Source organism: Aliidongia dinghuensis (assembly GCF_014643535.1).
GTDB lineage: Bacteria > Pseudomonadota > Alphaproteobacteria > ATCC43930 > CGMCC-115725 > Aliidongia > Aliidongia dinghuensis.
This window is the reverse complement of sequence record NZ_BMJQ01000021.1, coordinates 1-57030: the sequence shown is the minus strand read 5'-3', so window position 1 is coordinate 57030 and position 57030 is coordinate 1. Positions and strand designations below refer to the sequence as shown.

General features: G+C 68.3%; 51 protein-coding genes (1 of these 51 only partly in view). 32 read left to right on the top strand and 19 right to left on the bottom strand.

Annotation, left to right across the window (positions count from 1 at the left end; genetic code table 11):
- The 6 genes from IEY58_RS29515 to IEY58_RS29490 all read right to left on the bottom strand — a co-directional run.
- Positions 1–1004: the 5' portion of an LLM class flavin-dependent oxidoreductase gene (locus IEY58_RS29515; RefSeq protein ID WP_189051760.1), read on the bottom strand. Its footprint begins 88 nt before the window's first position; 1004 of the gene's 1092 nt are visible here — the first part of the coding sequence; the start codon lies at positions 1002–1004; its stop codon lies beyond the left edge, outside the window.
- Between the two features lie 22 nt (positions 1005–1026).
- Complete coding sequence (locus tag IEY58_RS29510) at positions 1027–2244, bottom strand: acyl-CoA dehydrogenase family protein (protein WP_229744048.1); 1218 nt, start codon at positions 2242–2244, stop codon at positions 1027–1029.
- A 143-nt stretch (positions 2245–2387) separates the two neighbouring features.
- Positions 2388–3230, bottom strand: a complete 843-nt coding sequence (locus IEY58_RS29505; RefSeq protein ID WP_189051759.1) for an ABC transporter ATP-binding protein — start codon at positions 3228–3230, stop codon at positions 2388–2390.
- A complete protein-coding gene (gene ssuC, locus IEY58_RS29500; RefSeq protein WP_189051758.1) occupies positions 3227–4018 on the bottom strand; it encodes an aliphatic sulfonate ABC transporter permease SsuC in 792 nt (263 codons plus the stop codon). The genes IEY58_RS29505 and ssuC overlap by 4 nt, the downstream gene beginning before the upstream one ends.
- The gene (ssuD, locus tag IEY58_RS29495; RefSeq protein ID WP_189051757.1) at positions 4015–5178 is read right to left on the bottom strand and encodes an FMNH2-dependent alkanesulfonate monooxygenase; all 1164 of its coding nucleotides are present in this window, start codon (positions 5176–5178) and stop codon (positions 4015–4017) included. Before ssuD ends, ssuC begins: the two co-directional genes overlap by 4 nt.
- Positions 5179–5192: 14 nt before the next feature.
- Positions 5193–6137: a sulfonate ABC transporter substrate-binding protein gene (locus IEY58_RS29490; RefSeq protein WP_189051756.1), complete on the bottom strand. Its 945-nt coding sequence runs from the start codon at positions 6135–6137 to the stop codon at positions 5193–5195.
- 507 nt (positions 6138–6644) lie between these two features.
- On the opposite strand from IEY58_RS29490, the gene IEY58_RS29485 reads away from it, so the two are divergent.
- The 3 genes from IEY58_RS29485 (at position 6645) to IEY58_RS29475 (ending at position 9459) form a co-directional block, all read left to right on the top strand.
- Positions 6645–7688 carry an ABC transporter substrate-binding protein gene (locus IEY58_RS29485; RefSeq protein WP_229744047.1) on the top strand — a complete coding sequence of 348 codons (1044 nt, stop codon included), beginning with the start codon at positions 6645–6647 and terminating at the stop codon, positions 7686–7688.
- A gap of 257 nt (positions 7689–7945) precedes the next feature.
- Positions 7946–8674, top strand: coding sequence for an ABC transporter permease (locus IEY58_RS29480; protein ID WP_308422459.1), 729 nt, complete (start codon positions 7946–7948; stop codon positions 8672–8674).
- Entirely contained in the window at positions 8668–9459 is a 792-nt protein-coding gene (locus tag IEY58_RS29475; RefSeq protein ID WP_189051754.1) for an ABC transporter ATP-binding protein, read from the top strand. Before IEY58_RS29480 ends, IEY58_RS29475 begins: the two co-directional genes overlap by 7 nt.
- Positions 9460–9469: 10 nt before the next feature.
- Here the strand turns inward: IEY58_RS29475 and IEY58_RS29470 are convergent, their stop codons facing one another.
- The gene (locus IEY58_RS29470; RefSeq protein WP_229744046.1) at positions 9470–10300 is read right to left on the bottom strand and encodes an amidohydrolase family protein; all 831 of its coding nucleotides are present in this window, start codon (positions 10298–10300) and stop codon (positions 9470–9472) included.
- On the bottom strand, positions 10297–11310 hold the full coding sequence (locus IEY58_RS29465) for an aldo/keto reductase (protein ID WP_189051753.1): 1014 nt from the start codon (positions 11308–11310) through the stop codon (positions 10297–10299). The genes IEY58_RS29470 and IEY58_RS29465 overlap by 4 nt, the downstream gene beginning before the upstream one ends.
- Positions 11311–11482: 172 nt before the next feature.
- Here IEY58_RS29465 and IEY58_RS29460 point away from each other — a divergent pair, with 172 nt between their 5' ends.
- The 7 genes from IEY58_RS29460 (at position 11483) to IEY58_RS29430 (ending at position 19140) form a co-directional block, all read left to right on the top strand.
- Positions 11483–12376, top strand: a complete 894-nt coding sequence (locus IEY58_RS29460; protein WP_229744045.1) for a dihydrodipicolinate synthase family protein — start codon at positions 11483–11485, stop codon at positions 12374–12376.
- A gap of 14 nt (positions 12377–12390) precedes the next feature.
- Positions 12391–13044: a GntR family transcriptional regulator gene (locus tag IEY58_RS29455; RefSeq protein WP_189051752.1), complete on the top strand. Its 654-nt coding sequence runs from the start codon at positions 12391–12393 to the stop codon at positions 13042–13044.
- 87 nt (positions 13045–13131) lie between these two features.
- Complete coding sequence (locus IEY58_RS29450; RefSeq protein ID WP_189051751.1) at positions 13132–14544, top strand: FAD-binding oxidoreductase; 1413 nt, start codon at positions 13132–13134, stop codon at positions 14542–14544.
- 51 nt (positions 14545–14595) lie between these two features.
- Complete coding sequence (locus IEY58_RS29445) at positions 14596–15948, top strand: MFS transporter (protein ID WP_229744044.1); 1353 nt, start codon at positions 14596–14598, stop codon at positions 15946–15948.
- Between the two features lie 92 nt (positions 15949–16040).
- Positions 16041–17378, top strand: a complete 1338-nt coding sequence (locus tag IEY58_RS29440) for an ABC transporter substrate-binding protein (RefSeq protein WP_189051750.1) — start codon at positions 16041–16043, stop codon at positions 17376–17378.
- A gap of 14 nt (positions 17379–17392) precedes the next feature.
- The gene (locus tag IEY58_RS29435; protein ID WP_189051749.1) at positions 17393–18319 is read left to right on the top strand and encodes a carbohydrate ABC transporter permease; all 927 of its coding nucleotides are present in this window, start codon (positions 17393–17395) and stop codon (positions 18317–18319) included.
- Positions 18316–19140 carry a carbohydrate ABC transporter permease gene (locus IEY58_RS29430; protein WP_189051748.1) on the top strand — a complete coding sequence of 275 codons (825 nt, stop codon included), beginning with the start codon at positions 18316–18318 and terminating at the stop codon, positions 19138–19140. The genes IEY58_RS29435 and IEY58_RS29430 overlap by 4 nt, the downstream gene beginning before the upstream one ends.
- Here the strand turns inward: IEY58_RS29430 and IEY58_RS29425 are convergent.
- Genes IEY58_RS29425 through IEY58_RS29415 form a run of 3 tightly spaced genes read right to left on the bottom strand, consistent with a single transcriptional unit; the run spans position 19127 to position 22157 of the window.
- On the bottom strand, positions 19127–20407 hold the full coding sequence (locus IEY58_RS29425) for an ArgE/DapE family deacylase (protein WP_189051747.1): 1281 nt from the start codon (positions 20405–20407) through the stop codon (positions 19127–19129). The two genes, IEY58_RS29430 and IEY58_RS29425, sit on opposite strands and share 14 nt — an antisense overlap.
- Before the next feature lie 15 nt (positions 20408–20422).
- Positions 20423–21451, bottom strand: a complete 1029-nt coding sequence (locus IEY58_RS29420; RefSeq protein WP_189051746.1) for a histone deacetylase family protein — start codon at positions 21449–21451, stop codon at positions 20423–20425.
- The gene (locus IEY58_RS29415) at positions 21435–22157 is read right to left on the bottom strand and encodes a GntR family transcriptional regulator (protein WP_229744043.1); all 723 of its coding nucleotides are present in this window, start codon (positions 22155–22157) and stop codon (positions 21435–21437) included. Before IEY58_RS29415 ends, IEY58_RS29420 begins: the two co-directional genes overlap by 17 nt.
- 179 nt (positions 22158–22336) lie before the next feature.
- Here IEY58_RS29415 and IEY58_RS29410 point away from each other — a divergent pair, with 179 nt between their 5' ends.
- From IEY58_RS29410 to IEY58_RS29375, 8 genes are all read left to right on the top strand, one after another.
- A complete protein-coding gene (locus tag IEY58_RS29410; protein WP_189051744.1) occupies positions 22337–23098 on the top strand; it encodes a class II aldolase/adducin family protein in 762 nt (253 codons plus the stop codon).
- Positions 23099–23196: 98 nt separating this feature from the next.
- Complete coding sequence (locus IEY58_RS29405; protein ID WP_189051743.1) at positions 23197–24768, top strand: ABC transporter substrate-binding protein; 1572 nt, start codon at positions 23197–23199, stop codon at positions 24766–24768.
- A 4-nt stretch (positions 24769–24772) separates the two neighbouring features.
- Positions 24773–25747, top strand: a complete 975-nt coding sequence (locus IEY58_RS29400) for an ABC transporter permease (RefSeq protein WP_189051742.1) — start codon at positions 24773–24775, stop codon at positions 25745–25747.
- The gene (locus IEY58_RS29395) at positions 25747–26592 is read left to right on the top strand and encodes an ABC transporter permease (protein WP_189051741.1); all 846 of its coding nucleotides are present in this window, start codon (positions 25747–25749) and stop codon (positions 26590–26592) included. Before IEY58_RS29400 ends, IEY58_RS29395 begins: the two co-directional genes overlap by 1 nt.
- Complete coding sequence (locus tag IEY58_RS29390; protein ID WP_189051740.1) at positions 26582–28180, top strand: ABC transporter ATP-binding protein; 1599 nt, start codon at positions 26582–26584, stop codon at positions 28178–28180. Before IEY58_RS29395 ends, IEY58_RS29390 begins: the two co-directional genes overlap by 11 nt.
- Positions 28180–29124 (top strand): 2-hydroxyacid dehydrogenase, encoded by a 945-nt coding sequence (locus IEY58_RS29385; RefSeq protein WP_189051739.1) that lies wholly within the window; start codon positions 28180–28182, stop codon positions 29122–29124. The genes IEY58_RS29390 and IEY58_RS29385 overlap by 1 nt, the downstream gene beginning before the upstream one ends.
- A 24-nt stretch (positions 29125–29148) precedes the next feature.
- Positions 29149–30519 (top strand): aspartate aminotransferase family protein, encoded by a 1371-nt coding sequence (locus IEY58_RS29380; RefSeq protein WP_189051738.1) that lies wholly within the window; start codon positions 29149–29151, stop codon positions 30517–30519.
- A 524-nt stretch (positions 30520–31043) separates the two neighbouring features.
- Positions 31044–31688, top strand: coding sequence for a hypothetical protein (locus IEY58_RS29375; protein ID WP_189051737.1), 645 nt, complete (start codon positions 31044–31046; stop codon positions 31686–31688).
- 254 nt (positions 31689–31942) lie between these two features.
- Here the strand turns inward: IEY58_RS29375 and IEY58_RS29370 are convergent, their stop codons facing one another.
- Positions 31943–32737 (bottom strand): GntR family transcriptional regulator, encoded by a 795-nt coding sequence (locus IEY58_RS29370; RefSeq protein WP_189051736.1) that lies wholly within the window; start codon positions 32735–32737, stop codon positions 31943–31945.
- Positions 32738–32799: 62 nt separating this feature from the next.
- On the opposite strand from IEY58_RS29370, the gene IEY58_RS29365 reads away from it, so the two are divergent.
- From IEY58_RS29365 to IEY58_RS29300, 14 genes are all read left to right on the top strand, one after another.
- Complete coding sequence (locus IEY58_RS29365) at positions 32800–34068, top strand: M20 family metallopeptidase (RefSeq protein WP_229744042.1); 1269 nt, start codon at positions 32800–32802, stop codon at positions 34066–34068.
- Between the two features lie 44 nt (positions 34069–34112).
- Positions 34113–35675 (top strand): ABC transporter substrate-binding protein, encoded by a 1563-nt coding sequence (locus IEY58_RS29360; RefSeq protein ID WP_189051735.1) that lies wholly within the window; start codon positions 34113–34115, stop codon positions 35673–35675.
- 33 nt (positions 35676–35708) lie between these two features.
- A complete protein-coding gene (locus IEY58_RS29355) occupies positions 35709–36656 on the top strand; it encodes an ABC transporter permease (protein ID WP_189051734.1) in 948 nt (315 codons plus the stop codon).
- Complete coding sequence (locus IEY58_RS29350) at positions 36649–37473, top strand: ABC transporter permease (RefSeq protein WP_189051733.1); 825 nt, start codon at positions 36649–36651, stop codon at positions 37471–37473. The genes IEY58_RS29355 and IEY58_RS29350 overlap by 8 nt, the downstream gene beginning before the upstream one ends.
- An 11-nt stretch (positions 37474–37484) precedes the next feature.
- Positions 37485–39125 (top strand): dipeptide ABC transporter ATP-binding protein, encoded by a 1641-nt coding sequence (locus tag IEY58_RS29345; protein WP_189051732.1) that lies wholly within the window; start codon positions 37485–37487, stop codon positions 39123–39125.
- Positions 39126–39134: 9 nt separating this feature from the next.
- Positions 39135–40352, top strand: coding sequence for a M20 family metallopeptidase (locus tag IEY58_RS29340; protein ID WP_189051802.1), 1218 nt, complete (start codon positions 39135–39137; stop codon positions 40350–40352).
- Positions 40352–41476 (top strand): M24 family metallopeptidase, encoded by a 1125-nt coding sequence (locus tag IEY58_RS29335; RefSeq protein ID WP_189051731.1) that lies wholly within the window; start codon positions 40352–40354, stop codon positions 41474–41476. The genes IEY58_RS29340 and IEY58_RS29335 overlap by 1 nt, the downstream gene beginning before the upstream one ends.
- A gap of 13 nt (positions 41477–41489) precedes the next feature.
- Complete coding sequence (locus IEY58_RS29330) at positions 41490–42644, top strand: alpha-hydroxy acid oxidase (RefSeq protein ID WP_189051730.1); 1155 nt, start codon at positions 41490–41492, stop codon at positions 42642–42644.
- 157 nt (positions 42645–42801) lie between these two features.
- On the top strand, positions 42802–44235 hold the full coding sequence (locus tag IEY58_RS29325) for an FAD-binding oxidoreductase (protein ID WP_229744041.1): 1434 nt from the start codon (positions 42802–42804) through the stop codon (positions 44233–44235).
- Positions 44236–44273: 38 nt separating this feature from the next.
- Positions 44274–45365, top strand: coding sequence for an ABC transporter substrate-binding protein (locus IEY58_RS29320; protein WP_189051728.1), 1092 nt, complete (start codon positions 44274–44276; stop codon positions 45363–45365).
- A gap of 68 nt (positions 45366–45433) precedes the next feature.
- Positions 45434–46537, top strand: a complete 1104-nt coding sequence (locus IEY58_RS29315) for an ABC transporter ATP-binding protein (protein WP_189051727.1) — start codon at positions 45434–45436, stop codon at positions 46535–46537.
- A complete protein-coding gene (locus IEY58_RS29310) occupies positions 46534–48312 on the top strand; it encodes an ABC transporter permease subunit (RefSeq protein WP_189051726.1) in 1779 nt (592 codons plus the stop codon). The genes IEY58_RS29315 and IEY58_RS29310 overlap by 4 nt, the downstream gene beginning before the upstream one ends.
- Before the next feature lie 30 nt (positions 48313–48342).
- On the top strand, positions 48343–49239 hold the full coding sequence (gene dapA, locus IEY58_RS29305; RefSeq protein ID WP_189051725.1) for a 4-hydroxy-tetrahydrodipicolinate synthase: 897 nt from the start codon (positions 48343–48345) through the stop codon (positions 49237–49239).
- A 53-nt stretch (positions 49240–49292) separates the two neighbouring features.
- Positions 49293–50129: an IclR family transcriptional regulator gene (locus tag IEY58_RS29300; protein WP_189051724.1), complete on the top strand. Its 837-nt coding sequence runs from the start codon at positions 49293–49295 to the stop codon at positions 50127–50129.
- Here the strand turns inward: IEY58_RS29300 and IEY58_RS29295 are convergent.
- The 7 genes from IEY58_RS29295 to IEY58_RS29265 all read right to left on the bottom strand — a co-directional run.
- A complete protein-coding gene (locus IEY58_RS29295) occupies positions 50126–51334 on the bottom strand; it encodes a sialidase family protein (protein ID WP_189051723.1) in 1209 nt (402 codons plus the stop codon). The genes IEY58_RS29300 and IEY58_RS29295 overlap by 4 nt on opposite strands.
- A complete protein-coding gene (locus tag IEY58_RS29290; RefSeq protein ID WP_189051722.1) occupies positions 51331–52752 on the bottom strand; it encodes a sodium:solute symporter family protein in 1422 nt (473 codons plus the stop codon). The genes IEY58_RS29295 and IEY58_RS29290 overlap by 4 nt, the downstream gene beginning before the upstream one ends.
- Positions 52753–52832: 80 nt before the next feature.
- Positions 52833–53963, bottom strand: coding sequence for an iron-containing alcohol dehydrogenase (locus tag IEY58_RS29285; protein ID WP_189051721.1), 1131 nt, complete (start codon positions 53961–53963; stop codon positions 52833–52835).
- A gap of 30 nt (positions 53964–53993) precedes the next feature.
- On the bottom strand, positions 53994–54758 hold the full coding sequence (locus tag IEY58_RS29280) for an HpcH/HpaI aldolase family protein (RefSeq protein WP_229744040.1): 765 nt from the start codon (positions 54756–54758) through the stop codon (positions 53994–53996).
- A gap of 22 nt (positions 54759–54780) precedes the next feature.
- Complete coding sequence (locus IEY58_RS29275) at positions 54781–55584, bottom strand: IclR family transcriptional regulator (protein WP_189051719.1); 804 nt, start codon at positions 55582–55584, stop codon at positions 54781–54783.
- A gap of 200 nt (positions 55585–55784) precedes the next feature.
- Positions 55785–56684, bottom strand: coding sequence for a S1/P1 nuclease (locus IEY58_RS29270; RefSeq protein WP_189051718.1), 900 nt, complete (start codon positions 56682–56684; stop codon positions 55785–55787).
- Positions 56685–56716: 32 nt separating this feature from the next.
- On the bottom strand, positions 56717–57030 hold a 314-nt coding region (locus tag IEY58_RS29265; RefSeq protein WP_189051717.1), incomplete at its 5' end, for a MotA/TolQ/ExbB proton channel family protein.

The following is a 57030-nucleotide window of genomic DNA, read 5'->3' as shown; positions in this document are numbered from 1 at the left end:
TCCTCCAGCGGGTCGAAGCCGCGGATGAGGAAGGTAGTGACGCCCAGGTCCCAATAGTCGAGCAGCGCGTCCGCGACCTGCTCGGGCGTGCCGACCAGTGCCGTCGAGTTCGAGCGGGCGCCGGTCTCGCGCGCGATCGCGGTCCACAGCCGCTTGTCGACCCGGTCGCCTTGCGCCGCGGCGTCCAGGAGCCGGCGGGCGCCCTCGCTCTGCTTCGGGTCTCCGGGGCCGGCACCCTGCGCCGTACGGAGCGCGCGGGTCCGCTCCAGGATATCCGCGGCGCGCGCCCAGGCGGCCTCCTCCGTATCAGCGAGGATCGGGCGGAACGACACGCTGAAGCGGATCTGCCGGCCGTGGCGGGCCGCACTCGCCCGCACGCGCGCCACCTGCTCGCGCACCTGCTCGTGGGTCTCGCCCCAGAGCGCATAGATGTCGGCATGGCGGCCGGCGACGTCGATCGCCGGGGCCGAGGCGCCGCCGAAATAGATCGGGATGTGCGGCCTCTGCACCGGCTTCACCTCGGAGAAGCCGCCTTGGAAGCGATAGTAAGCGCCGTTGTGGTCGAACTGCCGGTCGCTGGTCCAGATCCGGCGCAGGATGTCGACATATTCGTCGGTGCGGGCGTAGCGCTCGTCATGGCCAAGGAAATCGCCGTCGCGCCGCTGCTCGGCATCGTCGCCGCCCGAGATGATGTGCACGGCGAGCCGGCCGCCGGTGAACTGATCCAGGGTCGCGAGCTTGCGCGCGGCCAGCGTCGGCTCGACGAAGCCCGGCCGGTGCGCCAGCATGAAGCCGAGGCGATCGGTCACCGTCGCGGCATAGGAGACAACGAGGAACGCGTCCGGCCCGGTCGAATGATGAGCGACCAGGATGCGGTCGAAGCCGGCCTGCTCATGGGCTTCTGCAAAGCGGCGGACATAGTCGCGGTCGATGATCGGGCCTTCGGCCGGATGGATCTCCGACGCCTTGCGGGTCGCGATCATGCCGATGAATTCGACGCTCATAATGATTCCTTCCAATGGCGTTTCAGAGGCCGAAGGCGGCGCGGCCTGCGGCGACGAGGATGCTGTCGTTCTGCGGCGTGTGGATGCGGCTACAGAGCACGTCGCGGTAGTGGCGTTCGAGCGGGCTGGTGCGGTCGAGCCCGCGGTTGCCGGTGAGCTCCAGCGCGCGCTCGACCGCCTTGATCGCGTTGTCCGTGACGGTGCGCTTGATGAGGCCGGCCTCGGCCGCGGCGAGCGACGCCGGCTCGGCATCGACTTCCGCGGCGGCACCCGTGATCAGGCGCCGGTTGACCGCGAGCCAGCCGTCGATTTCGCCCACCGCTTCCTGAAAGCGCTCGAGGGTCGCGAGCGGGGCGCCGAGGTTGGCCGGGCGCCGATCCCGCGCGTAGCCCACGAACCAGTCGCGCGCCGCCCGGGCGACGCCGTCATAGAGGGCTGTGATGGTGAGCGTGTTCCAGGCCGTCTGTACCGGGTCAGGGCCGGCCCAGTCCGCGGGCGCGCGGATGTCGACGGCGTGGTCGGCCGGCAGCAGCACGTTCTCGAACAGCACGTCGTGGCTCGCCGTCGCCCGCATGCCAAGGTGGTTCCACGTCTCCTCGATGCGGATGCCGGCCGCGTTCATCGGCACCAGGAAGAGCCCGGTGCGCGGCTCGGCCTCGGCGGTGCGGGCCCAGACGAGCGCCCAGGCGAGATGCGTGCTGCCGGTCGAATAGATCTTGTGCCCGTCGAGCCGCCAGCCGCGCTCGGTCCGCCGCGCCACCGTCGCCGGCAGGCCGCCGCGCGCGGGCGAGCCCAGCTCCGGCTCGACGCGGAGCGCGTTGATGAGCGCCGGGCCGTCGAGGATCTCCCAGGCGATCCGCTCGGCCAGATGCCGGGGCCAGGTCGGCTTGCGGAAGATCGACGCCACGTGCAGCAGATGCATGGCGAGGACGAGGGCGGTCGAAGCGTCGCCGCGCGCGATCCGGCCGATAATGCCGACGACTTCGCCGAGCCCCACACCGCCGCCGCCCAGCTCGGCCGGCACGGTCAGGTTCAGGAACCCGGCCTCGTGCAGCCGATCGAAATGGCTGCGCGGCAGGCGGCCGGTACGGTCGTGCTTCGCGGCCTCGGCGGCGAAGGCCTCGGCGAGCGCGTCGGCCGCTCCTAGGTGGCGCTCGCGCTCGGCGAATTGCGGGCGCAGCTTGTCCGTCCCGCCCGGCGCGATCGACAGCCGGATGGGTCGGCGCATGGTGAGGCTCATGCGCGGGATCCTCGAATGACGGAGAAGGAAGGCGCCGGAGACGGGCTCAGGCGCGCGGCAAGATCCGCAGCGTCAACAACGACGGGTCATCATCGGCCGCACTCCTCGGTTATTGCGGGGGGCACAGGGGCGGGGCGGGGAACTCATGATGCTTTGCGGCGCATGAGCCGATCGAGGATGCGCTGCTCGATCCGGCCGAGCTCGGCGTCGCCGAGCGGCCTGGGCCGCGGCTGTTCGACAGCATAGGTCTCGACGATCCGGCCCTGATCCAGCACGACGATCCGGTCGGCCAGGCGCACGGCCTCGGCGACGTCGTGCGTCACCAGGATCGCGGTGAAACCCTGGGCCTGCCACACTTCCTCGATCAGCACCTGCATCTCGAGCCGGGTGAGCGCGTCGAGCGCGCCCAGGGGCTCGTCCAGCAGCAGCAGGCGAGGCTCGGAGACGAGCGCGCGGGCGAGGGCCACGCGCTGGCGCTGGCCGCCCGAGAGCGTCGCCGGCCAACGGTCGGCCTTGTCAGCGAGCCCGACCCGGTCGAGCGTCGCGCGCGCCTTGGTGCGCCAGGCCTCGCCCGTGCCGCCGATCGCCGCATTGTCGAGCACCCGGCGCCACGGCAGCAGCCGAGCCTCCTGGAAGAGGATGCGCGTGTCGCCCGTGTCGGTCGTGCGGGCGGCGCCGTCAAGCCGGCGGCTGTCAACCGAGACCACGCCGTCGCTCGGCCGGTCCAGGCCGGCAATGAGCCGAAGGAGCGTGCTCTTGCCGCAGCCGGAATGGCCGAGGATGGCAACGAATTCGCCTGGCCGCACGGCGAGGTCGATGTCGCGCAGCACTTGGGTCTCGCCGAACCGTTTCGCGACATGGGTGACGTCGACCGCGACGCCCGGCGCGCGGGGGCGCCGGCCGCGCTCGCTGTCCACCGTCTCGCGCGGGGCGGCGGCGGGATATTGCGCGAGGTCCGGCGGCAGCCAGTCGAGGATCGCGTTCATCGGACGAACTCCGCTTGGAAGGTCGGGTGCCAGGCGAGCCAGCGCCGTTCGAGCAGGCGGGCGCCCCAATCCGCGAGCTTGCCCAGCGCGGCATAGATCAGGATGCCGAGCACGACGACGTCGGTCTCGAGGAACTCGCGCGCGTTCATGGTGAGGTAGCCGATGCCGGACGAGGCCGAGATCGTCTCGGCCACGATCAAGGTCAGCCAGGTGATGCCGAGCCCGTAGCGCAATCCCACCAGGATCGACGGCAGGGCGCCGGGCAGGATCACCTCGAAGAACACGCGGCGGCGGCTGAGCCCATAGACGCGGGCCATCTCGATCAACTGCGGATCGACGGTCCGCACACCGTGATAGGTGTTGAGATAGATCGGGAAGAACACGCCGAGGGCCACCAGGAACAGCTTCGCCGTCTCGTCGATGCCGAACCACAGGATGACGAGTGGGATCAACGCCAGGTGCGGGATGTTGCGCAGCATCTGCAGCGAGCTGTCGAGCAGCCGCGCCGCCCCGGCCGACGCACCGTTCAGGATGCCGAGCGCGAAGCCGATGGCGCCGCCGACGACGAAGCCGGCGCCGGCGCGGCCGCTGCTGACCAGGATGTCCTGCCAGAGCTCGCCGGTGCCGGCGAGCTTCCAGGCGGCGGCGATGACGTCGAACGGCGCCGGCAGCACGCGCGTCGCGATCAGGCCACCGGTCGACGCCGCCTGCCAGACGACAATCAGGACGGCCGGCAGCAGCCAAGGGACGAGTGCCCGCAAGGTCCGGGTCGTGGCGGGCCGGCTCATCGTACGGCCTTCCGCGGCGGGACGACCTCGTTCGCGATCAGCTCGCCGAACGGCCCGCCCAAGGCCGGATCGGCGCCGGGCCTCGCGGTGCCCGCGACCGGCAGCAGCGGGAACAGCAGCTCGGCCACGCGATAGGCCTCCTCCAGGTGCGGGTAGCCCGACAGGATGAAGGTGTCGATGCCGAGCGCCGCATATTCCTGGATGCGGGCCGCCACGGTCTCGGGATCACCGACCAGCGCCGTGCCGGCGCCGCCGCGCACGAGGCCGACGCCGGCCCAGAGATTGGGGCTCACCTCGAGCGTGCGCCGGTCGCGTGCGGTGCTACCGCCGTGCAGCGCCGCCATGCGCTGCTGACCCACGGAATCGAAGCGCGCGAAGGTCTTCTGCGCCTCGGCTATCTTGGCATCGTCGACGTGCCGGATGAGATCGTTCGCCGCCTGCCAGGCCGCATCCTCCGTCTCGCGCACGATGACATGGAGGCGGATGCCGAACTTGAGCGACCGGCCGGCCGCGGCGGCCAGGGCCTTGACCTCGGCGATCTTGGCGGCGACGTCTTCCGGCCGCTCGCCCCAGGTCAAGTAATAGTCGACGTGGGTTGCCGCGACCTCCTGGCCGGCCGGCGACGAGCCGCCGAAATAGAGCGGCGGGTGCGGCGTCTGGATGGGCGGGAAGAACAGCTTGGCACCGCGCGCCTTCAGGTGCCGGCCGACGAAATCGACCGTCTCCCCGGCGAGCAGCCGCCGCCAGATGGTGAGGAACTCGTCGGTCAGGCGATAGCGCTCCTCGTGGCCGAGGAACAGGCCGTCGCCTTCGAGCTCGACCGGGTCGCCGCCGGTCACGACATTGATCAGGAGCCGCCCGCCCGACAGCCGATCGAGCGTCGCGGCCATGCGGGCCGCGACCGATGGCGTCTGCAGGCCGGGGCGGACCGCGACCAGGAACTTGAGGCGCTCGGTGAGCGGCACCAGCGCCGAGGCCACGACCCAGGAGTCCTCGCACGACCGGCCGGTCGGCAGCAGGGCGCCGCCATATCCCAGCGAGTCGGCCGCCTGGGCGATCTGTTTCAGATAGTCGAGCGTGACCGGCCGGGCGCCTTCGGACGTGCCCAGGTAGCGGCCGTCGCCGTGGGTCGGCAGGAACCAGAAGAGATTGAGCGACATGGCAATAGGCTCCGTCAGGACCGGGCGTTCCACGCCGCGTCATGCACGGCGATCGGCTTTGGGATCAGGCCCAGCTGGAAAAACGTGTCGGCGATCTGCTGCTGGGACTGCAGCACCGGCTCGTCGATCGGCGTCACGCCATAGCCGAGGCGGGCGAGTGATTTTTCCAGGACCGGGACCGGCAGGCCGGTCTTGGGGCTCAAGAGCTCGGCCACGTCGTGCTGATGGTCCTGGGCCCAGGCATCGGTCTTGACGATCTCCTGGGTGATCGCCTGGATGAGGTCGGGCCGGGTTTGGGTGAGCTGGCGCGAGGCCAGGTAGAATTGCCGGTTGGTCGCGAGGCCCGTGCCGTCGGCCAGCACCCGCGCCTCGGTCGCCGCCTGGGCCGCGGCCAGGAACGGGTCCCAGATCACCCAGGCGTCGACATTGCCGCGCTCGAACGCGGCGCGAGCGTCAGCCGGCGCCAGATAGACGGGCGAGATGTCCTTCGGCGTCAGGCCTGCCTTGGCGAGCGCCTGGACCAGCAGGAAATGCACGTTCGAGCCCTTGTTGAGCGCCACTTTCTTGCCCTTGAGGTCGGCGAGCGTGTGGATCGGCGAGTCCTTGGGCACCAGGATCGCCTCGCCGGTCGGCGCCGGCGGCTCGACCGCGACATAGACGAGCGCGTTGCGCGCCGCCTGGGCGAAGATCGGCGGTGCGTCGCCGGTCGTGCCGAAATCGATGGCGCCGGCCGAGAGCGCTTCGAGGAGCTGCGGCCCGCCGGGGAACTCGCTCCATTCGACCGTGACGCCGAGCGGCTTCAAGCGCTCCTCGAGCGTGTGCTGTTGCGCCAGGATGACGAGCGTGCCGTATTTCTGCACGCCGATGCGCAGCTTCACCGGGTCGGCGGCATGGGCCGGGGCCTGCAAGGCGCTGGCGGCGAGGCCGACCAGGACGGCGGCGAGACGGAAAAGACGCATTGGGAACTCCGCATGACCGGCACCGCGCCGCGCTGAGGGCGGCCGATCGGAACAATCGAGGAGAGGGCGCCGAAGATCAGGCGCGCGAGGTCACCCGGAAACAGCGACAGCAACGGTCGCGCGGGGTGTCGAAAGGACGGGGAATTGCTCTGCTCATCGACCGCACTCCTGAAACGAACGTCGGGGCGGGATGGCCCCGCTTTAGCTGCATTTGTTGAGCGCCCGCAATCTGGATTTGTCAAATCGGCGCTGTTGAATTAGCCTAAAACACATATTTTAATTGTCAATTATATATTTTGCGCATACGAGATATGTGTATCATGGAGGTGGTGCGGCCAACGGCGAATCACGAGGCAGCGCCTCACGTTCTGGCTGAAATATCCAATATAGCACCATTTCATCCATCATATTGACTCAATCGATTTCCTCTCCAACCGTAGAGAGGTGATCCTCTTGGGGGAGCGGATGATGGTGAATTTTCCAGACGTAGAGAGGCGGTCGGGCCCAGTGTCGCGGCGCCGCCTGCTGCAGACGGCGGGGGCCGCGGGGGTCGTGGCGCCGTTTGGGCTTATGGCGGGGCGCGTCTTCGCCGATCCAGACCCGCTCGCGCACTCACCGATTTGCACCGGCATCGAGCAGGTGGCCGATGCGAGCGGCCCGCTGAAACAGTTGAAGCTCACCTGGAACGCGACGGCGATCTGCACCGTCGCCGTGCCGGCGGCCGACGAGCGCGGCATCTTCGCCCGCCACGGCCTGCAGGTGGAACTCGTCAATTTCGCGGGCTCGACCGACCAGCTCCTGGAAGCGATCGCAACCGGCAAGGCGGATGCCGGCGTCGGCATGGCGCTCCGGTGGCTGAAGCCGCTGGAACAGGGCTTCGACGTCAAGCTGACGAGCGGCATTCATGGTGGCTGCATCCGGCTCCTGACCTCGAAGAGCTCGGGCGTCGCCGCGGTGCGCGACCTCAAGGGCAAGGTGGTCGCCGTGTCGGACCAGGCGAGCCCGGCCAAGAATTTCTTTTCGATCGTGCTGAAGCAGCAGGGGCTCGACCCGACGCGCGACGTCGAATGGCGGCAGTATCCGGCCGACCTCTTGGGTCTCGCGGTGCAGAAGGGCGAGGCGCAGGCGCTGGCCGATGGCGATCCCAACACCTGGCTGCTCAAGAGCAACTTCGACCTGGTCGAGGTTGCGACCAACCTCTCGGGTGACTTCCAGCACCGGGTGTGCTGCGTCGTCGGCGTGCGCGGCAGCCTGCTGCGCCAGGATCGGGCGGCGGCCAAGGCTTTGAACGAAGCGCTGCTCGAATCCGGCGAATGGGTCGCGAACAATCCCGATGAGGCGGCGGCGATCTTCGCGAAATATTCCAAGGCATCGGTCGCCGACCTCGCTGCCATGCTGCGCAGCCACACGCACCACCATCATCCGGTCGGCGCCGATTTCCGGCAGGAGATCGCGCTCTATGCCGATGAGCTGAAGCTGGTCGACGTGATCAAGCAAAGCACGGATGCCACCAAATTCGCCGACAAGGTCTATGCCGATGTCTTCACTTGATCACGCAGATGCCGGCCTCGCCTTGGGCGCGGCGCGGCGGGGATGGAGCCTTTGGCCGGGCGGCCTTGTCGTAGGTGCGCTCTGGTTCGCGGCGGCGGCGATCGTCCGGTTCTGGCCGAACGCCGACGACTGGGCCTACACCGACGGGCTCGCCGGGCTCGAGGCGGGCCTCGGACTCCTCTCGATCATTGCCGCCCTTGTCGGGCCGCGCTGGGGCGGGCCGCGGCGGGCCGCGGCGGGCGGCGGCTTGGCTCAGCGTGCTTGCTATCGTCTTCGCACTCTGGGAGATCGCAACCGCCAAGCTCGAGCTGTTGCCGCGGCCGTTCTTCGCGCCGCCGCAGGCGTTCCTCGAGGTCTATCTCGACGATTGGCCGCGGCTCGGCGACAGTGTCGTCCATTCGCTGATCCTGCTCACCAGCGGCTATCTGATCGGCGCCGTGGCGGGTTTCGTCACCGGCGTCGCCATCGGCTGGTCGCGTGTCGTCGGCTATTGGGTCCATCCGGTGCTGCGCCTGGTCGGGCCGCTGCCGGCGACCGCCTGGCTGCCGCTTGCCTTCTTCGTCTTCCCGACGAGCTGGAGCGCCAGCACTTTCCTGATCGCGCTCGCGACCGCCTTTCCGGTCACGGTCCTGACCTGGTCCGGTATCGCCGGCGTCAACAGCGCCTATTACGACATCGCGCGCACGCTCGGCGCCGGCGAGCGCTTCCTCGTGCTGCGCGTCGCCATCCCGGCGGCGCTGCCCCATGTCTTCGTCGGCCTGTTCATGGGCTTGGGTGCCTCCTTCTCGGTGCTGGTCGTGGCCGAGATGCTGGGCGTCAAGTCGGGCCTCGGCTGGTATCTGCAATGGGCCCAGGGCTGGGCGGCCTACGCCAACATGTACGCGGCCCTCCTGGTGATGGCGCTCATGTGCTCCGGGCTCGTCACGTTGCTGTTCCGCGTCCGCGACCGGGCGCTCGCCTGGCAGAAGGGATTGCTCCGATGGTAGCGGCCGAAGCACTCGACCGTCCTGCGGCGCTCGCAGCGCTCCGCCTCGACATCGAGCACGTGAGCCACGGCTTCCGCCTGCACGGCGCGCCGCTGCCCGTGCTCGAGGGAATCGATCTTGAGATCGCCGCCGGCGAGTTCGTCGCGCTGCTGGGGCCGAGCGGCTGCGGCAAGTCGACTTTGCTCAGGCTCATCGCCGGGCTCGACCGGCCGAGCGCGGGGCGCCTCTTGGCCGACGGCGTGCCGATCGGCCGGCCCGACCCGTCGCGTATCCTGGTGTTCCAGGCACCGACGCTCTATCCCTGGCGGACGGTCCGGCAGAACGTGGCACTCGGGCTCGAGGCGCGCGGCCTGCTGCCGGCGCGGCGCGACCGGGTCGACGAAGCGCTCGATCTCGTCGGGCTCAGGGCGTTCGACGGCGCGCTGCCGCACCAGCTGTCGGGCGGCATGGCGCAGCGCGCGGCGCTCGCCCGTGCGCTCGTCAACGATCCGGCGCTCTTGCTGCTCGACGAGCCGCTGGGCCAGCTCGACTCGCTGACGCGCATCACCATGCAGGGTGAGCTGGTGCGGTTGTGGCAGCGTGCCGGCTTCACCGCCGTCATGGTGACGCACGATGTGGAGGAGGCGCTGCTGATGGCGAACCGGGTCGTCGTGTTCAGCGAACGGCCGGCGCGCATCAAGGCGGTGCTGTCGGTCGACCGGCCCTATCCGCGCCATCGCGACGATCCAGCGCTGCAGGCGCTCCGGCGCGAGATCCTCGCGCTGATGGGCTTCGGCGAGGCCTGAGCCGGGGCGGTCAGTCCAGTCGGTAAGCGCGCCGTGCGTTGCCGCCGAACACGGCGTCGCGGTCGGCCGCGGGCACCAAATTCAGTGCCAGCGCATGCCAGTCGCGGTAGTTGCCGGCCAGTTCCAGCACCGGCCAGTCGCTGCCCCAGATGAGCCGCTCGGGCCCGAAGCAGGCGGCGAGATGGGCGATGTAGCGCGGCAACCGCTCCGGCGACGAGCCGGCCTCGGTCAGCAGGCCCGACAGCTTGCAGAAGGCCTGCGTGTCGCGCGCGATGCGCTCGATCTCGTCGGCCCACGGCGCAAACGCGTCGCCGGCGATGTCGGGCTTGGCGCCGTGATCGATGACGATGGTCAAGTCCGGATGCCGGGCCGCGAGCGTCCGGATGCGCGGCAGGTGGACGGGCCGCACCAGCGCGTCGAACGTGAGCCCGTGCGCCGCCATTGCCGCGAGCCCAGGTGCTACTGCCGATGCCAGGATCCATTCCGGATCGGCGATGTCCTGCAGCATCGGGCGCAGGCCCTTGAGGCGTGGGGCGCGCGCGGCTTCCGCGACCCGGTGCGGCGCGTCGGCGGCCGTGAGATCGACCCAGCCGACCACGCCCAGCACCCACGAGGCCAGCACCGGCGCACCCGGTTCGGCCGCGGCCGCGTCCAGCAGGAAGCGGGTCTCCGCCTCGGTCGGCGCCGCCTGCACCAGGATGCCGCCGGTCACGCCGCACGGCGCTGCCTCGCGCCGCCAATCGGCGATCGCCACGTCGCGATGGAGCGCCCCGAGCGCCGGCGTCAGCCAGCCATAGTCGCCGCGCGCCGGGCGCCAGATGTGGAAATGGGCGTCGATCATGATGCCGCCTCCGGTACCGGCGCCTCGGGTGGCAGCAGCCCCGCCGTCTGGAGACGTCGCCAGAAGCCGGCGCGGATCGGCTGGCGCAGCATCGCGCGCGTGTCGTCCCATTCGCCGATCGTCTGGGCGCCGGCCAGCAGGATCTCGACGGCCGGATGGGCGAGCGGGAATTGCAGGGCCGCCGCCCGGAGCGGCACCGCCTCCTCGGCGCAGATCGCCTCGATCGCGGCGACGCGCTCGATCCATTCCTGGCCGGCGCGGTCATAATTGAAGCGGATGGGCGCGCTCGTGTTCCGCACGCCGGTCGCGAGGATGCCGGAATTGAACACGCCGCCGAGGGCGATGCGCGTGCCGCGGGCGTGCGCCAGCGGCAGCAGTTCGGCCAAGGCCGAATGGTCGATCAGGCTGTAGCGCCCCGCGAGCAGCAGGCAATCGATCCGGGCCGCGTGCAGCACGTCCAGGCAGATCTCGACGTCATTGACGCCGAGCCCGATATGGCGGACGAGGCCGGTCGCCTTGAGATCCTCAAGCGCCGGGATCGTTTCGCCGATCACCTGGGCGCGGATGCGGGCGTGGCCCGCGCCGTGGGTCACCGCGTCGCAATCATGGATGAAGGCGACGTCGAGCCGGGCTTGGCCCAGGCGCTGCAGGCTGTCCTCGACGCTGCGCCTGACGCCGGCCGCCGAATAGTCCCAGCGCTGGCGGAACGGCAGCACCGCCACATAGGAATTCTGCTCGGCCGGCGCCGTCGCGTCCGGCTCCAGCAGGCGGCCGACCTTACTCGACAGCACCAGCTCATCGCGGGGCACCGGCCGCAAGGCCGTGCCCATGCGATGCTCGCTCAAGCCATTACCGTAATGGGGTGCTGTGTCGAAGGTCCGGCAGCCGTCGCGCCAGGCATGGGCAACGAGTGCCTGGGCCTCGGCCTCGGCGACCGTGCGGAACAGGTTGCCGAGCGGTGCCCCGCCGAGGCCGAGGCGCGTTCCATCCTGCATGGCGGCGAAGATCATGGGCGCGTCCTCCCTGCTGGCGGCCCCCCCTACTGCCAGTTGGGTCCGCGCGGCATCGGTAGCATTGTCGCGATCGCTTGCCAACGATTTCTGCTCTGGCTAACATGTTAGTCGAAACGCGGCGACTACTCACTGTCCCGTGTCCAGTTTTGTGGAATGGAGATTGACGGCCGTGACCCAGCAACGTGCGCGCTTCGGCCTGTCGGCGGCCATGACCACGCCGTTCACGAGCGACGGGTCGATCGACCTGGCGCGCGCCTTCGTCCAGGCGCGCTGGTGCCTGATGGGCGGCTGCTCGAGCGTTACCCTGTTCGGCACCACGGGCGAGGGCTCGTCGATCGGCCTGGACGACCGGACGGCGTTGCTGGCGGCCCTCTCCGAGGGCGGCATCACCGGCGACCAGATCGTCGGTGCCGTCGCCGCGGCCTCGATCGCCGACGCCGCGGCGCAGATGCGGCAGGTGCTGGCAGTCGGCTGCAAGGCCGTGCTGCTGCCCCCGCCGTTCTATTTCAAGGGCGTCGGCGACGACGGCCTGTTCGCCTGGTTTGCCCAGCTGTTCGAGCGGCTGGGCGGCGCCGCGCGCGGCGTGCTGCTCTACAACATCCCGTCGGTCACGGCCGTGCCGCTCACGATCGAGCTCGTCGGCCGGCTGCGCACGGCGTTCCCGGAGGTCGTCGTCGGCGTCAAGGATTCCTCGGGCGACTGGGCCTATACGCAGCGGCTGCTGGCGGCGCACCGCGATCTCGCGATCCTGATCGGCGACGAGCGCTATCTGGCCGAAGGCGTGCGGCTCGGCGGCGAGGGTGCCATCTCCGGCCTCGCCAACATCTGCCCGGACCGCTTGCGGCCGCTGGCGCTCGAGGGCCACGACGATCAGCGCATCAATGCGCTGGTCGAGGCGGTGCTGGCCCACCCGGTCATCCCGGCGGTCAAGGCGCTGGTCGCCCATCGCACGGCGGATGTCTCGTGGCGCGCGGTCCGTCCGCCGCTGATGCCGCTCGGCGCCGAGGAAGCGGTACGGCTCGCGGCCCGCTACGACGCGCTTTTCGCCGCCGCGGCGGCCTGAACGGGATGCCCGCGATGACCGAGCCGGAACCGCTCAAGCTGCGCGAACGCGCGTACGAGAGCTTCACGCGCCACCTCCTGGCGCGCGACGTCCGGCCCGGTCAGTTCATCTCGCAGCGCGAGCTGGTCGAGCTCACGGGCCTGCCCTTGGGCGCCATCCGCGAGCTGGTGCCGCGCATCGAGGCCGAAGGGCTGATCCGCACCGTCCCGCAGCGCGGCATGCAGATCGCCCATATCGACCTCAACCTGATCCGCGACGCCTTCCAGTTCCGCCTGTTCATCGAGAAGGAAGCGGTGATGCTGTTCGTCGAGACCGCGACGGACGAGGCGATCGCGGCCCAGCGGGCGGCGCACGAGAGCGTGCTCGCCAAGGCGCTCGTCGCCTGCACGCCCGAGGTCGAGGCCGAGGCCCAGGCGACCGACTGGGGCCTGCACAACACCATCGTCGATGCGCTGGGCAACGGCATCATCACCAACGCCTACCGGGTGAACGCGATCAAGATGCGGCTCATCCGCCAGGAGCGCATCCGCATCGACGGCCTGGTCGTGCCGGTCATGCGCGAGCATCTCAAGATCATCGAGGCGATCGAGACGCGCGATCCCGCCGTCGCGGCGTCCGCCCTCGCCGAGCACATCAACCACGCCCGCAACCGCGCGCTCGATCTTTAAAGCGGCGGGCAGCCCGCAAATTCCAGCCTTTCGAGAAGCCTGCGGTCAAGCAGGCCGGCCACGTCGAAGCTCTGAGGAAACGCAGTCATGTTGCCGAAACCGGAAACGGCCGAGGATTTCGCCGGTATTGTCGAAGAGCTCCGGTCCGCCCTGGGCGATGCCGCCGTGCTCGTCGGGGACGATATCCCCGCGCGCAACGAGCGGGACTGGAGCCCGTTGCCGGCCTCGCGCCCCCTCGCCGTATTGCGGCCCGACAGCCCGGAAGGTGTCGCCGCGGCGGTGCGCATCTGTGTCAGCCATGACATCGCGGTCGTCCCCCAGGGTGGGCTGACCGGCCTCTGCGGCGGTGCGCGCGCCGACGGCGCCAGCGTGGCGCTCTCGCTCGAACGGTTCGTCGGCGTCGAGGAGATCGACGCGGCCGCAGGCACGATGACGGTGCGCGCGGGCACGCCGCTCGAGACCGTGCAGCGCGCGGCCGAGGCGGCGGGCTTCTTCTGTGCGCTCGATCTTGGCGCACGCGGCTCTTGCACCATCGGCGGCAATCTTTCGACCAATGCCGGCGGCAACCGGGTCATCCGCTACGGCATGGCGCGCGAAATGGTGCTGGGGCTCGAGGCGGTGCTGCCGGACGGCACGCTCGTCTCGAGCCTCAACAAGATGATGAAGAACAATGCCGGCTATGACTTGAAGCAGCTGTTCGTCGGCAGCGAGGGTACGCTCGGCATCATCACGCGGGCCGTGCTCAGGCTGCACCCGCAGCCGGGCTGCACGATGGCGGCGCTCTGCGGCCTCTCGAGCTACGACAAGGTGCTGGAGCTGCTCGCGGCCGCCCGGCGCGGCCTCGGGCCGATCTTGTCGGCCTTCGAGGTCATGTGGCCGGACTATTGGGAGGTCGTGACCCGCCAAGTGCCGAATGTGCGCAGCCCGATCGGCGGCGACCATGCGGTCTATGTGCTGGTCGAGGCCCAGGGCACCGATGCGACGGTCGACGGCCCGCGCTTCCAGGACTGGCTCGAGCAACTGGCGGAGGCCGGCACCGTCGCCGATGCCGCGGTCGCCCAGTCGCTGGCCGACGTCAAGGCGTTCTGGGGTGTGCGCGATGCCTGCGCCGAGTTCAACCAGGTGCTGGGGCGCCACCAGTCGTTCGACATCGGCCTGCCGATCGCCGAGATGAACCGCTATGTCGAGGCTTGCGGTGCCGAGCTGCGGGCGCAGCTGCCGGGCGTGGTGGCGCTGTTCTACGGCCATATCGGCGACGGCAACCTGCATATCGTCGCCTGCCAGCCCGGGGTCGAGCCGCAGCCGAAGGAAACGATCGACGAGGTGATCTACGGCTGTGTCCGCCGCTTCGGCGGGACCGTCTCGGCCGAGCACGGCATCGGCACGACCAAGAAGCGGTGGCTCGGCTATACGCGCTCGCCGATCGAACTGGCACTGATGCGCACGGTGAAAGCGGCGCTCGATCCGCGCAACCTGCTCAATCCCGGCAAGGTGCTCTGACCCAGGGGCTTTGACCGGACCAACGAACGCAAACGATCGGGGAGGAAACGGATGACGGCCGAGACCAACATGGCCCAGTGGCGGGACGGGGGGCAGGACCGGGAGGCGGCGCTCGATCGCGCCACGGCGAAGGCGATGCGCCGCCTGCTCCCGTTCCTGATCCTCATGTACATGCTGTCCTATCTCGACCGGGCGAACATCGGGTTTGCCAAGCAGGCGTTCCAGGCGGCGACCGGCGTCAGTGATGCCGCCTTTGCCTTCGGCGCCGGCGTGTTCTTCATCGGCTATGCCGCGTTCGAGGTGCCGAGCAACCTGATGCTGCACCGGTTCGGCGCCCGGCGCTGGATGTCGCGCATCATGGTGACCTGGGGCCTCATCGCCGCGGCCATGATCTGGGCCCGCGGCGATACGTCCTTCTCGGTCATGCGCCTGTTCCTGGGCTTGGCCGAGGCCGGGTTCTTCCCCGGCGCCATCCTCTACATGACCTATTGGTTTCCCGCTCGGTCGCGCGGGCGGATCCTGGGCCTGTTCTATTTCGGGGCGCCCTTAGCCCTGATGTTCGGCGGGCCCTTGTCCGGCACCTTGCTCGATCTCGACGGCGTGGCGGGCCTCATGGGCTGGCAATGGATGTTCCTGATCGAAGGGCTGCTCGCGGTCGCTGTCGGCGTCTGGGCCTATTGGTACCTGACGGATCGCCCGGCGGACGCCCGCTGGCTCACAGCGGAGGAGCGCGACGCCTTGAGCCGGACACTCGCGGCCGAGGATGCGGTGAAGGCAGCCGAGGGCAAGACCGGCTTTCGCGCCGTGCTGACCGATCCGCGGCTCATGCTGTTCGCGACGATCTATTTCCTGATCCAGATCAGCAGCTACGGCGTCGCCTTCTATCTGCCGACGCAGGTGAGCGGGCTGCTGCACGTCAATATCGGCGTGCTGGTGGGATTCGTCTCGGCGGTACCCTGGGCCTGCGCGATCGTGGCGGCGTTGATCCTGCCGCCGCTCGCCGTCGGCACCGGCTTCCGCCGGACTTTCGGCATCGCGTTGCTGCTCTGCATCGCCTGCGGCTTGATCGCATCCGGCCACCTGGCACCGCTGCCGGCGGTGATCGCGCTCTGCTTCGTCACCATGGGCATCATCTGCTCGCAACCGATCTTCTGGACCTTCCCGACCGGCTATCTGGGCGGCACGGCGGCGGCGGGCGGGCTCGCGGTCATCAACGCGATCGGCAATCTCGGCGGCTTCGTGGCACCCAACGTCAAGACCTGGGCGGAGGCGGCGTTCCAGACCCCGGTCGCGGGGCTCTACACGCTGGCGCTGGCCCCGATCATCGCCGCGTTCCTGTTCACATTTCTGGCCGGTGGGTGGATCCTGGCACCGCAGGCGGCGACTGCGCGCTCGACCAGTTGAGCCGGGTCGGGGAACGCGGTATCGCCTATTCGAAAGAACAAATCAGCGCGGGGCGCTCGACGTCCCGCGGACGCAAGGGGAGGATGGACATTATGACGGGATCGATCATTTGGCAGCCGACGCGCCGCCGCTTCCTGGCCGGCAGTGCGGCTCTGGGCGGGCTCGGGCTCGCCGGGATCCGGCCGGCCTTCGCCGAGGTGAACTGGAAGAAGTTCGCCGGCAGCAAGATCGAGGTCAACCTCGTCAAGAGCCCGCGCGGCGACACGCTGCAGCAGTACGAGAAGGAGTTCGAGGAACTCACCGGCATCAAGGTGTCGTCCGAGCAGGTGCCGGAGCAGCAGCAGCGCCAGAAGGCGGTCATTGAGCTGACCTCGGGCAAGCCGAGCTTCGACGTGGTGCACTTGAGCTACCACGTCCAGAAGCGCCAGTTCGAGAAGGCCAAGTGGCTGGCCGATCTCTCGGGCTTCATGAAGGACTCGACGCTGACGGATCCGTCGCTGGTCGAGAGCGACTTCGCGGAGGCCGGCCTCACCTTCGCCAAGGATGCCCATGGGACGATGCGGTCCCTGCCGTTCTCGGTCGACTATTGGATCATCTACTGGAACAAGGATCTCTTCGCGAAGAAGGGTCTGGCCTATCCCAAGACCTTCGACGAGATGGTCGCGGCCGCCGAGGCGCTGACCGATCCCAAGACCAATACCTACGGCTTCGTCGCGCGCGGCCAGAAGAACGCCAACACGCCGGTCTGGACCAGCTTCCTGCTCGGCTATGGCTCGGACAGCGTCGGCCCGGACGGCAAGCTCTTGACCGACACGCCGGAGGCGATCGAGGCGGCCAAGCTCTATCAGCGACTCATGACGAAAGCGGCGCCGCCGGGTGTGGCGGGCTTCAACTGGGCGGAATGCCAGTCGGCGTTCCTGCAGGGCAAGATCGGCATGTGGCTCGACGGCATCGGCTTCGCCCCGCCGCTCGAGGATCCGGACAAGTCCCGCGTCGTCGGCAAGGTCGGCTATGGCGTCATGCCGCGCGGGCCCAAGGTGCAGGCGTCGGGCACGTTCGGCGACGGCATCGGTGTACCCGAGGCGAGCCAGAACAAGGGAGCGGCCTATCTTTATTGCCAATGGGCGATCTCGAAGCAGATGGGCGCCCGCCTGCTGCAGGCCGGCGCCGGCGTGCCGTTCCGCAACTCGGTCCTGAACGACCCGGCGATCCGCCAGGGCGTCAAGATGCCGGGGGCCTGGGTCGACGCGATCGCCGGCTCGGCGCCGATCAGCCGCTTGGCCCTGCCGGTCATCGTGCCGGTGACCGAGTTCCGCGACATCATGGGCGTGGCGCTCACCAACATGCTGTCGGGCGCCGATCCGGCCGCCGAGCTGCACCGCGCTACCGAGGAGTTCCGGCCCGTGCTGGCGCGCAGCGAAGCCTTGTGAGCGGGCTTGGTTCCATGGTGACGACGACCGCCACAGACGCCGCGCCCGCCGCCCCGGTGGCGGGGCGCCCCCGGCGCAGCTATTGGATCTTCATCCTGCCAGCGGTGGTGACGGTCGGGGCGGTCATTCTGTTCCCCTGGCTGTTCACGCTCTGGATGAGCGTCAATGAATGGAAGGTGGGCGAGAGCCGGCATTTTGTCGGTCTCGCCAACTATCTGCGCCTCGCCGGCGACACGCGCTTCTTCGACGCGCTCTGGCGCACGCTCCTCTATACAGCGCTCTCCGTCGTGGCGCCGATCGTGCTCGGCACGCTGGCAGCCCTCGTGTTCAACGAGCGGCTGCCGCTGCGCGGGCTGCTCCGCGGCATCTTCGTCATGCCGATGATGGCGACGCCGGTCGCGATCGCGCTCGTCTGGACCATGATGTTCAACCCGCAGCTGGGCGTGCTCAACTATCTCCTGTCGCTCGTCGGCATTGGGCCGCAGGCCTGGGTCTACCATCCGCTGAGCGTCATCCCGTCGCTGGTCATGGTCGAGACCTGGCAATGGACGCCGCTCGTCATGCTGATCGTGCTGGGGGGCTTGGCCGCCTTGCCGATGGAGCCCTACGAAAGCGCCGACATCGACGGCGCCAACGGCTGGCAGAAGTTCCGCTACATCACGCTGCCGCTCATAGCTCCCTTCCTGCTATTGGCAGCCATGATCCGCACCGTCGATGCGCTCAAAAGCTTCGACATCATCTATGCGATCACCCAGGGCGGTCCGGGGACGGCGTCCGAGACGATCAACCTCTATCTCTACAGCGTCGCCTTCGCCTATTACGACGTGGGATACGGCTCGGCGATCGCGATCGTGTTCTTCGTGCTGATCGTGGTGCTGTCGCTCGTCCTGCTGCACCTGCGCCAGAAGAGCCGCTGGACCGAGATCGGAGACGACCGATGAAGACCGGCGGCCTCCTGAAGCGCATCGGCCTCATCTTCGCCGTGCTGGTCGCGATTTCGCCGGCGCTCTTGTTCTTCCTGTGGATGCTGTCGCTGTCGCTCAAATACGAGATCGACAACGGCGCCTATCCGCCGATCCTGATCCCTGAGCGCTTCGCCTGGAAGAACTATGCCCAGATCCTGGGCAGCAACAATTTCCTCGAGTTCTTCGAGAACAGCGTGCTCGTCACCGGCGGTGCCACCCTGTTCGCCCTGCTGGTCGGCGTGCCGGCCGGCTACGGTATCGCGCGCATGAAGGCGCACAGCGCCGCGGTCGTCGTCATGATCGCGCGCATGACCCCGGGCCTGTCGTTCCTGATCCCGCTGTTCCTCTTGTTCCAATGGCTGGGCCTGATGGGCACGCTCTGGCCGCAGATCCTGATCCATCTGGTCGTGACCGTGCCGATCGTGATCTGGATCATGATCGGCTATTTCGAGACGACGCCGCTCGAGCTCGAGGAGGCGGCGATCATCGACGGCGCCACGCGCTGGCAGGTGTTCCGGCTCGTGGCCTTGCCGATCGCGAAGCCGGGCATCGTCGTGGCCTTCATCCTGGCCGTGATCTTCTCCTGGAACAATTTCGTGTTCGGCATCGTGCTGGCGACGCGCGAGACGCGCACCTTGCCGGTCGCAGTCTACAACATGCTGTCGTTCGAGCAGGTGAGCTGGGGGCCGCTCGCAGCGGCCGCCCTGGTCGTGACCTTGCCGGTGCTGATCCTGACCGTGGTGGCGCAGCGCCAGATCGTGGCGGGCTTGACCGCCGGCGCTGTCAAGGGCGGCTGAGCCCGCACCAGTCGGCGATGAAGAGCGCGATGGTCTTGGTCACCCGGCGGACGGAATCGAGGCTGACGCGCTCGTCATAGCCGTGGATGTCCTCCGACACCGGGCCATAGACGAGGCATGGCGTGTCGGCATAGAGCATGAAGACGCGGGCATCGAGATAGCCGGGTGTGACGAAGCTTTCGAGCGAGCGGCTGTGCACGGTCGCGAACGAGCGGGCGAGCGTCGCTTCTGCCTCCGTGCCCTCGGGCAGCACGTAGCCCTCGGCGAAGAAGCCGTGGAATTCGATCGCCGGCGGGTGGTTGCCGAGGAACGCGTCGCCGCTCGCCGCCTGGCGGATGCAGGCGCGAATTTCCTCGGCCGCGGCTTCCGCCGTGATGCCGGGATAGATCGCGATGCGTGCCTCGAAGGTGCACCAGGCCGGCACGCTCGACGCCCAGTCGCCGCCCTCGATCCGGCCGATGTTGAGGTTGATCGGGTGCGCCAGGTCCTCGAAATGGCGGTGCTCGCGTCGCTCGTCGTTCCAGCGCGCCTCGAGTTCGCGCAGCGCCGCGATCACGCGGTAGGCGGCGTCGATCGCATTGGCGCCTTCGCCCATGACGCGGGTGTGGGTCGGCCGGCCTTCGACCCGCACCTTGAACCAGAGCACACCGGTGTTGGCGCGCACCAGCTTGTCGTCCTCCGGCTCCGGGATGAGGGCTGCGTCGGCCTGATAGCCGCGGACGAGGCAGGCGAGCGCGCCGTTGCCGGTGCATTCCTCCTCGACGACCGACTGGAAATAGATCGGCGCCGCCGGCCGGAAGCCGGCGCGGCGGATCGCGTCGAAGGCGAAGAGGTTGGCGGCGAGGCCCGCCTTCATGTCGGCCGAGCCCCGGCCGTAGAGCCAGCCGTCGGCGATGCGCGGCTCGAACGGCGGTGCCGTCCAATGCTCGAGCGGGCCGGTCGGCACCACGTCCATATGGCCGTTCAGGATCAGCGAGCGGCCGGTCTGGCGGTCCGGCCGGAAAGTGCCGACCACGTTGATGGCGTTCTCGTAGCTGACGGCGACCGGCGAGAAGCCCGGGTGATGGCGGATCGCCTCCACGTCGACGGTCCAACGGTCCATGGCGAGGCCGCGGGCGCGCATGGCGTCATGGATGAAGTCCTGCGCCGTGTGCTCGGCGCCGCGCACCGACGGGAAACGCACGAGCGCCTGAGTGAAGGCGATCTGCTCGTCGAACAGTTCGTCGACCGCCGCGAGGATGCGGTCGATAGTAGTCTGGTCCGGCATGACGTCCTCCCTGGGTCAGACGGCGCGGCGGAAGCCGGTCAAGACGCTCGCGAGATTTTGACCGAGCTCGGCCGAGAGATAGCCGCCCTCCTGCACGAACACGGTCGGCAGGCCGAGCTCGGCGATCGCCGCACCGATGCGGGCGAAGCCCGGCGTGGTGATGGCGAGCGCCTTCAACGGGTCGCCCTCGTAGGCGTCGAGGCCGAGTGCCACGACGACGGCACCGGGTGCGAAGGCCTTGATCTGGCGTGCCGTGCGGGCGAGAGCAGCCAGGTAGCCGTCATCGCCGGTGCCGTGCGGCAGCGGCACGTTGATGTTGTAGCCGAGCCCGTCGCCCTCGCCGCGCTCATGGGCATAGCCGACGAAGAACGGGTAGAAGCCCGCGGGATCGCCGTGCAGCGACACGGTCAGCACGTCGCGCCGGTGCCAGAAGATGCCCTGCGTGCCGTTGCCGTGATGCACGTCGACGTCAAGGATCGCGACCCGGCCGTATTTCGGCAGCAGGTATTGCGCGGCGATCGCCGAATTGTTGAGGAAGCAGAAGCCGCCGGCGCGGTCGGCATAGGCGTGGTGGCCGGGTGGGCGGCAGAGTGCATAGGCGGCGCGCTCGCCGTCGATCACCCATTGTGCGGCCTGGCAGGCGCTGTGCGCGGCCTCGACCGCGGCCGCCCAGGTGCCGGCACCGATCGGGCAGGCGGTGTCGGCCATGTGATAGCCGGCGCGGCCGACGATGCCCTCGGGATACGTCACCGGCTGGCCGGGCAGCGGATGCATGTTGGGCAGCACTTCGGCCGACGCATCGCCCAGCGCCTGCCAGCGCTCGTGCGCCGTCTCGAGGAAGTCGAGATAGGCGGGCGTATGGATCGCCGCGCGCGGGCTGGGCCCGAAATCCTCGGGGGCCGCGATCTCGACGCCGAGCGGGCGGATCGCGTCCATGAGGCGCGTCGCCCGTTCCGGCTGCTCGGCACTGCGCTGCGGCCGGCCGCGGACCAGGAAGAACTGCGGGTCGTGGAGCGCGTGGCGCGCGCTATAGGCGATCTTCATCGGCAGGCCTCTCGATGGTGGTCGGCGTAGGGCGTTGGCGCGCGAACAGGTCGCGCACGTGATGCCAGGCGGACGTGATGTGCTCGCGGAGATGCGCGCGCGCCGCCGCCTCGTTGCGCCGGGCGATGGCGTCGATGATCGGCTGGTGCGAGTTCGCGACCATCAGCGGGTCGACATAGTGGTTGTCGAGCAGGGCGATGATCATGCGGACCTCGGTCTCGATCGTCGCGAACAGGCGCAGGAGGCGCGCGTTGCCCGAGAGCTCGGCGAGCGTCAGATGGAATTGCAGGTCGAGCTGGATGCGCTGCGGCGAGGTCAGCGTCGGTGCCGTCGCGCGCATCTCGTCGACCTTGGCCTGCAGCCGGGCGAGGCCCGCCGCGTCGGCCTGGGCGCAGGCGCCCACGATGGCGGCATCCTCGAGCATGAGCCGCACGGCATAGAGATCGTCGATCTCCTTGGTCGTGATCTCGCGCACGTAGAAGCCGTGGCGCGGCTTCGCGACCAGGATGCCCTGGCGTTCGAGGCGCCGCGCCGCCTCGCGCACGGGGGCGCGGCTCACCCCCATCTGGCGCGCGGTCTCGGCCTCGACGACGCGGCTGCCGGGCCGGAGGCGCCCCTCGACGATCGCCCGCGTCAGCTCGGCCTCGATCAGGTCGACGAGATCGGCGGATTCGACGGTGGCGAAGGCGGGGGCGGGCATCGACATGGTTTCTGGCATTCCTCGTGCACGACGGCGCTACGCTCTCTCGGTACAGCCCAGTGCTCGTTGCAAGCTTAGTCGGTCGACTGTCGGCTGTCGACAGTTGACGGCTAGGTCGCTTCCATGATCGTATCGAGCATGGGGCGGCGCTCGCGCCCCGAGAGATGATGATCGGAGTGCCCGCGATGCCGAAGCCGTCCGCGATGTCCGAAGCCGAATGGTCCGTGCGCCAGGATCTGGCCGCCTGCTACCGCCTGATCGCCCATTTCGGGATGGACGACGTCATCTACACCCACATCTCCGCCCGCGTGCCGGGCACGGATGGTCACTTTCTGATCAATCCCTACGGCATGCTGTTCCGCGACATCACCGCCTCGTCGCTGGTCAAGGTCGACCTGGACGGCAAGCTGGTCGACCCGACGGACTATGAGATCAATCCGGCCGGCTTCACCATCCACAGCGCCGTCCATAGTGCCCGGCACGACGCGGCCTGCGTGCTGCACACCCATACCTATGCCGGCGTCGCGGTTTCCTCACTCAAGGATGGGCTGCAGCCGTGCAACCAGTGGAGCCTGCAGTTCCATAAGCGCGTGGCCTATCACGACTACGAGGGCATCGCGCTCGACCTCGACGAACGCTCGCGGCTCATCCGTGACCTGGGCCAGGCCAAGGCGATGATCCTGCGCAACCACGGCCTGCTCACGGTCGGCGGCTCGTGCGCCGAGGCCTTCATCCTGATGAACAACCTGGAGCGCGCCTGCCGCGTGCAGGTCGCGATCCAGTCGATGGGCCAGCCGGTCAACATGGTGCCGGACGAGGTGGCCGAGCTCACCGCGCGGCAGTACGAGACAGGCGACACCAACCGGCACCAGGGCCTGATCGCCCGCGAGTGGAAGGCGCTCCTCACATATCTGGAGCCGCCCAGGCCCAGTTCCTTCCGCGACTGATTCTTGCGCGATGGGAGCCGCACGGCTCCCGCCGCTTACCACCGACAAAACAATCAAGAAACGACGCTAACCAACTGCCTATCTCGACAGGGGGCACTATGCATCGTCGCGACTTCATCAAGTTCGCTTCCGCCACGACCGGCTGGCTCGCTGCCGGCCAACCCTGGACGGCGTTCGCCCAGGGTGTGACCAACGGCATGCTCAACGTCACGGTCAATCCCGAGCCGCCGGGGCTGATGCTGGCGATCATCCAGAACGGCCCGGCGCAGATGGTCGCCGGCAATATCTATGAAGGCCTGCTGCGCTACGACGCCGAGCTCAATCCGCTGCCCGGCCTCGCGACCTCGTGGAAGATCAGCGAGGATTCGCTGACCTATACCTTTAACTTGAAGCCCGGCGTCACCTGGCACGACGGCAAGCCGTTCAGCGCCGACGACGTGGTGTTCAGCGTCGACAAGCTGCTGCGTGAGACGCACGCGCGGCTCCGCGCCTCCCTGGTTGCGGTCGACAGCATCACCGCCCCCGACGCCAACACCGTCGTCTTCAAGCTCAAATACCCATTCGGGCCGTTCATCGGGATCTTCGAGGTCGGCACCATGCCGATCCTGCCGAAGCACATCTACGACGGCACGGACTACCGGACGAACCCGGCGAACAACACGCCGATCGGCACCGGCCCGTTCAAGTTCAAGGAATGGGTCAAGGGCTCCTACATCCGGCTCGACAAGAACGAGGCCTATCACGAGCCGGGCCTGCCCGGCATCGACGGTATCTATTTCCATGTGATTCCAGATGCGGCTTCGCGTGCCGGTGCCTATGAGGCCGGCAAGATGGACATCATGCCCGGCGGCACGGTCGAATATTTCGACATCGCGCGATTGAAGGCGCTGCCCAATACCGAGGTCACGACCAAGGGCTGGGAATTCTTCGGGCCGCACTGTTTCATGTGGCTCAACAACCGCAACGGCCCGCTCAAGGACGTGCGCGTGCGCCAGGCGATCATGTATGCGCTCGATCGCGAGGCGATGAAGAACGTCGCCTGGTACGGCTACGGCAAGGTCGCGACCGGCCCGTTCAACACGAGCACGCGCTACCACAGCGACGACGTGACGAAATACCCGCACGACAAGGCCAAGGCGAAGGCGTTGCTCGCCGAGGCCGGCTACAAGGGCGAGACGCTGCGCCTCTTGCCGCTGCCCTATGGCGAGACCTGGCAGCGCTTCGCCGAGATGGCGCGGCAGAACCTGAGCGAGGTCGGCATCAAGGTCGAGCTGCAGGCGACCGACGTCGGTGGCTGGAACGAGAAGCTCAACAACTGGGACTACGACCTGGCCTTCACCTATCTCTATCAGTACGGCGACCCGGCGCTGGGCGTTGCGCGCAACTACACGACCCAGAACATCCAGAAGGGCTCGCCCTGGAACAACGTCTGCGGCTACAGCAATCCCAAGGTCGACGAGCTGTTCGAGCGCGGGGCCAAGGAGGCGAGCTCGGTCAAGCGGCGCGAGCTCTATGTTGAAGCGCAGAAGATCCTGGTCGACGAGGTGCCGGTCGCCTGGCTGATCGAGCTGGAATTCCCGACCATCTATCGCTCGAACATCACCAACCTGGTGAATTCGGCGATCGGCCTCAACGACGGCTTCGCCCGCGCCAAGGTCGCGAAGGCGTGACAAGGTGAACCGCCTCAAGTTCGTGGCGCGGCGGCTCGGGCAGGGCCTGGCCGCCCTGCTGCTGATCGTCGTCGTCAATTTCTTCCTGATCCGCGCCGCCCCCGGCGACCCGGCCGCCGTCATGGCGGGCGAGGCCGGGGCGGGCGACGCCAAGTTCGTGGCCCAGCTGCGCGAGCAGTTCGGCCTCGACAAGCCGGTGCTGGTGCAGCTCGGCCTCTATCTCGAGAACGTCGTACGGCTTGACCTGGGCCAGTCCTACCGGCAGCAGCGGCCGGTCGCCTCGCTCATCGCCGAGCGGGTGCCGGCGACGCTGCTCCTGACCGGCACGGCCTTCGTGCTGTCGCTCGTCATGGGTGTCGCGCTCGGCGCCTGGTCGTCGAGCCGGGCCGGTACCTGGGTCGACAGCCTGATCACGACCGTGGCGCTCTTGTTCTACGCGACGCCGCTCTTCTGGGTAGCGCTCATGGCCGTGCTGGTGTTCTCGATCTCGCTCGACTGGCTGCCGGGATTCGGCCTCGCGACCGTCGGCGGCCAGTTCTCCGCGCTGGGCCAGGCGCTCGATGTCGCGAAGCATCTGGTGCTGCCGGCCGTGACGCTGGCGCTCTTCTATATGGCGATCTATGCGCGCATGACGCGGACCTCGATGCTCGAGGTGGCGCGCATGGATTTCGTCAAGACCGCGCGTGCCAAGGGGGTGCCGCGCGGCCGGATCTGGCGCGTCCATGTGCTGCGCAACGCGCTCTTGCCGATCGTGACCTTGGCCGGCATCCAGGTCGGCCAGATGGTCGGCGGCGCCATCCTGACCGAGACCGTGTTCGCCTGGCCCGGCATCGGCCGGCTCATGTTCGAGGCGCTCCTGCAGCGCGACTACAACCTGCTCCTCGGCGTGTTCCTGTTCACGGCCGCGATGGTCGTCCTGTTCAATATCGTGACCGACGTCGTCTACACGATCGTCGATCCGCGGATCGAGCTCACCTGATGCGCGACTTCTGGCGCCGCTTCCGCCGCAATAAGGGAGCCTTCGTCGGCCTCGTCATCCTGGCGGCCGTGCTGGTCGTGGCGATCTTCGCGCCCTGGATCGACGACCATGACCCCTGGTCGATGGTGCAGCGGCCGTTCCTGCCGCCGTTCCAGTCCGTGGCGAATTTCTTCGGTTCGGACACGCTCGGCCGCGACATCGGCACTGGCCTCATCTATGGCGCGCGCGTCTCGCTCATGATCGGCTTCGTTTCGACGCTGGCGGCCCTCTTGATCGGCGTCAGCCTGGGGGCCGCCGCCGGCTATTACGGCGGCTGGACCGATGCGGCGCTCATGCGCTTCACCGAACTGTTCCAGACCATCCCGAGCTTCGCGCTCGCGATCGTGCTGGTCGCGATCTTCCAGCCGTCGGTGGGCTCGATCGTGGCGGCGATCGCCATCGTGTCCTGGCCGCCGGTCGCCCGTCTTGTCCGCGGCGAGTTCCTCTCGCTCCGGCGCCGGGAGTTCGTCCAGGCGGCCGAGCTCGACGGCCAGTCGAATCTGCGCATCATCTTCGTCGAGCTCCTGCCGAACGCGGCCTCGTCGATCGTCGTCATGGCGTCCCTCATGGTCGCGACCGCGATCCTCTTGGAATCGAGCCTGAGCTTCATGGGGTTGGGCGACCCCGACCTCATGAGCTGGGGCTATATGATCGGCGCCGCGCGCACGGTGCTGCGCCAGGCGTGGTGGATGAGCGTATTCCCCGGCCTCGCCATCCTCATGACCGTGCTGGCGCTCAATCTGGTGGGCGAGGGCCTGAGCGACGGGCTCAATACGCGGCTCGGAGGGCGCGGCAATGGCCTCTGAACCCGTGCTCGCCGTCGAAGACCTCTCGATCGCGCTGCCGCCGGGCGGCGACCGGGCGCTCGCGGTCGAGGGCGTGAGCCTCGCGATCCGGCCCGGCGAGGCGCTGTGCGTCGTCGGCGAGAGCGGCTCGGGCAAGTCGATGATCGCCAACGCGGTCATGGGCCTGCTGCCCCGACCGCATGTCCGCCCGACCGCGGGCCGCATCCTGTTCGAAGGCCGCGATCTCCTGGACCTCAGCGAGGCGGCGCTGCGCGAGTTGCGCGGCCGGCGCATCGGCATGATCTTCCAGGAGCCGATGACGGCCCTGAACCCGATCATGCGCATCGGCGACCAGATCGCCGAGGTCTATCAGAGCCACATGCGCATCGGTCGGCGCGAATGCCGCGAGCGCGTGCTGGCCGACCTCGCCGACGTGGGCCTGCCCGACCCGGCGCGACTCATCGACAGCTACCCGTTCCGCCTCTCCGGCGGCCAGCGCCAGCGCGTGATGATCGCGGCGGCGCTGGCGCTCGAGCCGGCGCTGCTCATCGCCGACGAGCCGACGACGGCGCTCGACGTCACGACCCAGGCGCAGATCCTGAAGCTCGTGCGCGACCTGCAGCGGCGGCGCGGCATGGCGCTCCTGTTCATCACCCATGATTTCGGCGTCGTTGCCGAAGTCGCGGACCGGGTCGCGGTCATGCAGCGCGGCCGGCTGGTCGAGGAGGGACCGGCCCGCGACGTGCTGGACCGGCCGAGCCACCCCTATACGCGGCAGCTGATCGCGGCCATCCCGCACGGCCGCCCGGCCGAGCGGTGCCAAGCCGAGGCCCCGGTGCTGCTCGAGCTCGACCGGCTCGGCAAGACCTATCCGCTGCCCAAGGGGCGGACCTTCACGGCGCTGAACGATGTGTCGCTGATGCTCCGGAAGGGCGAGACGCTCGGCATCGTCGGCGAGAGCGGTTCGGGCAAGTCGACCATCGGCCGCTGCGTCGTGGGCCTGACCCAGCCCACCTCAGGGCGGGTGCTGTTCGAGGGCGTGGATATTTCAAAGCTCAATGCGCGCGGCATGAAGCCCTATCGCGGCCGGATCCAGATGGTGTTCCAGGACCCCTATGCCTCGCTCAACCCGCGCCATCGCATCGGCACGGCGGTTACGACCGGCATGGTCATGCAGGGCGTGCCGCGGGCGAAGGCGCGCGAGCGGGCGGCCGAGCTGCTGGCGCTCGTCGGCCTCGGCGCCGAGGCGCTCGACCGCTATCCGCACGAATTCTCCGGCGGCCAGCGCCAGCGCATCGGCATCGCGAGGGCACTCGCCATGGAGCCGGACCTGCTGGTTGCGGACGAGCCGGTGTCGGCGCTCGACGTCTCGGTCCAGGCCCAGGTGCTGGAGCTGTTCGCCGAGGTGCGCCGGAAGTTCGATTTGGGGCTCCTGTTCATCACGCACGACCTGCGCGTCGCGGCCCAGATGTGCGACCGGGTCGCGGTCATGCGCGCGGGCGAGCTCGTCGAATATGGCGAGGCGGCCGAGGTGCTGCACCGGCCGCGCCACGCCTATACCCAGGCGCTCGTCGCCGCCGTGCCGAAGCTCGAGGCGGAGTTCGCCTGATGCGCCCTTCTGTCGTCGCCCTCGCCAGCACGGCGATCGACATGCGCTATCTGCTGCCGTCGTTCGCGGCGGCAGGGTCGGGGCTCGACCTGCGCCTCGGGCCAGATTGGGGCGCCCTCGACGAGATCGACGCGGTGCTGTGCTGGCATCCGCCGCATGGCCTGGCGGCGCGCCTGCCGCGGCTCCGCCTCGTCCATTCGATCGCGGCCGGCGTCGACCACATCACGGCCGATCCGACCCTGCCCGCGGATGTGCCGGTGTGCCGGGTGATCGATCCCGACATGGCGAGCGGCATGGTCAGCTACGTCGCCTGGGCCGTCGCCCATCGGCACCGGCATTTCGACCGCTATCTCGAGCGCCAGCGCCAGAGTGTGTGGGAGGAAAGCCCGATCGTGCCCAGCCGGCTGCACCGTGTCGGCATCGCCGGCATGGGCGTGCTCGGCCGGGCGGTGGGGGCGGCACTCGCGACGCTTGGCTATGACGTTGCCGGCTGGAGCCGTAGTGCCAAGACGGACCTGCCGGCCGGCGTGCTCGGATATCACGGCGCGGAAGAGCTGATGGCGTTCCTCGGGCGCTCCGACACGCTCGTCTGCCTGCTGCCGCTGACCGAGGAGACGCGCGGCTTCCTCGCGGCCGACCTGTTCCGGGCGCTGCCCAAGGGCGCCCATCTCGTCAATGTCGGGCGCGGCGCGCATCTCGTCGATGCCGACCTGATCGCCGCCCTGGACGAGAACCACTTGAGCGCCGCCACGCTCGATGCCTTTACTGAAGAACCTCTGCCGGGCGATCATCCGTTCTGGCATCATCCCCGGATCGTCGTGACGCCGCATATCGCGACCCGGACCGCACCTTCTGTCGTCGTCGCCCAGCTGCTCGACAATCTCGCCCGTCTCGAGGCGGGGGCCCCGCTGGTGGGGGCCATCGATCGGCTGCGCGGTTACTAGCCGCTTTGTCTGGAGACCTTCCCCGTGACCTATCAACCGAATTCGCCCGAAGCCCGCGACATCGCCTATCACCTGCACGGCTATACCAATGCCCGCCGGCATGACGAGGTCGGGCCGCTGGTGATCGACCACGGCGAAGGCATCCATGTCGTCGACATCCACGGCAACCGCTACATCGAGGCGATGGCGGGCCTGTGGAGCGTGGCGCTCGGATTCAGCGAGAAGCGCCTGGTCGATGCGGCGACGAAGCAGCTCTCCAAGCTGCCGTTCTATCATTCCTTCACCCACAAGTCGCACGGGACCATCATCGACTTGGCCGAGAAGCTGGTCACGATCGCGCCGGTGCCGATGTCGAAGGTGTTCTTCACCAATTCCGGCTCGGAAGCGAACGACACGGCGATGAAGCTCATCTGGTACCGGTCGAATGCGCTGGGCCAGCCGCAGAAGAAGAAGATCATCAGCCGGCTCCGCGGCTATCACGGCGTCACGATCGCGTCGGCCAGCCTCACGGGCCTGCCGAACAACCATCGCTCGTTCGACCTGCCGATCGCGGGCGTGCTGCACACGGGCTCGCCGCATTACTGGAAGGAGCATCGGCCGGACGAGAGCGAAGAGGATTTCGCGACCCGGCTTGCGAGCGAGCTCGACCAGCTCATCCAGGCCGAGGGGCCGGACACGATCGCGGCCTTCATCGGCGAGCCGGTCATGGGTGCCGGCGGCGTCGTGGTGCCGCCCCGGACCTATTGGCAGAAGGTCCAGGCCGTCTTGAAGAAGTACGACATCCTGCTGATCGCCGACGAGGTGATCTGCGGCTTCGGCCGCACGGGCAAGATGTTCGGCTCCGAGACCTACGGGATCGAGCCGGACATGATGACCTTGTCGAAGCAGCTCTCGTCGTCGTACCTGCCGATCTCGGCGCTCATGATCAACGACCGGGTGTTCCAGCCGATTGCGGACGAAAGCAACAAGATCGGTACGCTCGGTCATGGCTTCACCGCGGGCGGCCATCCGGTGCCGGCAGCCGTCGCCCTCGAGACGATCAAGATCATCGAGGAGCGCGGGCTCGTCGCCCATGCGGCCGAGGTCGGTGCTCGGCTGCAGACGGGGCTCCGCCGGCTCACCGATCACCCGCTCGTGGGCGAGGTGCGCGGCGTCGGCCTGATCGCGGCGATCGAGCTCGTGGCGGATGCGGCGAAGCGCTCGGCGCTCGACCCGGTCGGCAAGCTCGGCACGCTCGTCAACGGCATCCTGCAGAAGAACGGCGTCATCTCGCGCAACATGGGCGACGCGCTCGCCTTCTGCCCGCCGCTCATCATCACGGCGGCCGAAGTCGACGACCTGCTGGCGCGCATCGCCCGCTCGCTCGACGAGGCGAGGGCGGAGATCGGGGCCTGATCGGCCCCGACTTGCCCTGCCGGACCGGCTTTACCCGGCCGGTATGAGCGAGACGCCCCAGGCCCGCGGCTGGCCCAATGCCCGGTCGCGGTATCCTGAGACATTCGCGCGGACGGCCGCGGTCTGATAGACGGAATAGAGCGGGATCATCGCCGGAGCGGAATGTCCAGACAGGTTGCGTCCCCGCGCGGGCGGCCCCGCAAGGTCGGGCGTGCGCGGTGTGCGCGCATGGGTTGCAAATCAGCAACCGGATTGGCGCGTGCAGCCAAGCTCAGGACCACCCGGATTGTTTTGATTTGCGAACCGGCAGGGGCGGCCTCATTTCGGGAGGCCGCGTTCTTCACGCCGCCGCGACAACCGCTGGCGCACAACCTTAAAATGCATTATATGTTTAAGTTAAGCTTTATATGAAGCATCCCTGCCCGTCAGAATTGTAGATAGAAACCGTTGCACCGGCCGTAATGGCATAAAGGCATTAGCGTCCTTCCCCTGGGAAGTGGCGACATCATCAGGGGGTATTCGCGATGAGGACGCCAAAGCTCTTAATCATTGCGATTCGCGGTGTACACGGTACGGCAGAAGTTGACCTCGGCGCGAATGGTATATACACAAAGTACTCTAATAGAAAAGATATAAACAAGGAGGTTCAGCTTATATATATGTCAAGGTCTGGCTCCATTGTTTCTGGTATTGGTGTCGGTGACATGACTATAGAGGAAGGTGATCGTTTGGGAATATACATCGTCGCTCATAGTGGTGATTTAAATACTGCGATATTTGACGGTCACGACCTTGTAAGTAGCTTTAAGACAAAGATTCTCGACCAAAAGAGCGGTGATGTTCAATACAATCTCGACAAGATTTGTCTGGTTGTCTGCACCAGCGCAAGCAATGCGAAAGAGATTCTCAGTGATTCGGCAGAAGGAGTCATGATAGCTCGATTTGCAAAACTGCTCGTGAATGTTGGGTTGACGCCGCGGCTCGCGGGGTGGACCAAATTTGTGACTGTTGATGAAAGCGGAAAGAAAAAAATCCTTCACAATACGAATTTTTCACAGATTTATGCTTCGGAGTGGCCGAAAACCAACGCAACGCAGAAGATGGTTTATGTTTGGGACGGTGACAAAGGCTATGTAAAAAAAGAGCTGGCGGACTGGACCGACAAGTAGTCCCGAAGCGCCCTTAGACGAATTCGGTGGCGTGTTCCCCGCTCAATTCGGATATATTGAGCGGCAAAGAGCTGCAGCGCACGCTGACGTCGAGGGCGCGGTCTTCCAATGGTCGAAGGGCGCTGTCGTCAGCAGGCGCTCGCCGCGCGACGCCCGGTGCCGTCGCCGGCGCCAAGAACGGCTTGTAGGTCGGGACGGCGAATAGCGCAGCCTTGGGATTCCCCCCCCTTTGGTTCCGCGCAATCCGTTGGCACTCAGCGGATCTCGTTGACATAGCGGTGGTCGGTCGTCACCGCCCGGTGGATCGAGAAGATCGTCGGCACGCCCGACTGGTCGTAGGACACGTCCTCGATCCTGAGCACCGCCGCCGGCGGCTCGAGGCCCAGCCACTTCTGCGCCTCCTCGTCGGCAAGCTCGGCCGAGACATGCTCGCGCACGGCCGAGATGCGGATGCCGTAGCGCTCGAGCAGGAACAGATAGAGTAGCTCGGGCACGGTGCCCGGCGCCTGCGGAAAATCCGGAATCCGGGTGGCCGGCAGCGCGAACAGGTCGAGCATCACCGCGCGCCCGTCGACGTCGCGCGTGCGGTAGAGCCGGAGCATCGGGCTCTTGGGCTCGATCGCGAGCGCCGTGCTCTCCTGCTCCGTCGCCGGACCGACCGTGATCGACAAGAGGCGCGCCGTCGAGCGGACGAGCGCGCCGTCGAGCCCGTGCAGCCGGAAATATTGGAAGAAATAGCGCAGGCTGTGGTGCGGCGTCCGGCCGGTCACGACCGTGCCGGTCTTGCGCCGGCGGCTCAAGAGCCCCTCGGCTGTCAGGTCCATGAGCGCGCGCCGGACCGTGCCGACGGCGACGCCGAACAGCTGGGCCAGCGCCACCTCGCCGGGCAGGACCGTGCCCGGCGGCCATTTGCCGAGCAGGATCGCCTCGGAAATCTGCCGCTTCACCCCTTCATAGAGCGGGGCCGCCGCCTGGCCGCTCAAACGGCGGATCGAGCTTGCGGGCTTCGCCGTTCGGGCCGGCTGCTTTTTATCGTTGACAAGGGTCATCGACTGCCTTTCTCATTTCTATATAGATTATATAAATGCACCGAAATGGGAAGAGGCTTCGGGTGGGGTTGGCAGTCAGCGCGCGCATCGAGCAGGCCTTGCGGCTCGTCGACGAGGACGAGGCGGCGATCGAGCATGACTTGGCGCGCCTGATCGCGGTCGATACGTCCTTCCCGCCCGGCGACGGCTACGGCGCGCTGGCCGACCTGGCCGAGGCACTGGTGGCGCCGCTGGGCTTCGCCTGCCGACGCGTCTCGGTGCCGGAGCCTCTGTGGTCGAGTGCCGCCGGCGGCGCGCACGGTGAGCGGATCAACCTGATCGCCGAGCGCGGCAGTGGGCTCGAGCCGTGCAGCCTCTATTTCCACGTCGACACGGTGCCGGCCGGCGACGGCTGGTCCCGGCCGCCGTTTGCGCTCACCCGCGTCGGCGACCGGCTCTACGGCCGCGGTGCCGCTGACATGAAGGGCACGATCGCAGCGACGCTCGCCGCCCTCCGCGCGCTTGACCGGGCCGGCGCGCCGCTCCGCTTCGAGCCGCGGCTCCTGTTCTGCACCGACGAGGAGGGCGGGCTCTATCCGGGCATCCGCTATCTGGCGGAGCAGGGGCTGATCACCGGGCACCTCCTGAGTTTCAACGGCGGTGCCGCGCCCAGGATCTGGGCCGGCTGCTTCGGCAGCATCGACCTGCTGATCCGCGTCCGCGGACGCGGCGCGCATTCGGGCGATCCGGTCGGCGGCATCAATGCGGTCGAAGAGGCGATCCCGCTCTTGAACGCGCTGATCGCGCTCAAGGCGCAGGTCGAGGCCCGGACCTCGGCCATGCCGTCGCCGCCGCACTATCAGGGCCGGCCGCTCCACGCTCGCCTGACCATTGCGGCACTCCACGGCGGCCAGAAGGGCTCGTCCCTGCCGGCCCAGTTCGAGATCCTGGTCAATCGCCGCTACACGCCCGAAGAGGACTTCACGCACGTGCTGGCGGAGCTCGAGGCGATGGTGCGCGATGCCATGGCGCCATCGCGGGTGCTCGGGGTCGAGACGCATGTGATCGGCCATCTGGCGCCGGTCTCCGATCCGACCGGGCCGCACTGGCCGCGCTGGCAGGCCGCACTTGCCCGCGGCTTCGGTTTTGCGCCGGAGGCCTTCCGCGCCTGGGGCTCGTCGACCAGCTCCGACATGGGCTTCGTGCAGCAGGCCGGCATCCGGGAGATCCTGCTGGGCGGCCTCGGCCGGCCTGACAACAACACGCATGCGCCGGACGAATTCACCACCATGACGGACGTGACCGCGCTGGCGCGCGCCGTCCTGCTCTATCTCAGCCGCGACTTCGGCTAGCCACGACATCGGTCAACCACGACGAAGCAACAGGAGCGAGAGGCATGTTCAAGACATCAGGGATCGATCGGCGCTCCTTCATCGCCGGCGCTTCTGCCATGGGCGCCCTGACGCTGCCCTTCGGGCGCGCGCTGGCGGCGACGCCGAAGCGCGGCGGCACCTTGCGCGTCAGCGTCGACCAGGCGGTGACCAAGCTCAACCCGCTCCAGACCCGGGTCAATCCGGAATATCTGGTGGCAGAGCTGCTCTACAGCGGCTTGACCCGGCTCGGCCTCAACATGGCGGCCGAGCCGGACCTGGCGCATGCCTGGTCCTATACGCCGGACCTTACCGAATGGTCGTTCATGCTGCGCGACGGGCTCGTGTTCCACGACGGCAGCCCGTGCACGGCCGATGACGTGGTCGCGAGCTTCGAAGCGATCCTCGATCCCAAGACCGCCTCGCCGGCGCTGCAGAACGTCGGGCCGATCGCCCAGGTGACCGCGAAGGACAAGACGACGGTCGTCTTCAAGCTCTCCGCCCCGTTCGCCGACCTGCCGGTGACGCTCGCCTACACCAACGCCAAGATCGTGCCCAAGGCGATCGCGAAATCGGGGCTCGCCCGCCTCGACCGCGAGGCGATCGGCACCGGCCCGTTCAAGCTCGTCTCGTTCGAGCCGGAACGGCTCATCGTGGTCGCGCGCAACGACGCGTTCTACGACAAGGCGCGGCCCTATCTGGACAAGGTCGAGGTCGTGGTCTATCCGGACACGACCGCCGAAGGCTCGGCCTTGATCTCGGGCGATACCGACCTGATGGCGAGCGCGCAGCCGACGGAATTCGGGCGCTTCAAGAATGCCGACGGTGTGCGGGCGCTGCGCGTGCCGTCGGGCCAGTTCTGCAACATCATCCTCGGCTGCAACCAGAAGCCGTTCGACGACATCCGCGTGCGCAAGGCGCTGGCGCTCACCATCGACCGGTCGACGCTCGTCGATTTCGTCGTCGAGGGCTTCGGCACGCCCGGCAATGATTCGCCGCTGAGCAGCGCCTACCGCTTCTACGCCGACCAGCCGCTCTCGAAGCCCGACATCGCCCAGGCGAAGAAGCTCCTGGCCGAGGCCGGCTATCCCTCGGGCCTGCAGGCGACGCTGATCGCCTCCGACAAGCCCTCGGTCCGCACCCAGCTTGCGGTCGCCGTGCGCGAGATGGCGAAGCCGGCCGGCTTCACCATCGACGTGCAGACCATGCCGCACTCGACTTACCTGGACCAGGTCTGGAAGAAGGGTCCGTTTTACGTCGGCTTCTACAATATGCAGCCGACGGCCGACGCGATCTTCTCGCTGCTCTACACGTCGAACGCCGCCTGGAACGAGACGCACTGGAACAACGCGGCGTTCGACAAGCTGGTCGCCGAGGCGCGCACGACGATCGACGAGACGAAGCGCCGCCAGCTCTATGCCGACGCGCAGAAGCTGATGCATGACGAAGTGCCGTCGATCATCCCGGTGTTCTTCGATCTGCTGGCCGCCCAGCGTGATTATGTTCAGGGCTACCGGCTGCATCCGCGCGGCGCCGTGTTCCGGCTCGACTACGTCTCGCTGAGCGAGGGCGCGCCCAGCCGTGGCTGAGCGGGCGCCGACAAGCGAGGGTGGGGCCATGCCATGTCGCTGAGCTATCTGCTGAAGCGCTGCGGCCTGACGGTCTATACCCTGCTCGTCGTCTCGCTCATCGTCTTCGCGGTGACGCAGGTGCTGCCGGGCGACGCCGCGACCATGCTCTTGGGCGAGAACGCGACGCCGGCGGCGCTGGCCGCCGTGCGGGCGCGCCTTGGCCTCGACGCGCCGATCTGGATCCAGTACGGCCATTGGCTGGGGCACGCGCTCACGGGGGATTTCGGCACGTCGCTCCGGACCAGCCAGCCGGTGGCGCCGATGATGATCGAGGCGCTCGGCCGCTCGCTGCTGCTGGCGGTGCTGGCGATCGCCTTCATGCTGTCGCTCGCGATCCCGCTCGGCATGCTGGCCGCGGTCCGGCGCGGCCGGCCGTCCGATCTCATGGTGAGCCTGCTCTCCTACGTCGGCGTCTCGCTGCCTGAATTCGTGACCGCGACCCTCTTTGGCCTTGTCTTCGCCGACGCGCTGCAATGGCTGCCGGCAACGGGCTACGTGCCGCTGACCGAGAATCCGGGACGCAGCCTGCTGCACCTGATCCTGCCGGTGCTGACCGTCTCGGTCATCCTCATCGCCCATGTCTCGCGCATGGTGCGCTCGGAGCTGGTCGACGTGCTCCATACCGACTATATCCGCGCCGCGCGTCTCAAGGGCCTGTCGCCGCGCGCCGTGCTGCTGAAGCATGGGCTCAGAAACGCGCTCCTGCCGACCATCACGATCGTGGCACTCGATGTCGGCTATCTCCTGGGCGGCGTGATCGTGGTCGAGGAGATCTTCGCGCTGCCCGGCATCGGCCGGCAGCTCATCGTCGCGATCGAGGCGCGCGACCTGCCAGCGATCCAGGCCGGCGCGCTCATCATGGCGGCGACATACTCGATCGTGAATTTTGCGGCCGACCTCGCCTATGCCTGGCTCGACAAGAGGATCCAGTATGACTGAGCTCGTCCGCCGGCTGCTGCGCACGCCGCAGGGCGCGCTCGGCGCCGCCATCGTGGCACTCGCGGTCGTGCTGATCCTTGTCGGGCCGCTGATGGCGCCGCACGATCCCGACGCGATGGCGCCGCTCTTTCGCTACAAGGGCCCGGGGCCGGGCCACTGGCTCGGCACCGACCAGTATGGCCGGGACATCCTGAGCCGGCTCTTGATCGGGGCACGCGCCACCGTCGTGATGGCGTTCATTGCGACCGCCCTGGGCTCGGTCGTGGGTGCCGTGATCGGCACGCTCTCGGCCTTCCTCGGCGGCCGGGCGGACGAGGCGATCATGCGCACGGTCGACGCAATCATGTCGATCCCGAGCCTGCTGTTCGCGCTCCTCATCGTCAATCTCTTGGGCAAGAGCAGCCTCGACGCGGTCATGGCGATCGGCATCGCGTTTGCGCCCGGCATGGCGCGCATCACGCGCAGCGTTGCCTTGACCGTGCGCAAGCAGGATTACGTCCATGCCGCGATCGCGCGCGGCGAGAGCGGCGCCTATATCGTGCTGCGCGAGATGCTGCCGAACGTGGTGGCGCCGATCATCGTCGAGGCGACCTTGCGCGTCGCCTTCGCGGTCATGCTGTTCGCGACCTTGAGCTTCCTGGGACTGGGTGCGCAGCCGCCGGCGGCGGAATGGGGCCTGATGGTCGCCGACGCGCGCCATTTCATGCACTTGAGCCCCTGGATGATCCTGTGGCCGAGCGTTGCGATCGCACTCGTCGCCATCGGCTTCAATCTGTTGGGCGACGGGCTGCGCGACGCCCTCAACCCGCGCACCTGAGGACGCCGCTGATGTCCCCCGTCCTCGAGATCACGAACTATTCGCTCGATTATTTGACGCCGCGAGGGTCCGCCAGGGCATTGGACGCGATCGATCTCGCGATCGGCCGCGGCGAGGCGCTGGGCCTCGTCGGCGAGTCCGGCTCCGGCAAGACCTCGCTCGCCTGGGCCATCATGCGCTACCTGCCCAAGAACGCGCGTGAGGCGGGCGGCAGCATCCGGCTTTCGGGCGACGAGCTCACGACCAAGACGCCGGCCGAGATCGCGGCGCTCCGCGGCCGGCGCATCGGCATGGTGTTCCAGGACCCAGGCACCTCGCTCAACCCGACCCTGCCGTTGGGCGAGCAGCTGGCGGAGGTGCTGGTGCGCCATCGCGGCCTGACGCGGCGCCAGGCCTGGCGCGAGGGCGAGGCGATGCTGGCGCGCGTCGGCCTCAAGACGCCGCCTGAGATGATGCATCGCTATCCGCACGAGGCATCGGGCGGCGAGAAGCAGCGCGTCGTCATCGCGACGGCGTTCGCCTGCCAGCCGGACTGCATCCTGTTCGACGAGCCGACGACGGCCTTGGACGTCATCACGGCGCGCCAGATCCTCGATCTCTTCGCCGAGCTGCAGGCCGAGACGGCGGTCGCCTCGCTCTATATCTCGCATGACTTGGCACTCGTCTCGGCGATCGCCCACCGGGTCGCCGTCATCCACCAGGGCCGGATCGTCGAGCAGGGCGCGGCGCAAGCGATCTTCACGGCGCCCAAGGACGATTACACGCGGCGCCTGATTGCGGCCGTGCCGGACCCGCGGCATCGCCTCGCCGGTGCCGCCCCGGCGCCGGTCGCGACGCCGCTCGTCGAGGCGCGGGCGGTCAGCGTGCATTATGGCCGGACCTCGCGCCTCGCGCGGCTCCTCGGCCGCAAGAGCGAGCCGGTCGTCGGCAACCGGGCGGTCAGCCTGTCGATCGATCCCGGCGAGATCCTGGGCATCGTCGGCGAGTCCGGCTCGGGCAAGTCGACGCTCGCCAAGGCGCTGACCGGGCTCAATCCGTTCACGGGCGAGATCCGCTTCGACGGCCGCCGGATCGGCGGGCCGGGCGACATGGACAAGGCCTATCGCCGGAACGTGCAGATCATCTTCCAGCACCCGGACGCCTCGCTCAACCCGCGCCAGCGCGTGGGCGAGATCCTGTCGCGGCCGCTGGCGCTCTACGGCGGCGACGGGGGCGACCGGGCGGCGGCGGTCGGCCGCTTGCTGGAACAGGTCCGCCTGCCGGCCGACTTCGCGGGGCGCTATCCGCACGAGCTCTCGGGCGGGCAGAAGCAGCGCGTCGCGATCGCCCGCGCGTTTGCCTCCAACCCGCGGCTCGTCATCTGCGACGAGATCACCTCGGCGCTCGACGTGTCGGTCCAGGCCTCGGTCATCGAGCTCTTGATCGACCTGCAGCGCCGCCACGGCACGGCCTATCTCTTCATCACCCACGACCTCAACCTGGTGCGCCAGATCGCGCACCGGATTGCAGTCATGTACCGCGGCGACCTGGTCGAGCTCCTCGACATGGCGACGCTCCAGGCCGGGCCGCGCCACGCCTACACCCGCGCGCTCATGGCCGCGGTGCCCACACCGGTCGGCCAGGCGGCCGAACCTGTTTCCGGGAGGATCTGACAAGTGACGATGGATCGCGACGCGCTGCTGGCGCGGCTCGACGAGCGGGCTGCGCTCGATTTCTTGGCTGAGATGGTGCGCCACAAGAGCTATTCCGAGACCGAGGGCGAGCGCACGCTCGCCCGTTACATGGTCGAGCAGATGCGGACGCTCGGGCTCGAGGCCGATACCACGCCGGTCGAGGGCCAGCGCGTCAACGCCATCGGCCGGTTGCGCGGCGCCGGCGGCGGCAAGAGCCTGCTGTTCAACGGCCATCTCGACACGAACCCGGTGACGGAGGGCTGGACCGTCGATCCGTGGGGTGGCGTCATCGACGACAAGTTCATCTACGGCATCGGCGTCTCGAACATGAAGGCCGGCGACGCCGCCTATTTCTGCGCGGTAAAGACGCTGATCGACGCCGGGGTGAAGCTCAAGGGCGACGTGGTGCTGACCTATGTGGTGGGCGAGCTGCAGGGCGGCGTCGGCACGCTGGCTGCGATCCGCCAGGGCGTGCGCGCCGACTATTTCATCAACAGCGAGCCGACCGACCTGCAGGCGCTGACCATGCATGCGGCGGCCTTCACCTTCATCATCGAGCTGACCGGCATCACCCGCCATCTCTCGAAGCGCGAGCAGGCGGTCGACGCCATCCTTGCCGCGTGCGACCTGATCCCACGGCTCAACGGCATGGTGTTCAGCGGTGCGCCGACCGACGAGCACCGCTCGATCAACCGCGTCCATGTCGGCGTCATGCATGGGGCCTTGGGTAAGGATCTCCATGAATGGCGGCCGCCGCAGGTCGCTGACTTCGTACGCCTCAAGGGCTCGGGCCGCTATGCGCCGGGCCAGACCGAGGCTGAGGCCATCGCCGATCTGCGTCAGGCGCTGGACCAGCTCGAGGCCCGCTTCCCGGGCCTGAAGGCGACGGTCAAGGCCGAGCATGTCGACGGCCGGCCGCTGATGCCGGCGTTCGAGGTCGCGAAGGACGCCCGCATCGTCCGTACCGTCAACGCGGCCTACCAGAAGGTCCGCGGGCAGGCCCAGCCGACCGGCGCCATCGCCCCCTGCTGCTACTTCGGCACCGACGCCGGCCATTTCTACAAGGAGCTCGGCATGGAGGGCATCGTGTGCGGCCCGGGCGGCCGCTACAACACCATGCCAGACGAGCGGGTCGACATCCCCGACTATCTCGACATGATCCGCATCTACATGCTGGCGATCCTCGACATCTGCGAAATCGCCTGATGTTCGGCGCGGAGGAGTTCGCGCGCCGGGTCGTCGAGGCGCGCGCCGCCATGGCGGCGGCCGGCGCCGACCTGCTGCTCGTCGACCATGGCGAGCTCCTCGCCTGGCTCACCGGCTATACCGTGTCGGAGACCATGTACCGGGCCGCCCTGCTGCCGCTCGAGGGCGAGCCCTGGTTCGTGCTGCGCGCGCTCGACGAGGATCCGTGCCGGCGCAAGACCTGGCTCCGCGACATCGTGGGATTCGTCGACACGGCCGACCCGCATGGCGTGATCGCGGAGACGATCGCGGCGCGCGGGCTGGCCCGCGCGCGGATCGGCGCCGACTTCAACTCCTACGGCTTCTCGGCCCATACGCGCGATCGGCTGCAGGCGTTGCTGCCGGCGGCGCGCTTCGTCGATCTCTCGGGCTTGAGCGACCGGCTGCGCCGGGTCAAGTCGCCGGCCGAGCTGGCCGTGCTCGCTCAAGCCGCGGCGATTGCGGACAGCGCCATGGAGGCGGTGCGGTGCCAGGCCCGGCCCGGCATCACGCCGCGCGAGGCCTCGGCCGTCGCCGCCGCCGAATTCCTGCGGCTCGGCGCCGATATCGGCGACGTCGGGCCGATCGTGCGGGGCGCCGGCGACAACGAGTTCCTGCATGGCGCCCTCGGCACCGAGGCGCTTGGCGAGGGCGACGTGCTCCATGTCGAGCTTATTCCCAAGGTCGCGAATTACGGCGCCCGGCTGATGCGGCCGATCCTTGTCGGCGCCGACCGGCGCGGCGTCGGCCGGATCGCGGAGCGGCTGATCCAGCTGCAGGACCGGCAGATCGCCGCCATGAAGCCGGGTACTGCGGCTGCCGAGGTCGATGCGCTGCTGCGCGAGGCCGTGCTCGCCGAGGGGCTGCGGGCACGCTACGACAATGTCACGGGCTATACGCTCGGCCTCTACGCCCGCACGCCGCGCACCAGCGACTTCTCCTACGCCTTCCGGCCGAACGCCGACTGGCGGCTCGAGGCCGGCATGGTGTTCCATATGTATGCCTCGGCCGGCGGCATCGGCATCAGCGAGACGGTCGTCGTCGAGCCCGCCGGCGGCCGGCGGCTGACCACGGCACCCCGGCGCCTGCTCCTCGGCGGAACCTGAACAGGACTTGCCCATGGCGCGGCTGCTCAACACCGCCGACTATCGCGAGGCCGCCCGGCGCTTCCTGCCGCGCGGCCTGTTCGAGTACATCGACCGCGGCACGGAGGACGAGCTGGCGCTCGCCAATCTGCGCCGGGCGCTCGACGACCTTTATCTGACGCCGTCGGTGCTGGCGGGCCATCCGGCGCGCGAACTCGCGACCACGGTGCTCGGGCAGTCGATCGGCCTGCCGATGGTGATCGCGCCGACCGCGCTTGCCGGGCTCGTCGCCCATGACGGCGAGGTCAAGCTCGCCCGCGCCGCGGCCCGGCAGCGCATCCCGTTCTGCATTTCGACCCAGTCGGTGACCACCATCGAGGAGGTGCGCGCCGGCGCTCCCGACGCCACGGTCTGGTTCCAACTCTATCTGTGGAAGGACCGGGAGCTCAGCTACCGGCTGCTCGACCGGGTGCGCGCTTGCGGCGTCACGACCCTGGTCGTCACCGCAGATACGCCGGTCGGCCCGAACCGCGAGTACAACAAGCGCAACGGCTTCGGCGTGCCGTTCAGCTATTCGACGCGGGCGGTGCTCGACGTGCTTGAGCATCCGCGCTGGTTCGCGAGCGTGCTGCTGCGCTACCTCGCGACCACGGGCATGCCGAGCTACGGCCACTACCCGGCGGAGTTCCGCAACTCCGTGACGCGGGCGCAGATCCACCGGGCCGTCGCGCTCGAAAATCTCCTGAACTGGGACGACCTCAGCGAGTTGCGCCGGCGCTGGCCGGGCCAGATCCTGCTGAAGGGCGTGCTGGCGGTGGCGGATGCCATCCGGGCGGCGGATGTCGGCCTCGACGGCGTCGTCGTCTCGGCGCACGGCGGGCGCAATCTCGATGTCGCTCCACCGTCCGCGGACGTGCTGCCGGCGATCGCCGAGGCGGTCGGCAACCGGATCGAGGTGCTGGCCGACAGCGGCGCCCGGCGCGGCTCGGACGTGCTCAAATACGTGGCGCTCGGAGCGAAGGCGGTGATGCTCGGCCGCGCGCCGCTCTGGGGCCTCGCCGCCGGCGGCGAGGCCGGCGCCGACGGCCTGCTCGCCATGCTCAGGACCGAGATCGACCTGGCGATGACCTTCCTCGGCATCGCGCGGCCCGAGGAAACCCGCGGGCGCATCGTGCGGCGGGTGGCTTAGTTCCATCTCCGTCATCCCCGCCTCTCGCGGGGATGACGGGGAAGAGGGTCGTCTATCTTTGCCGTTTCGTGAAACGATCGGCTTGATAGGCGCCTTCTTTTATCTTATTATAATCGAAGTAATCGCATTGTAATTAATAGCAAGGGCGATGATCTCGATGCCGCAGCTGATCGATGAGCTGAGCCAAGCGCTTGGGGCCGGCGCCGTGCTGACAGGTCCCTCGGATGTCGCGGCCTATGTCGAAGATTGGCGCGGCCGCTATCGCGGGCCGCTCACGGCGGTGGTGCTGCCGTCCACGACCGAAGAGGTGTCGCTGGTCGTGCGCGCCTGCACGCGCCACGGCGTGCCGATCCTGGCGCAGGGCGGCAACACGAGCTTGAGCGGCGGCGCTGTGCCGGCCGCGGACGGTGTTCCGCCGGTCGTGGTGGCACTGCAGCGCCTGCGCCGCATCCGCGGGATCGATCCCAGGAACAACACGATCACGGTCGATGCCGGCTGCGTGCTGGCCGCGGTGCAGCAGGCGGCGGTCGAGGCGGGGCGGCTCTATCCGGTCAGCCTCGGCGCCGAAGGCTCGTGCCAGATCGGCGGCAATATCGCGACCAATGCCGGCGGCACGGGCGTGCTGCGCTACGGCAATACGCGGGACAATGTGCTGGGCCTCGAGGTCGTGCTGCCGGACGGCACGATCTGGGACGGGCTCACCGCGCTGCGCAAGAACAACACCGGCTACGACCTGAAGCACCTGTTCATCGGCTCGGAAGGCACGCTCGGCATCGTGACCGGCGCCGTGCTCAAGCTGCATCCGCTGCCGACGGCGCAAGCGATGGCCTGGCTCTCGGTCAGGAACCCTGAGGCGGCGCTCGATCTTTTGGGCATCATGCAGGCGACCTGCGGTCCGCGGCTTTCCGCCTTCGAGCTGCTGGACGAGAACCAGATCCGCCTGGTGCTGGAGCATGTGCCGGGCCGGCGCTGTCCGGTCGCCGATCCGGCCGCCTGGCATGTGCTGGTCGAGCTGTCGGATTCAGGCGACGCGGCGGAACTCGAGGCACGGCTCGAGGCGGCACTCGCCTCGGCGCTTGAGGCCGGCCTGGTGATCGACGCGGTCGTGGCCGCAAGCGGCGCACAGCGCGCCGCCTTCTGGGAATTCCGTCACAGCGTGTCAGAGGCGAACAAGAAGGGCGGCGTGGGCTTGACGTCCGACACGGCCGTCCCGGTTTCCGCGGTCCCGGCTTTCATCGAGGCTGCGACCGCCGCCGTGCACGCGATCGTGCCGGACCTGCCGGTCGTCATCGTCGCCCACATGGGCGACGGCAACGTGCATTTCATTCCGTTCTTCTCGTTCCCGGCCTGGAACGGCCTCGCCGAGCGGGACCAGATGGCGCGGCGCATCCGCCAAGCGGTCAACGATACGGCCGCCCGGTTCGGCGGCACCTTCAGCGCCGAACACGGCGTCGGTCAGACGCTGGTCGGCGAGATGGCGCGCTACAAGCCGCCGGTCGAGCTCATGCTCATGCAGGCCGTGAAGCGAGCTTTCGATCCTGCCGGCCTGTTCAATCCCGGCCGGCTGCTGCCGCCCGATCCCACGGCCTGATGCCGACCACCACCACCGCAGCCAAAGAGGGGAACGACATGAGTGATCTTTCGAAGACCGGCCTCACCCGCCCCGGCCTCACCCGTCGAAGCGTCCTCGTCGGTGCTGCGGGCGCGCTTGCCATGCCGGCGATCTGGAGCCCGGCGCGGGCGCAGGGCAAGCGCATCGTCGTGCGCGACGACGGCGGCATCTATACCAAGGCCTATGGCGCCGTGTTCTATCGCCCGTTCACGGAGGCGACCGGCATCGAGGTCGTGGGCGTGCAGGCGAACGCCGAGCCCACCGCGCAGATCAAGAGCATGGTCGACAGCGGCGCCTATACCTGGGACATGGCCAAGATCAGCTGGCCGGCCATCGCCATCCTGACCAGCGGCGGCAAGATCTATCTGGAAAAGCACGGGCTCGAGGCCGACCCGACCATCGCCAAGATCCCGCAGCAATATATGAACCCGTACGGCGTCGGCACGAACGTCTATTCGACGGTGCTGGCCTATCGTACGGACGCGTTCAAGGGCAAGAAGGCGCCGCAATCCTGGGCCGATCTCTATGACGCCAAGGCGTGTCCCGGCCGGCGCAGCCTGCGCAAGCACCCGTTCGACACGATCGAGGAGGCGCTGATGGCCGACGGCGTGCCGACCGCGAGCGTCTATCCGTGCGATGTCGACCGGGCGTTCGCGAAGCTCGACAAGGTGAAGCCGGACGTCGACGTGTGGTGGACGAGCGGCGCCCAGGTCGAGCAGTTCCTGACCTCGGGCGAGGTCGACATGGTCGCGACCTGGGTGTCGCGCGCGCAATCGGCCCAGGCGGCAGGCGCGCCGGTCGAGATCGTGTGGAACCAGGGCGTCTGGGGCGGCGACAATTGGTCGATCCTCGCCGGCACGCCTAATGCCGACGCCTGCCGCGAGTTCATCAAGTTCGCGTCCGACCCGAAGCGCCAGGCGGCCCTCACGGAATATTTCCCGGCCGGCATGACCCAGCCCGAGGCGTTCAACTACGTGAAGCCCGAGATCGCGAAGAACTGCCCCTCATATCCGGACAACATCAAGAGCGGGCTCAAGATCGACGCCAAGTTCTGGCTCGACAACCAGCAGGCGGTGATCGAGCGCTACAACGGCTGGATCCTGAAGTAACGGCCCCTCGTCAACCCGCGAAGGCGCGCCGCAACCGGCCTGCCTTCGCCGTTCTCCCGAGTCCGCCCATGCCCTCTGCTACCCTGCGCATATCCGGCCTAGTGAAGCGCTACGGCGATTTCGTGGCGCTGGCGCCGACCGAGCTCGAAGTGCCGGCCGGCGAGTTCCTGACGCTGCTGGGGCCGTCGGGCTCGGGCAAGACGACGCTGCTCAGCCTGATCGCGGGGCTCACCCAGCCCGACGAGGGCCGGATCCTGCTGGGCGACGAGGACATCACCTACAGCGCGCCCTACGAGCGCGACATCGGCATGGTGTTCCAGAACTATGCGCTGTTCCCGCACATGACGATCGAGGAGAACATCGCGTTCCCCTTGAAGATGCGGAACGTCGACGGCGCCACGGCGCGCAAGCGCGCGGTGGATGCGCTCGAACTGGTGCGGCTGCCCCATGTGGCGAAGCGCTTCCCGCGCGAGCTCTCGGGTGGGCAGCAGCAGCGCATCGCGCTCGCCCGCTGCTTCGTCTACCAGCCGTCGATCATCCTGATGGACGAGCCCCTGGGCGCGCTCGACAAGAAGCTGCGCGACCAGATGCAGCTCGAGATCAAGCGCATCCATCGCGAGCTCGGCACGACCATCGTCTATGTCACGCACGACCAGGAAGAGGCGATGACCATGTCGGACCGGATCTGCCTGATGAACGGCGGCCGGATCGAGCAGCTGGGCACGCCCGATGATCTCTATTTCCGGCCGAGCTCGCTGTTCGTCGCCGACTTTCTCGGTGAATCGAACCTGCTGCCCGGCCGGGTCATGAGCGCCTCGCCCGGCGGCCTCGATGTGGCGCTGGCCGGCGCCGGCCCGACCGTGCGCGCGGTGGGCGAGGGCGATGCCGCTGTCGCCGGCCGCGCCGTCAAGGTCATGGTGCGGCCGCAGAACGTCTCGGTCGGCCCCGCCACCGCCGAGACGCAGAGCCTGACCGGGCGCCTCACCGACGTGATGGTGAGCGGTAGCCTGACCAAGCTCTACATGGCGCCGCTCATCGACGGCATGCCGCCGCTCGTCGCCGCCTACCCGACTCGGCCGGGGGCGGCGCGCTACGCGATCGGCCAGGTACTGGCGCTCGACTGGGCAGCCGGCGACGCGGTCGTCATCGCCGACGGCGCGAGCCTGGCATGAGCACGCTCTCGCTGCCGGCACGGGCGGCCCGGCGCAAGACCACGCGGGCCCGCCTGCTGATGGCGGCGCCGCTCGTGCTGCTGCTCGTGACCCTGCTGGTCTATCCGGTCGGCCAGCTGCTGCTCTTGAGCGTCTATCGCGACGGCGCCTTCAGCCTGGCCCAGTATCGGCAGCTGTTCGCCTCGTCGGTCTATATCGACGTGCTGCTGATCACGCTCAAGATCTCGGCCGCGACGACGTTCTTGGCGGTCGTGGCCGCCTATCCGGTCGCTTATCTGATCTCGATGGTCGGCAAGGAGCGCAAGGCGGCGCTCCTGTTCTGGGTGCTGCTGTCGTTCTGGACCAGCTTCCTGGTACGTGCCTTCGCCTGGGTCGTGCTCCTGGGCCGCAACGGCGTCATCAACAAGCTGCTGCTGGCGCTCGGGCTGATCGACCGGCCGGCGAGCCTGCTGTTCAATTTCGGCAGTGTGCTGGTCGGCATGGTCCATGCGCTGCTGCCCTTGGCCGTGCTGACCCTGCTGTCGGTCATGGAGAACATCGACCGCAACCTGCTCAAGGCCGCGTCCACGCTCGGCGCCCGGCCCGGCACCGCGTTCTGGAAGATCTATTTCCCGCTGTCGCTGCCCGGTGTCGCGGCGGCGGCGATCATGGTGTTCGTCACCGCTATCGGCTTCTTCATCGTGCCGGCGCTGCTCGGCGGCCGGCACGAGACGATGATCACCCAGCTCATCATCGACCAGATCCAGCAGACGCTGAACTGGGGCTTCGCCGGCGCCATCTCGGTGCTGCTGCTCGCCGTCGTGCTCGTCGTCTTCGTGCTCTACGACCGGGTGCTCGGGCTCTCGACCATGACCGGTGCGGGCAGCCCGCGTAAGGCCGGCAAGAATGGCAGCGCTGTCGGCCGGGCGGCCGGTGACCTGGTGCTGACCCTGCTCGGGCGGGCGAGCGACCGGCTGATCGCCCTTTTGCCGAGGCGGCGGCGCCGGGATGCCTCGGGCCAGCCGTCGCCCTGGCTCCGCGGCTTCGTCGGGCTGGTGCTGTTCATCTTGAGCGTGCCCGCGTTCCTGATGATCCCGCTGTCGTTCGGCAGCAACGGGCTCGTCTGGCCGCCGCAGGGCTTCACGCTCCATTGGTACACGGACGTGTTCCACTCGCCAGTCTGGATGCAGGCGGTGACGCGCTCGCTGCTCGTCGGGCTCGGCACCGGCGTGCTCTCCATGCTGATCGGCACGCCGGTCGCCTTCCTGCTCGTGCGCCACGAGATGCGCGGCAAGGGGCTGATCTTGGCATTCGTGCTGTCGCCGATCGTGGTGCCGCGCATGATCCTCGCCGTCGGCATCTTCTTCCTGTTCGCGCGCGTCGGGCTCGTCGGCAGTGCGGTCGGCCTTGCCTTCGCTCATACGGTCGTGGCGGTGCCCTATGTCGTCATGACCATGATGGCGGTCTTGCGCAATTACGACACGCGCCTCGACCTCGCCGCCCAGAGCCTCGGCGCCCGGCCGGCTGCGACCTTGCGCCATGTCACCTTCCCGATCCTCGGCGCCGGCATGCTGTCGTCGTTCCTGTTCGCGTTCGCGACCTCATTCGACGAGCTCACTATCGCGCTCTTCGCCTCGGGCGGCCTCACCGCCACCCTGCCGAAGCAGTTCTGGGACGAGGTGACGCTGCAGGTCTCGCCGACCATCGCGGCGGTCTCGACCTGCCTCTTCCTGTTCATCGCCGCCCTCATCTTCACCGCCGAGCGGCTCCGCCGCCGCGCCGCTGCCACCCGGTAGCTTCCCCATTCACGGCCGAAAGAGATCTCCATGCTGACCGCCGACCGCCTCCAAGGCATCCTGCCCGCCATCCCGACGCCCGTCCGGGCCGACGACACCGTCGACGACAAGGCACTGGGTGCGCTCTTCGCCTGGCTGCTGCGCCAAGGCATCGACGGTGTCGTGCCCTTGGGCGGCACCGGCGAATATGGCGCGCTCGCCCGCGCCGAGCGCATCCGCACCGTCGAGCTCAGCGCTGAGGCGATGGCGGGCCGCGGGCCAGTTGTGGCCGGCGTGCTCGACACCGGCTTCCATGATGCGCTTCAGGCGGGCAAGGAGTTCGCGGCGGCCGGCGCCGACGCGCTCCTGGTGATCACGCCCTATTACACGAACCCGACCCAGGCCGGCGTCCGCGACTATTTCCTGCGCTACGCCGACGCCTCGCCGGTGCCGGTGCTGATCTACGAGATCCCGTACCGCACGCGCATCGCAGTCTCGCCCGCCGTGCTGCATGAGCTGTCGCGGCACGAGAACATCATCGGCATGAAGGCTTGCAACACCGACATGTACCATTTCCTGCAGGTGGTCGCGGGTGTCGACGAGCGCTTCACGGTGTTGAGCGGCGAGGACAGCCTGTTTCCGCTGCATGTGGCGGCGGGCGCCAAGGGTGGCATCGTGGTGACCGCCAACCTGCTGCCCAAGGCCTGGCGCCAGATCTTCGACCTGGCTGCCGCCGGCCGAACCCAGGAGGCGCTCGCCGCCCATCGCCGCCTCATCCCGCTCATGAACATGGCGTTTGCCGAGACCAATCCCGGCCCGATGAAGGCGGTCATGGATCTGGTTGGCGTCGACGCGCCGCGGTTGCTGGCCCCGCTCGTGCCGCCGGCGCCGTCGCTCGTCGAGGAATTGCGCGCCGAGCTCAAGCGGCAGCTGGCGATTTCGGAATAATTCTGCTGAAAGAGGGGCTTATGAGCGGCGGGGAACGCCGACCGAGGGGTTTGATGGATCCGCACGAGAAAGCGCACGAGGTCGCGAAAGCGCCGGACAAGAGCAAGGGGCGCGAGCGATCGTCGCTGTTCATCGGGTCGACCGCGAAGACCTTCCAGGTGCTCCACGTGTTCGAGGGGCCGCAGCGTGCCATGACCTTGGCCGACATCGCGCGCGCGGCCGAGCTCGACCGCAGTGCGACGCAGCGCATCGTCCACACCCTGGTCGAGCTCGGCTACGTCCGCCGCGTCGCCGGCACGCTGACCTATGCGCTGACCTCCAAGGTGCTCAACTTCTCCTACAGCTACATCCGGGCGAACGAGCTGATCGAGAAGGCCTCGCCCTACCTGCTCGAGATCAGCCGGTCGCTCGGCGAGACGACGAACCTGCATGAGCTCGACGGACCGGAGATCGTGTTCGTCGCCCGCTTCCCGGGCCAGCATCTCTTCAACGTCGACATCGTCGTCGGCAGCCGCTTGCCGGCCTTCTTCACCGCATCCGGCACGGCGATCCTGTCGCGCCTGTCGGTCGAGGAGCGCGAGGGCTTGCTCCGGCAGACGCGGCTCGAGGCGATCACGCCGTTCACCCAGCTCGATCCGGCCACGCTCATGAAGCGGGTCGAGACGGCAGCGCAGACCGGCTACGCCGCGGTTGCGAACGAGACGGTCATGGGCGACGTCTCGGTCGCGGCCGCAATCACGGACGAGCACGGCCGCGCCGTGGCCGCGATCAATATCTCCGTGCCGACCACGCGCTGGACGCTGGAGCGGGCCTCGGCCGAACTCGCCCAGCATGTCCAGGTCGCGGCGACCTCGATCTCGAAGAACAAGTTCGGCTCGTTCGGCCGCTAATCTGACGCGGGCCCGCCCGCCCGAATCCAGGCCTCGTCGATGCGCACGTGCTTGATCGCCTGGCGGTGATAGGTGAAGGCGACGTGCAATGCGCCATCGGCGCCCTCGCGGATCGACGGGTAGGAGAGCTCGCGGTTGAGCCCATCACGCGAATTGTTGGTCATGCAATAGCCGTCGCCGAGCTCGATGTCGCGGCGGATCGGCCAGGTCCGGCCGCCGTCCTCCGAGAGCGCCACCGTCATCGGCGCGCGGGGTGCCCCCCAGAACGCGGTGCGGCCGGCCGGACGCGGTGCTGCCGAGGCGGGCGCTGCGGCGGTGGGCTCGTCGTCCTCGATCTCGTCATAGAGCGACTGCCGCCGTTCCGGCGCCCATTCGGCGCACATGTGGTTGTAGGCCAGCGCCAGATGACCGTTGGCGAGCCGGGTCACCTGGATCGAGGAATTGTTGTTGGGGAGCTCCGTCGGCTCGGGCGCGCTCCAGCTGCGGCCGCCGTCGGACGACCGGCTCAGGTGGATCCGATCCGCCCAGCGGCTGCGATAGAGCGCCAAGAGCGTGCCGTCGCCGAGCGGCACGATGTTCATGTGGACGGCGCCGAGACTGCCCGGCACCTCGTGGTGGCTCCAGGTCCGGCCCTGATCGCTCGAGATCTTGACCGCGCTCACGTCGTCGTCGCCGACCCATTTCTCGCCCGGTCGCGTGCGGCACAGGAACACCGGCAGGAGCCAGTCGCCGTTTTCGAGCACCGTGATCGGCTGGCGGATGAACGTGCCGGGCTCGTCGATCAGCGTGCCGACCGGCCCCCAGCTCCGCCCATGGTCGTCGGAGATGCGGAACTTGACGATCGAGGTGTCCTGGTTGCCGGAGCGCTGCGAGGTATAGAGCAGCCACAGCCGGCCGTCGGGGGCCAGGAACAGCACCGGGTTCTGCTCCGACCGGGTCGGGTCGTCCGACAGCCGCTCGGCCGGGGACCAGGTATCGGCTCCGGCGGCGAGGCGCGAGAAATAGATCGAGATATCGGGAATGCCTTCCTGCGTGCCGCCGAACCAGACGCAGGCGAGATCGCCGTTGCCGAGCACCATCAGGTTGGCCGCGTGATTCTGCACGGCAGGCGACGGCAGGAACGCGTCGGTCCGGACCGGATCGCCAGCCGCCGGCCGGATGATGCCGTCGAGCCGCAGGGCGGGGCGGGCGGCGACGGCGCTCATCGGCGTTCTCCGTGCGGCACGGCGAGGCTCGATCCGGCGCGCCCCGGCAGCAGCGCCGAGATGCCGCGCTCGATCGCGATCACGGCGATGGGCGTCACGATCGCCACATACATGTTGTCGATGCCATAGGGATTGTTCCAGGCGTACCAGAGCGTCGTCGCGACGGCGGACGCGATGAGGCCGAGCGTGGCGCCCCGGTCGGTCTTGAACAGCGGCAGGTAGAATCCCACCAGCGCCACGATCGAGATCGAGAGCCGGATCGCCCGGGTGAAGAACGACAGCTTCAGGATCTCCGGCAGGAAGAAGACGAAGACGAGCGGCAAAAGCCCGATCACGACCGAGAGCAGGCGCGTCACCTGCAGCTGCCGCTCCGGCGTCGGCCGGCCGTAGGGCACGTAGAAGTCGCGGATGATGAGCGAGGCGATGGCGAGCGCCACCGTGCTGACGCTGACGAACACCGAGGCGACGAGCGAGGTCGCGACGAGGCCGGCCCAGAACGGGTTCATGTGCTGCAGGAAGATCGGCAGCGCATAGAGGCTGTTCTGCGCCGGGAACAGGAACTTGGCCGCGACGCCGATCAGGCCCAGGGCCAGGCCGACCGGCAGGCAGAGCCCGGCCGCGATGAAGCAGGAGCGGCGCGCGTCGGTCGCGTTGCGGTTGGACGAGATCGCCTGGATGATGAACTGGGTCGAGAAGATGGCGCCGACCGTGCCGATGATCCAGGCGATGATCGTCGCGGCGCCGATCTTGCCGTCCCAGCTGAAGTAATGCGCGGGGAGTGCCGTCACCATCGGCTGGATGCCATGGGTCATCGTGAGCGCCACGCCGACGATGAGCGCGATGCCGACAAGCTTGATCACGCTGTGCAGCACCGTCACATAGGCGATGCCCTTCAAGCCGCCGAAGGTGAAATAGAACGTGCTGACGATGCCGATGATGGCCATGGCGACCGGCATGTTCACCTTGAGCACGGTCGCGAGCGCCGCGGCCCCGCTGATGTAATTGCCGACATTGACCAGGAACAGCGCGTAGATCATGACCAGCGACACGGTCAGCATGGTCGACTTGCCGTATTTCTGCGCGATCGCGGCCGAGATCGTGTATTCGCCCGAGCCATAGACCTTGCGGACGAAGAACAGGCCGAACAGCAGGAAGCCGATCGAGGCGGCGGCGACCGACCAGGAAGCGGCGAAGCCGGTGTTGAACGCCTCCTGCGCCGTGCCGACGGTCGATTTGGCACCGATGAATTCCGACATCAGCAGCACGCCGACCACGGCCGCCGGCATGGCGCGCGAGGCGACCATGAACTGGTCGTTGGTCTTGCTGCGCAGCCGGAGCGTCAGCCAGCCGGTGCCGAGGATATAGGCGACGATCATCGCCACGATGATCGTGGTGTCGACCGCGTCGAACGCGTTCATAGGCCTCTTCCTTCCCTACGTTCTTTGATTTTTCCGCCCCATGCCCTTGGGCGAGGCATGGGTGGTGCGCGCCGCCCCGGTCAGAAGGCGGCGCGGTAGAGCGCCAGAATGTCGTCGCGCGCGAGATCGCGCGGATTGTTGTCGAGCAGCCGCCGGATGGTGATCGCCTCGTCCGCCATCGTGGCGAGGTCCGTCTCGGGCACGCCGCGCCGCGCCATGCGCATCTCGATGCCGAGGTCGATGCAGAAGCCATAGGCCTGTGCCAGGACCTGGTCAGGCTCGTCCGTTGCGGCGAGACCCAGCGCTTCTAGGATCGTCGCCGTCCGCTCCGGTACGGCCGGGGCGTTGAACGCGAGCACATGCGGGAAGATCACCGCATTGGCGGCGCCATGGGCGATGTGGTGGCGGGTGCCGAGCGGATAAGCCACCGCATGGCCGGCGGCAGTATTGACCGGTCCCAGGCAATAGCCGCCGTAGAGCGAAGCCAGCGCCAGGCCGGCGCGCGCCTCGCGGTCGGCGCCGTTCGCGACCGCGCGCTTGAGGTAACGGCCGACCAGCCGGATGCCCTCAAGCGCATGGATATCGACCAGCGGATGCGCCTTGCGGTTGGTATAGGCCTCGACGCAATGGGCAAGCGCGTCGATGCCGGTCTCGGCCGTCACCTGCGGCGGCACGGTCAGGGTCAGGTCCGGATCGACCACCGCCAGGTCCGCCAGCATGAAGCGGCTCTGCACGGCGAGCTTGGCGCTGGTCCTCGGATCGGTCACCAGCGCGCGGGTGCCGGCCTCGCTGCCGGTGCCGGCGGTCGTCGGCACCTGGAGGAGCCCGACCCGCCGGCCGGCGACCCGTTCCGGCCCCACCACCTCGGCCAAGGTCTGATGGCCGTCGTGCAGTACGGCCACCAGCTTCGCCAGGTCCATGGCGCTGCCGCCGCCGAAGCCCACGACCAGGTCAGGCTCGAAGCGGGCGGCCTCGGCCAGCGCCGCGTCGAGATTTTCCGTGTCCGGCTCGGGCACGACGCGGCCGAACACGGCGATCTCGCCGCCGAGGCCGAGCAGCGCGGTACGGCCGGCATTGAACGCGTCGGCGACGACCAGGGTGCGCCGGTAGCCGTGCGCCGCGGCAAAGGCGCCGACTTCGGGCGCCGTGCCGGGGCCGAACTTCACGACCGGCGGGCGCTGGAGTTCGATCGGGGTGGTGAGATCAGCCATGGCATACCTGCAGGAACTGGCGGCGGGGCATCAGGCGCGCATCTTGGCGGTGAGCGCGGTCGCGGCCCGGGTGATGATCGAGGTGTCCGTGCCGATGCCGACGAAATCGACGCCGTCGGCGATCCGGCGCGCGGCCTCGGCCTCGTTCGTGGTGAGATAGCCCGCGGGCTTGCCGATCCGCTTCAGGCGCCGGAAGCCGTCGTCGATCGCCGCCTGCACGTCCGGATGCTGGGTATCGCCAAGGTGGCCCAGCGAGGCCGCGAGGTCGGCCGGGCCGATGAAGACCGCATCGACGCCGTCGACATCGGCGATCGCCTCGAGCTCGCCCAAGGCTTCGGCCGTCTCGATCTGGACGATGACGGCGAGTTCGGCCTCGACGCGCGTCAGGTAGTTCGGGATCAGGCCGAAGCCGGCGGCGCGAGAGCTGCCCGACACGCCGCGCACGCCCGAGGGCGGGTAGCGGGTGTAGGAGACCGCGCGCTTCGCCTCATCCGCGTTCTGGACATAGGGAAACAACAGGGTCTGGGCGCCGGCGTCGAGCACGCGCTTGACCAGCACCATGTCGGACCAGGCGGGCCGGACGATCGGCGAGACGCCGAGCGCGCTGATCGCGCGCAGATGGTCGACGACGTCGGGCAGCTCGTTCGGCGAATGCTCGGTGTCGATCAGGATCCAGTCGAAGCCGCAGCGGGCGAACAGCTCGGCCAGGAGCGGGCTTGCGAGCGTCGAGAACAGGCCGATCTGCTGCTGCCGGCCAAGGTTGTGCTTGAACTGGTTGATTGGGAGGCTGGTCACATTGGTCTCGCTCGGTTCAGGGTCAGCGGCCGTATTGCGCGATCGCCCCGAAGGACAGGCGCACGGCCTCGGTGAGTTCAGCGGCGATGCGCCGGACATGGGGGGCGGCCTCGGCCACGAACGGCGCCATCGCCATCCGCTCGGTGCGGATCGTGGCGCTGATGCCGGCGATCGGCTGGCCGTCGATGTCGAAGATCGCGGCGGCGACCGTGCGCAGCCCATAGGCGTTCTCGCCGTCGGAGGTCGCGTAGCCCTGCTCGCGCACCTGGCTGAGGCGCGCCGTCAGCTGGTCGATATCGACGAGCGTGTGTTCCGACAGCTTCACGCGCTCGCTGCGCTCGAGCACTTCGATCTGCTTCTCATAAGGCAGATGGGCGAGGATGGCGTGGCCGAGCGCCGTGGCATAGGCGCCGGTCCGGCTGCCGACGCGCCGGTCGAGCGCGCTGCGCGACACCTCGCCCTGGACGCGTTCGACATAGACCACGTCGCAATCGTTCAGCATGCCAAGCGAGGCCGCGTCCGCCACCTCCGGCACGAGTTCGCGCAGCAGCGGGCGGGACAGGATCTTGAGGTCGGCACGCGCGAGCGGCGTGTAGCCGAGTTCGAGGCATTTGAGCGTCAGGCGGAAGCGGCGGCTCTGCGGCACCGCCGCGAGATAGCCCAGCTGGACCAGCGTGTGGACCAGCCGAAAGGCCGTGCCGCGATCGAGCTCGGCGCGTCCCGCCACCTCGGTCACGGTCAGCTCGGGCAGGTCCGGCCCGAACGCGCGCAGGACCGAAAACGCCTTCGCCACCGAATAGACGACGTTCTTCGGATTTTCCGTCATGCGGCTTCCACCCCCACGCAGTTTCCATTTGATCGGAATGCGAACATATGTTCTTATTCCGATATAAGATCATGAGGTCGAGCGCGCCGTCAAGGCGCGTGGCGGCCGCAGTGCGCCTGCATGTCGCCCGGCAAATGAAAAAGCCGCCCGGGTGGGCGGCTAATTTCCTGAGATTTCGAAGCTTTAGGCCGGTCGGCGCGTTACTTCAGCGCCCGGTTCAGTACGGCGGCGAGTCGTACGCCAGCGCGTTCCAGCTGCAGCTGGACGATGGCCCAGGCCATGGTGTCGTAGTCGGCACCGAGCATCATTGCATCGGTCGGCGACGGTTCGCCCGGCTTGAGGATGCCGCGGTAGGCATAGTCGCGCGCGAGATCGTGCGCATCGAGCGCCCAGGCCGCGGGGGCGAACGGTGCCTTCACCCAGCGGCGCGCGTCTTGCGGCCGGATTTCCGCACTAAGCGCTTCGGCAAGGCCGGCCGCCGCCCGCCTGAGGTCGGTCCCATGCGCGGACGGCCCCTCGTGCACGTCGAGCCGCCGCTCGATCACGGCCGTGTCCCAGACGCTGTGCAGGTTCATCCGGTATTTGCCGTAGGCGATCGTCTGGCCCATGTAGTCGACCGGGATCTTGTTGCCGCCCTGGTCGTGGTTCTCGCCGGCATGCAGCGGCTGATGCAGGTCGCCCACGAAATGAACGACGAACTTTAGCGCCTGCAGCCGCTCCTCGGCTGGCCGCGACCGGTCGGCCAGCACGCGGACGAAGGCGTCGGTGCGCGCGATCACGCAGTCGTCGTTGGCGCAGTCGCGTGCCGGATCATAGGTCGTGTCGCCGATCTGGATGTCGACATAGTGCCAGGGGCCGGTCTCGGGATGGGGACCGCGATACTCGTCGGCCCAGGACGCGACCTCGTCCAGGTGCTGGTGCAGGTCGAGCGCCAGCAGGTTGTTGACCTGGGTGAGGGCCGCCGAACCGAGCCGCGCCTCTGCGATGTCGGCGATCGCGGCGTGGCCCGCGACGCCCCAGGCCTTGGCTGTGGGCGCCGCCATCAGCCCCGCGAGCAGCAGCGCGGCGGCGATGCCGCGGGTTCTCATGCGCTTCGACATGACCTTCCTTCCCCCGAAGCCGACGTTCGCGCTCAGGCCGCGGCGAGGGCGGCCGAGGCCTCGTGCGTGCCGGCGCGGATCAAGAGGATCTTGATGTCGTCGCCGATGCGATGCACGCGCTCGTGGAAGGCATTGTGGAAGACGAGCCCGTAGACCGCGACCGAGATGCCGAGCGCGGTTGCGAACAGCGCCGTGCCGATGCCGGCGCTGACGCCCGATGGGTCGGAGATGCCGGACTGGGCAAGCGCCGTGAACGTGTCGATGATGCCGAGGATGGTGCCGAGCAAGCCCAAGAGCGGGGCGGCGGTCACGATCGTGTCGAGCAGCCACAGGTGCCGGTTGAGCG

Excerpts from the sequence above, each read along its gene's own strand:
- IEY58_RS29510 (WP_229744048.1), bottom strand. The coding sequence starts at position 2,244 with ATGAGCCTCACCATGCGCCGACCCATCCGGCTGTCGATCGCGCCGGGC.
- IEY58_RS29505 (WP_189051759.1), bottom strand. The coding sequence starts at position 3,230 with ATGAACGCGATCCTCGACTGGCTGCCGCCGGACCTCGCGCAATATCCC.
- ssuC (WP_189051758.1), bottom strand. The coding sequence starts at position 4,018 with ATGAGCCGGCCCGCCACGACCCGGACCTTGCGGGCACTCGTCCCTTGG.
- ssuD (WP_189051757.1), bottom strand. The coding sequence starts at position 5,178 with ATGTCGCTCAATCTCTTCTGGTTCCTGCCGACCCACGGCGACGGCCGC.
- IEY58_RS29490 (WP_189051756.1), bottom strand. The coding sequence starts at position 6,137 with ATGCGTCTTTTCCGTCTCGCCGCCGTCCTGGTCGGCCTCGCCGCCAGC.
- IEY58_RS29475 (WP_189051754.1), top strand. The coding sequence starts at position 8,668 with ATGGTAGCGGCCGAAGCACTCGACCGTCCTGCGGCGCTCGCAGCGCTC.
- IEY58_RS29470 (WP_229744046.1), bottom strand. The coding sequence starts at position 10,300 with ATGATCGACGCCCATTTCCACATCTGGCGCCCGGCGCGCGGCGACTAT.
- IEY58_RS29465 (WP_189051753.1), bottom strand. The coding sequence starts at position 11,310 with ATGATCTTCGCCGCCATGCAGGATGGAACGCGCCTCGGCCTCGGCGGG.
- IEY58_RS29455 (WP_189051752.1), top strand. The coding sequence starts at position 12,391 with ATGACCGAGCCGGAACCGCTCAAGCTGCGCGAACGCGCGTACGAGAGC.
- IEY58_RS29450 (WP_189051751.1), top strand. The coding sequence starts at position 13,132 with ATGTTGCCGAAACCGGAAACGGCCGAGGATTTCGCCGGTATTGTCGAA.
- IEY58_RS29445 (WP_229744044.1), top strand. The coding sequence starts at position 14,596 with ATGACGGCCGAGACCAACATGGCCCAGTGGCGGGACGGGGGGCAGGAC.
- IEY58_RS29440 (WP_189051750.1), top strand. The coding sequence starts at position 16,041 with ATGACGGGATCGATCATTTGGCAGCCGACGCGCCGCCGCTTCCTGGCC.
- IEY58_RS29435 (WP_189051749.1), top strand. The coding sequence starts at position 17,393 with ATGGTGACGACGACCGCCACAGACGCCGCGCCCGCCGCCCCGGTGGCG.
- IEY58_RS29430 (WP_189051748.1), top strand. The coding sequence starts at position 18,316 with ATGAAGACCGGCGGCCTCCTGAAGCGCATCGGCCTCATCTTCGCCGTG.
- IEY58_RS29425 (WP_189051747.1), bottom strand. The coding sequence starts at position 20,407 with ATGCCGGACCAGACTACTATCGACCGCATCCTCGCGGCGGTCGACGAA.
- IEY58_RS29420 (WP_189051746.1), bottom strand. The coding sequence starts at position 21,451 with ATGAAGATCGCCTATAGCGCGCGCCACGCGCTCCACGACCCGCAGTTC.
- IEY58_RS29415 (WP_229744043.1), bottom strand. The coding sequence starts at position 22,157 with ATGTCGATGCCCGCCCCCGCCTTCGCCACCGTCGAATCCGCCGATCTC.
- IEY58_RS29410 (WP_189051744.1), top strand. The coding sequence starts at position 22,337 with ATGCCGAAGCCGTCCGCGATGTCCGAAGCCGAATGGTCCGTGCGCCAG.
- IEY58_RS29405 (WP_189051743.1), top strand. The coding sequence starts at position 23,197 with ATGCATCGTCGCGACTTCATCAAGTTCGCTTCCGCCACGACCGGCTGG.
- IEY58_RS29395 (WP_189051741.1), top strand. The coding sequence starts at position 25,747 with ATGCGCGACTTCTGGCGCCGCTTCCGCCGCAATAAGGGAGCCTTCGTC.
- IEY58_RS29390 (WP_189051740.1), top strand. The coding sequence starts at position 26,582 with ATGGCCTCTGAACCCGTGCTCGCCGTCGAAGACCTCTCGATCGCGCTG.
- IEY58_RS29385 (WP_189051739.1), top strand. The coding sequence starts at position 28,180 with ATGCGCCCTTCTGTCGTCGCCCTCGCCAGCACGGCGATCGACATGCGC.
- IEY58_RS29375 (WP_189051737.1), top strand. The coding sequence starts at position 31,044 with ATGAGGACGCCAAAGCTCTTAATCATTGCGATTCGCGGTGTACACGGT.
- IEY58_RS29370 (WP_189051736.1), bottom strand. The coding sequence starts at position 32,737 with ATGACCCTTGTCAACGATAAAAAGCAGCCGGCCCGAACGGCGAAGCCC.
- IEY58_RS29360 (WP_189051735.1), top strand. The coding sequence starts at position 34,113 with ATGTTCAAGACATCAGGGATCGATCGGCGCTCCTTCATCGCCGGCGCT.
- IEY58_RS29355 (WP_189051734.1), top strand. The coding sequence starts at position 35,709 with ATGTCGCTGAGCTATCTGCTGAAGCGCTGCGGCCTGACGGTCTATACC.
- IEY58_RS29350 (WP_189051733.1), top strand. The coding sequence starts at position 36,649 with ATGACTGAGCTCGTCCGCCGGCTGCTGCGCACGCCGCAGGGCGCGCTC.
- IEY58_RS29345 (WP_189051732.1), top strand. The coding sequence starts at position 37,485 with ATGTCCCCCGTCCTCGAGATCACGAACTATTCGCTCGATTATTTGACG.
- IEY58_RS29340 (WP_189051802.1), top strand. The coding sequence starts at position 39,135 with ATGGATCGCGACGCGCTGCTGGCGCGGCTCGACGAGCGGGCTGCGCTC.
- IEY58_RS29335 (WP_189051731.1), top strand. The coding sequence starts at position 40,352 with ATGTTCGGCGCGGAGGAGTTCGCGCGCCGGGTCGTCGAGGCGCGCGCC.
- IEY58_RS29330 (WP_189051730.1), top strand. The coding sequence starts at position 41,490 with ATGGCGCGGCTGCTCAACACCGCCGACTATCGCGAGGCCGCCCGGCGC.
- IEY58_RS29325 (WP_229744041.1), top strand. The coding sequence starts at position 42,802 with ATGCCGCAGCTGATCGATGAGCTGAGCCAAGCGCTTGGGGCCGGCGCC.
- IEY58_RS29320 (WP_189051728.1), top strand. The coding sequence starts at position 44,274 with ATGAGTGATCTTTCGAAGACCGGCCTCACCCGCCCCGGCCTCACCCGT.
- IEY58_RS29315 (WP_189051727.1), top strand. The coding sequence starts at position 45,434 with ATGCCCTCTGCTACCCTGCGCATATCCGGCCTAGTGAAGCGCTACGGC.
- IEY58_RS29310 (WP_189051726.1), top strand. The coding sequence starts at position 46,534 with ATGAGCACGCTCTCGCTGCCGGCACGGGCGGCCCGGCGCAAGACCACG.
- dapA (WP_189051725.1), top strand. The coding sequence starts at position 48,343 with ATGCTGACCGCCGACCGCCTCCAAGGCATCCTGCCCGCCATCCCGACG.
- IEY58_RS29300 (WP_189051724.1), top strand. The coding sequence starts at position 49,293 with ATGGATCCGCACGAGAAAGCGCACGAGGTCGCGAAAGCGCCGGACAAG.
- IEY58_RS29295 (WP_189051723.1), bottom strand. The coding sequence starts at position 51,334 with ATGAGCGCCGTCGCCGCCCGCCCCGCCCTGCGGCTCGACGGCATCATC.
- IEY58_RS29290 (WP_189051722.1), bottom strand. The coding sequence starts at position 52,752 with ATGAACGCGTTCGACGCGGTCGACACCACGATCATCGTGGCGATGATC.
- IEY58_RS29285 (WP_189051721.1), bottom strand. The coding sequence starts at position 53,963 with ATGGCTGATCTCACCACCCCGATCGAACTCCAGCGCCCGCCGGTCGTG.
- IEY58_RS29275 (WP_189051719.1), bottom strand. The coding sequence starts at position 55,584 with ATGACGGAAAATCCGAAGAACGTCGTCTATTCGGTGGCGAAGGCGTTT.
- IEY58_RS29270 (WP_189051718.1), bottom strand. The coding sequence starts at position 56,684 with ATGTCGAAGCGCATGAGAACCCGCGGCATCGCCGCCGCGCTGCTGCTC.